Raw genomic sequence first — 57,671 nt, 5'->3', positions numbered from 1 at the left:
AGAAATTTTCTAAAAATTATAATAACTGCTATTAAACTTGAGCTTAAATAAAAATTGATTTTGGTTGAAAACTTTACAATTTTATTAAAATTTTCAATGTCATTTTCAGCATAAGCTTTTGCTATTTTTGGTGCTAAAATAGAGCTGATAGCCTGAAGGAAAAAAATAGATAAAGTAGATATTTTTAAAGCAATATTGTATATCCCTACATTTTCAGTAGTTTCAAAAACGCCCATTAAAAATGTATCCGTTGATGATAAAATGATAATGGCAGAAGATGCCAGCATCATAGGAAACGCATCTTTTAAAAACCCCCAATAATGTGATTTGTGCTTTAGCTTTATGCCATTGAAATCTCTATAAACTAAAAACAAACTGATTAAAGCTAAGACTAAAATACCAAAAAAGTGAGATTGAACGGTAATTATGGGGTCTTTATCTACGAAAAAATATAAAACCAACAAGAAGAAAAGACTGAGCAAAAAGCGACCAGGATTGTTGAAAAAGGCAAAAATATTATTGCGGCTTCGAGCTCTAAAAAAACTCGCCGAAATTAAAACTATAGACCACAACGGGACAGAAAACAAAACCCAAGGTAAATAGGGTAAAATCTCTGGTTTTGGTTCTACAAGCAAATCCACCACAATTTCTTCACCAAAAACATAGACAATAAAACAAATGAGTAAACTGACCAAAAACGATTTTGACACTGCTTTATAAAATAAGCCAACATCAGACCTATATTCAGGTTTTGAAAATACTTTTACAATATTGGTGTCAATACCTAATCGACCAAAAACGCCTATGAATAGAAAAAAAGAAAAACAAAGTGCAACTATACCGTAAATGTTAGCCCCATAAGTTTGAGTAATAAAAACAGAAAAAACATAACCAAAGATAGTACCACCAACTCTAAACAAAATATAATAAAAACTCTTAGACAGAATTTCTGAAAAATCCTTATCGACTATGATTGACTTTACTTTGTCTAAAAGTGGTTTTATCATTATTTTGAAATATGATCTTCTTGAATTCTATCACCTTTTGAAAGGGTTTTGCTCACTGTTTTTCCTAAAATACGTGCAAGGTGTTTAGGGTGCATTCCGAATCCAGGTCTTACACTACGCACATTTTTTTCTGTTATGATTTCGCCTGCTTTAATATCTTCAGCGACATAAAGACTACGTGAAAATTGTTTGCCAGATTTTTGTTTCTCTGTCAGGTTGTAGCTCACTTTCCCTAAAGCTTTTTCCGCTTCTCTAACTGCTTTGACCATAGTCGTAAATTGCGCTTTGTCGAGTGAAAATGAAGCATCAGGACCACCTATGCTTCTATCTAAAATAAAATGTTTTTCAATGACTGAAGCTCCTAATGCTGTTGCAACTACTGGTACAGTAGTGCCTAAAGTATGATCGCTCAGACCTACTTTAACATCAAAATCTTTGGCGTATTGTTGCATCATAACTAAGTTGGCTTCGTCTATAGGTGCAGGATATGAAGACGTACATTTTAGGATTGTAATATCATTGTTGCCTACTTTTCTACAAGTTTCAACTGCAAGTTTAATATCATCATACTCTGCAATGCCCGTAGAAATGATCATGGGTTTTCCTTTGCTGGCTGTATATTCAATTAAAGGAATATCAGTGATTTCAAATGAGGCAATTTTATAAATAGGTGTATTTAAATCTTCTAAAAAATCGACAGCGGTTTTATCAAAAGGTGACGAAAAACAAATCAAACCCTCTTCTTTGGCGACTTTAAATAGCTCTTGATGCCATTCCCAGGGTAAAAATGCTTTCTTATATAAGTTATACAATTTATTACCATCCCAGATTGTGCCGCCAGAAATAATAAAATCATTCTTGTCAGAATCTAAAGTGATGGTGTCCGCTGTATAGGTCTGAAATTTTATGGCGTCTGCTCCAGTGTCTTTTGCGGCTTTTATCGTTTCTATAGCAGTTTCTATATTGCCACCGTGATTGGCAGACAACTCTGCTATAATAAAAACTTTATCTGAATTCATATCACTAATATTTAAATAATAAGGCTGCTTTGTTATTGACTTCTTTTTCAGTAAAAAAACTAAACCCTGCTTTTTTAAAAGTTCTTATTGAAGCTTCATTTTCAGGTTTTATATAAGCTAGAATAGTCTGGTTACTATGCTTTTTTAAATGAGATTTTATAGATAAGTTCAAAAATACACTAGATAAACCCTTACCTCTCTGCTTAGGTGAGATGTTGATTCCTATTGTAGAGGTATTATCTTCAATATCAAACCTTATAATTCCTGATTTAATCTCTTTATAATAACACATATAATAATCTGAATTGGGATTGTTCAATCTGGATTTAAACCAATTTATATGGTCTTCAAAATTAATCTCATTAGAATTGAAAGAATTCTGTCTAGTAGTAGAATCATTTACCCAATTATAAATTACCTTGACGTCTTCTTGTATTATTTCTCTTAAAAAGTAAGGATTAAATTTAGAATGTATAACAACATCTACAAACTTATTACCAAACCTGCTATGATTTACAAATACAGCTTCTTTCTTAAATTTTAAAGCTTCAATGGCTTCATAAAGATGTGGTCTAATATCAAAAGCGTAAGTATAAACCTTATGCAACCCTAAATCTTTAAAAGCCACTTGTTCAATTAGTTCTAAATAGGTTTTCCAATGAAAGTGAAAATGTTCTTCTTCAAGTTCAGTGGCCATAATAAATGAAATCTCTGCATTTTCATCAATCCAATTGATATGAACCAATCCGCCGTAACCGATGCATTTGTCGTTTTCTAAATATGAAAATAGAATTTGGTCAGGTTGGTCTTGGTTAAATAATTTTGCGACTACATTTTTAAAATAAGCATCCTGTTTTTCCTTGGTTAAAGGTTCGGCTTGTCGAAGGTGATACATTTGTTCATTGCGCCATTGCATAATTTTATAACGGTCTTCAAAACGGATAGGGATAAGTTTAAACTCACCATTTGAAAATTCTTGCTGATTTAATTGCTGATATTTCATTTTAAATTACCTTTTTTTAAAAGACTCGCCGTTTTTTTAAAATTTAAATCACTTAAAATTGGAATTACATCTTTTAATTCTTCATCTAAATCATTATAAACTTTTTTTTGTGTTTTTTTAGCGTTAATCTTCAGTAACCAGGGATATTCTTTTTCAATAAATTTAATAAGATCTAAACCTACATTAAGTTTATGATGTAAAGCAATCTGATAGATAGTTGATATTACTAAATAATCTTCTGGATAATCTACCGTAAGCCTTAAAGATTCATTTTCAAAACAAACGAACTTAATTTCGTTAATTTTAAATGAATTGTCTTGTCGAAGCTTGAGGGTCACATGCTCTTTGTCCTGTGTAGTTAACTTCAATTTTTTTAATTTGAGTAAAGATCGAGATTTAAATAATTCAAAATTCATCCCTAATGGCAATCCCTTTGTAATGGAATAATCAGTCTTAGAACTTAAATGTTCCTCAATAGCATTATCTAAAATCTTATAATCAAGTATAGGATTGTCTGCTGTAACTCTTACAGCTGTATCATAATCTTTGGATTCTAAAATATTAATAAATCTACTTAAAACATCATTTTCAGAACCTCTAAATATTTTAACAGAATTCTTTTTTGCTATAATTTCAAGTTCATCGTTCTCTGGATTTACAGAAGTAGCTATAAATATATCTACTTCAAATTGAGACTCTTTCAATTGATTGATAATACATTCTAATATAGAATCTTCACCAGTTATAGGCATTGGCATCAAAATCTTTCCTGGCAGACGGGTAGATTTCATTCTAGCCTGTATAATAACTACTATTTTATTTTGCTGTCCAGCCACCATCTACAATTATATTTTGACCTGTTATAAAATCTGAAGCATCTGATGACAAGAACACAAAAGTGCCAGCTAAATCTTCTGGTTTTCCTACACGATTCAAACACGTTTTTTTTGCTAAATCATTTATGAACTTTTCACTCTTTTGTACATTTTTTGAAGGAAAAGGCCCTGGAGTTACAGAATTTACGAGTAGTCCTAAATTTCCTAAGTAAGATGCATAATATTTAGTGAGCTGAATAATCCCAGCTTTTGCAGCTCCATAATGAGGAGGATTAAGGAATTGTGGAAAACCATCGTAAACTTCAAACTGCGGAGCTGTCATACCATACATGGAAGACACATTTATAATTTTTCCATACTTCTGTTTTTTCATAAATGGAATGACTTCTCTAATAGATCTAAAAACACTATTTAAAGATCCATCTATACCATATTTCCATTCCTCATCGGTCATGTTTTCAGGGGATTGACCTTTACTATATAAAGCATTATTTATCAATACATCGAGACGATTAAATTGATCAAAAACGTGCGTAAATGCTTTTTTTATAGATTCGGTAGAAGATATATCACAATGGACAAAATACAGGTTTTTATTATCAGAAAAAGCATTTTCAAATTTTTCAGCACTCCTGCCTAAAACAATAACTATTGCGTTATGATAAAGAAGACTATTTGTAATAGCTTTTCCTAAATGACCATAACCCCCTGTTATGAGCACAACTTTTTCTGTTAAATCGAAGGTGTAAATCATATCAAAATTTCCATTTGGATGGCTGTAATATTGAATCGCTTATTTTTACTGAAAAATGTTTAAGTTCTTTAGCACTTTCTAATGATTCTATATTATGTAAAAGTTGCTGACTGTTTTGCACACCTAGTATAACTTTGTCAATTAAATCGAATGAGAGTACATATTTTAATAAAGCTCCTGCAAGATTGGATTGAAACTGTTCTTGTAGTTTTGAAATAAAAGGTATAGCATCTGAAAAATGATGAGATAAATCCCTTGGATTCATAAAAAAAAGACCTTGTAAAAAAGTAGACCTTGTATGGATTTCGCAGTCATTCTTTTTTAAATCTTCCATAACCTCTTTAAATCTATTATCAAAATAATTGAAAGGAACTTGAACTAAATCAGGCATAATTTCTTTTTCTTTTAAAAGAAAATATTCTTCTGGTTCATTAAATGAAAAGCCTATTTTTTCAACCTTCTTGGTTTTTTTTAGGTGTAATAAATAATACCAAATGTCATTATTCTCTATAACATCAAGTGGTCTATGAGCTAAATAACCATAAATATTATCTAATTTCAGTTGTTTTAAGGATGTATCAAACTGGTGTTGAATTTTACCGCCTTGTTTCTCAGGAAGAAATTTAGTTATGATTTTAAATCTATTCTGGTTTAGCTTACCTAATACAGATTCAGACTCACCATAACCAAAAGCAGTATCGAGTGTATTAATTCCTTCTTGATGAGCTAAATTAAGAATTTTTGAAACTTCTTCAAAAGGTGTTTTTCCGTTATTATTTGAAATACCATAGTCAATTCCAAACTGAACAGTTCCTATTGCTATTTTTTCATGTTTATTCATTTAAAAAAGCTTTCAATAGTTTCAATGACAAATGTTTGCTCTTCTGTTGTCAATGTAGGGAACATCGGTAAACTTATACAATGCTTATAATAGTTTTCAGCCATAGGCAAATCGCCTTCACTCCAACCTAGGTCTCTGTAATAAGGCATCAAATGGCATGGAATATAGTGGATTTGAGCAAAAATATTTTGATCTCTTAAGTATTTATGCAGCTCTTTTCTTTTCTCAACTTCTATTATATATAAATGATAAGCGTGACCTTCAACCACTCCAGATTGACCTTTGATATAGGTTTTATTAATAAAAGCTTTTTGATAAGTTTTAGCTAATTCACGTCTTTTAGCTAAGCCTTGATCTGCTCTTTTGAGTTGGCTATATCCAAGTGCAGACTGGATATCTGTTAATCTATAATTGTACCCTAATTCTTGCATTTCATAGTACCATAAAGAATCATCAAAAATTCGCTTAGAAAAATCTTGTTGAATGCCGTGAGTTCTTAAATTGATTAAATGCTTATATAAATCTTCATTATTTGTGGTAATCATTCCACCTTCGCCTGCTGCAATATGTTTTACGGGATGAAATGAAAAAATAGCTAAATCAGCAAATTTACCATTACCACAATGTTGCTTTTCACCTTGACTATCAATAAAAAATCCGCCTGGTGAATGGCAAGAGTCTTCTATTATCCAACAATCAAATTCATCAGCCAATTGCCTAAAAGCTTCTAAATCGACTGCTCGCCCAGCAAAATCAACGGGTATAATACCTTTTATCTCTTTTTTAGTATCGGCTTCAAGTATTTTCCTAACCGCATTAATGTCAAGTAGATAAGTTTTAGGGTCTATATCTGCAAAGATGATCTCGCCACCACAATATCTTACACAATTGGCTGATGCTACAAATGTAATAGGAGTTGTAATCACTTTATCTCCAGGTTTTACTCCTAGTGCAATGCTATTTAAGTGTAGTGCTGCTGTTCCGTTTGATACCGCTACGGCATATTGAGAGCCTACATAATTAGCAAAAGCATTTTCAAACTCTTGAATTTTTGGTCCTTGCGTTAAATAATCTGACTTTAATATCTCAACAACTGCATTGATATCTTCGTCTGTTATGTTTTGACGACCATAAGGGATTGTTTTGTTTTTTAAATTTTTCAATATAAAAGATAGTTTTCAAAATTTAGCTTAACAAGCTTTTATTTTGTTTGATTTAATAAGGTTTCTCAAATTTTCTACTGTTTCCCATTCTGTGTTTTCATAAGAATTGTAATTAAAGCCTTCAGGCACTTTTTTGGCGTTGAAAGTGTTAATAAACTCTTCTATTTTCCATTTTGATTTTGGAGGAAGTATAACATAATATTTACCCAAATCATAGGTAAAATAAGAGTCTGAAGATGTAATCATTTCTTCGTGTATTTTCTCTCCTGGTCTAATACCAACAATAGGATAATCGCAATCAGGACCAATGGCTTTGGCTACGTCCATTATCTTATATGATGGTATTTTTGGAATAAATATTTCACCTCCCCAAGCTTTTTCTAAAGCATGCATCACCATTTTAACACCATCAAGGATAGAGATGTTAAAACGCGTCATATTTGGATCTGTAATGGGCAATATACCATCTTTTCTTTTCTTAAGAAAAAATGGGATAACAGAGCCGTTGCTTCCCATCACATTTCCGTATCTAACAACTGAAAATTTTATAGGGTTCCAACCCGTGATGTTATTGGCTGCGACAAAGAGTTTGTCTGAAGTTAGTTTTGTGGCACCGTAAAGATTTATTGGTGCACAAGCTTTATCTGTAGATAATGCGACAACTCTTTTTACATCAGTTTCTAAGGCTGCGTGAATTACGTTTTCTGCTCCACCAATATTTGTCTTAATACACTCATCAGGGTTGTATTCAGCCAGATGCACATGCTTCATAGCAGCAGCATGTATAACATAATCTACGTCTTTAAATGCTCTTTTTAAACGTTCTCTGTCTCTTACATCGCCAATTAAAAAACGCATTTGAGGAAATTGATTTGAAGGAAATTCTTGAGCCATCAAAAACTGTTTTTGTTCGTCTCTAGAAAATATAATAAGCTTCTTTATGTCTTTGTGATTATCGAGGATATATTTTGTCAAAGCTTTTCCTAAAGATCCAGTACCGCCAGTGATTAAGACTGATTTATCTTTTAAATTCATTATGGATTTTCATTTTAAAATGTGTGAATTAAGGAGTATAAAATCTTTTGGATTTTGAAATTACGTATTTGAATAGATAAAATAGCAAATAAAGACTTATCAAAAATAATGGCAACAGATATTTTTTGTCTTTATCAGTGATTTTCTCATTATATTCTAATGCATAGTTTGAATCTATTTTTTTTATAATTTCTTGTTGATTTTGAATTTGGGATCTAAGAAACCCATCGTTTTTTAATAGATCTTTCTTTTTTTGAAGAATATTATCTATCACTTGATTTTCGTTGATTGAAACTTTAAGGTTTTCTTTGGAGCTATTTTGTTCTTTAATCACAGATTCTATGATATTATCAATTTGATTTATGATTTCCTTATTCTGGATAAGTTGTTGCTTATAGTTTTCTATTAAAATATCTTTAATCCCAGTAAAATATTCATTTGCATTTATATGTGATAATAACTGATTGGTTATAGTTTTGTGATGATTTTGTCCTTTAATAATAAGTTTCACTCTATGAAAAGGATAATTGTAACTATTTACAGGGCTTTCTAAAAATTTATCTACATCATCTTGTTCGTCTAACAAAAGCTTAAAAATTTCTTTATTTTCTTCAGACTCAGATATAAATTTATAAATATCGAGTATGGGTTCAATTTCTATGTCTTTGACAAGGTCGTATTTTGAACCAAAAACCTGTTCAAGATAAACGGTATCTTTTTGTTTTATTTTAGCTTCAAGAGCATCTATTTTATTGTACAAATAATCTGTACTGCTGTAATTTGTAACGACTGTCAAGTCTGTTCTGTAGTTAGTTTTTAAGACCTTGTCCAAAAAATAACCAGCAACTACACCTACAACCAACAATATAATTAATACAAATTTGTGCTTATATAAAAAGAAGAAAATGCTAAGGATAACCTTTAAAAAAGAAATAAACAAACGTTTAATCTCTCCAAAAACCACACCCAAATCAATTTCATCATCAACAGTCGAGGGTTTAGTAGAATGTTCGCTCATAATGGGAAGTTTATTAAACTAACGGCAAATATATACAAATTAGTATCTTAAGAAAGATGAAATACTTGATAAAGCGTTGCGTCTAATAGGCGCGTTTTTTATTGCCTTCTACAAAATTGATAAAGGCTTTATTGACAATCTTACTACCACCAACGGTTGGGTAATTCCCTGTAAAATACCAATCGCCCTTATGCTCAGGGCAAGCTAAGTGTAAATTGTCAACGCTTTGGTAAATCACTTTTACTTTAGCCTGTGTGGTTTCATCGCTTAAGAGCTCCGCAATTTTATCAGAAATTTGCTCATCTGAAAAAGGAGCATAAATGGCTTTAACATAATTGTCAACAGCGGTTTTACTCAACTCATCTTGAGATTTGCATTTTTCGTAAACTTTTTTGACAGTTTCGTCATAAGTGCCGTGGTCTTTATGTAATGCTAAGGCTGCTCTAAAGGCCACAAAATCTTCTAATCTTGCCATATCAATGCCATAGCAATCAGGATATCGAATTTGTGGGGCTGAGGAGACAATCACAATTTGTTTTGGACCGAGGCGGTCAAGCATTTTAATGATACTCATTTTAAGCGTTGTTCCTCTTACAATGCTATCATCTATCACCACCAAATTATCGTTTGGCTTGACAATGCCGTAAGTCACATCGTAAACGTGAGCTACTAAATCGTCTCGGCTAGAGTCTTCTGTGATAAAGGTGCGTAGCTTAGCGTCTTTAATGGCTATTTTTTCGGTGCGTAATTTTTGAGATAAAATCTCGTGTAAACGTTCGTCGGTTAAGTGTTCTTTTTCTTGAAGAATTTTTTGATTTTTTTGGCGGTTGAGTTCATCTTGTGCGGCTTCAACCATCCCGTAAAAAGAAGTCTCAGCGGTATTTGGAATATAAGAAAACACAGAGTTTTCTGTATCAAAATCGATGGCTTTAAGCACTTCTGGCATAAGCAAACGGCCCAACTTTTTTCTTTCCTTATAAATTTCAGCATCGCTACCTCTTGAAAAATAAATGCGTTCAAAGGAACAAGATTTTTTTTCTAAAGGTTCAATGATTTGTTTTTTGACCACTCGACCATTGCGTTTGGTAATTAAGGCTTTTCCTGGTTCAAGCTCTGTTACTTTTTCAAATGGCACATTAAAAGCGGTTTGAATCACAGGGCGTTCAGAAGCCACAACCACCACCTCATCATCGTGATAATAATAGGCTGGTCTGATGCCATTTGGATCTCTCAGTACAAAAGCATCGCCGTGACCTAAAAGTCCTGCCATGACATAGCCACCGTCCCAATCTTTTGAAGATTTTTTTAATATTTTAGAAATTTTGATCTTATCAATGATATGTGGCGAGGCTTCTTGTTTGTTATAACCTTCGGCTTTGAGTTTTTTGTATAGTTTTCTGACTTCTGAATCTAAGAAATGACCGATTTTTTCCATGACTGTAATGGTATCGGCTTTTTCTTTAGGATGCTGACCAAGTTTGACTAAGTTATCAAACAATTCAGAAACATTAGTCATATTAAAATTTCCTGCCAAAATCAAATTTCTATGCATCCAGTTGTTTTGTCTTAAAAACGGATGAACGCTTTCAATGCTGTTTTTTCCATAAGTGCCATAGCGTACATGACCGAGCATCAGTTCACCAACATAAGGGACTTCTTGTTTTAGCTTAGTTAAATCATTAAGGAGTTCTGGGTTATTGGCAACCTCAGTATTAATCCGATTGTTTATGGTTTCAAAAACATCTTGTATGGGTTGTGCCGCATTTGAGCGATACCGACTGATATATCGATAACCAGGTTTCATGTCTAATTTAACACTGGCAAAACCTGCACCATCTTGGCCGCGATTGTGCTGTTTTTCAAGCATTAAGTAGAGCTTGTTAATGCCATAAAAAGGTGTGCCGTATTTTTCTTTGTAGTAAGACAAAGGTTTGAGCAAACGAATTTGCGCAATACCACATTCGTGTTTTATCAATTCACTCATAGAGTATAAAATGGCGTCATCAAAACCATAAGTGTTTAAGTTAAATTGATTTCAAATTGAGTTAGAGATTCAAAGTTAGATAATCTTTGTTTCAATTCCTCATCTTTGAGCTGAAGCATTTTTTCGGTGCCAAATTTTTCAACACAAAAAGATGCTAAATTAGAGCCGTGAATAATAGCTCTTTTCATATTTTTAAAAGAGATATCTTTACTTTGAGTGATATATCCTGCAAATCCGCCAGCAAAAGTGTCGCCAGCACCAGTTGGGTCAAAGACTTCTTCAAGTGGTAATGCTGGTGCAAAAAACATTTCGTCTTTATAAAACAACAAAGCGCCGTGTTCTCCTTTTTTAATGACCACATAATCTGGTCCCATATCTCTTATTTTACGAGCTGCTTTTACTAACGAATATTCGCCCGAAAGTTGTCGGGCTTCTTCATCATTTATGGTAATTACATCTACTTTAGAAATAACTTTCATCAACAATTCAAGCTCAGAATCCATCCAAAAATTCATGGTATCCAGAATAATCAGTTTTGGGTTGTTGACTTGTTCAATCACGCTCATTTGCACAGCTGGATGCAGATTGCCTAACATCACAATTTCAGCATTGAGATACGATTCAGGCACTACGGGATTAAAATTTTCGAGCACGTTGAGCTGTGTGTCTAAAGTGTCTCGAGTATTCATATCGTTGTGATATTCACCACTCCAAAAAAAGGTTTTACCGCCTTTCACAACTTTTAAACCTTCAATATTGATATGTCTATCTTTAAAAACATCAATATAATCTTGAGGGAAATCTTCTCCAATTACTGAAACGATACCAATATCTATATTATCAAAATTAGAAGCAGATAAAGCAATATAAGTGGCGGCACCACCGAGAATTTTATCGGTTTTACCAAAAGGGGTTTCTATTTTGTCAAAAGCTACGGTTCCAACACAAAGCAATTTACTCATAAATTATTTTTTTGCAAATATAGGCTTTCAAGCTTGAAAACGCTTATAAATTTAATGATTAAACAATGTTGAACCTGACTTAAACCAATGATTCATTCCATCTGGTATGGTGTTACTTTTTTAGTAAGTTTAAAATATATCTACTCATCATAAATATTAGAATACATCCCGTTTGAGGTTTTAAAAAACTTGCCCTTGACATAGCGATAATGCCTATCAAGTGACTTGAGTTGTGCCATATCTTCTTCTGTTAAAACGACGTTTGCACTGTCTAGGTTTTCTTTTATTCTTTTAGAATTAGTAGATTTTGGAATAACAGCCGTATGGCGGTGCAAGTGAAATGCAATTAAAATTTGAGCTGGAGTTACCTCGTGTTGTTGAGCCAAAGATTTTATAACCTCATTGTCAAGTAAAGATGGTTCATCATCGGCTTTCATTTCAGAAGAACGATCGCCGCTTCCCAAGGGCGAATAAGCTGTGAGGTGAATATTGTTGGAGTGGCAGAATTTTAATAATTCGTCTTGATGTAAAAAAGGGTGGAGTTCAACTTGGTTCATCTCTGGTGGATCATCTGTTTTAGCTATTAAATCTTTAAGTTTTTTTACACTAAAATTTGCAACACCAAGGTGTTTAACAAGGCCTTGAGATTTGGCTTCGAGCATAGCTTCCCAAGTTTCTATAATGGGAGCTTCTTCTAATGAAAGAAAATCTTCATCCTTTTCTGGAGAACCTTTTAAATCAGGTCTAAATGCTACAGGCCAATGGATAAGGTATAAATCTAAATAATCCAATTGTAGGTCTGTCAAGGTTTGTTTGAGTGCTGGAATAACATCTTCTGCTTTATGAGCATTGTTCCATAATTTTGAAGTTATCCAAAGGTTTTTGCGAGCAATTATATTTTTTTGAAAGGCTTCTTGTAGTGCATGTCCAATTTCTGCTTCATTGCCATAAACGGCAGCACAGTCTATGTGTTTATAACCTGTTTTAAGGGCTGAAATTACAGCTTCTTGAACTTTGTCAGGTTCTGATTTCCAAGTGCCTAATCCTATAGCGTCAAGCTCGTCTCCGTTATTAAATCTTAGTGTTTTCATAGGTTATTTAGTTTTTCAATAAAGGTATGAGAATTTTATGAAATGTTGGTTGATTTAAAAAAGCTTTAAGAACTTTTTATTGAGGCGAACACCTTCATCTTTTTATTAATCAAAATTGGTATAAAACAAGCATTTTGATTTCTAAAAATTCATTATCGATACAAAATTCTTATCAGAAATTCAATTAAAGAGCCTCATTTTAGATTCATCGAACTTAGAACTTATTATGACAAAATCTGCAACAGATTTGCTTCAACCTATGGGTGAATTTGCCGTAGATTTGCCTTTTAAAATATGGGATTAACAGAGAAAAAAGGGTTTTATTTGAATAACATCCCTAAGGTTAGAGGTTAAGCAAAAGCTAAGTATAAACTTAGTTTGATGTAGTTTTCATTCAAACAAAATAAGAGCGTTAGAAATGGATTTGTTTTAGAAATATCAAGACATCAACACGGCTAAGCTTACAAAAATCTTTAGATTAACTTACAGGATATTAGTCACATTGGTCGCAAAAAGTTTGACAGCAATAGCCAATAAAATCACGCCAAAAATCTTTCTGATTACAGTAATACCTTGATTACCCAAAACACGTTCTAATTTTTTTGACGATTTTAACACTGCATAAACCACGATAATATTAATGATAATAGCCACAATAATATTGATAGTATCATACTCAGATTTTAAAGATAAAAGCGTGGTCATAGTTCCTGCACCCGCAATAAGAGGGAAAGCCAAAGGCACAATGGCTGCGGTTTCTGGTGCATCATCTTTATATAATTGAATCCCTAAAATCATTTCAATAGCTAAAAAGAAAATAATAAAAGCACCAGCTACAGCAAACGAGTTGACGTCTATGCCTATAAGTTTTAAAATTTCTTCTCCAACAAACAAAAAAACCACCATCAAAATAGCCGCAACAATTGAGGCTTTTTCGCTCTGAATGTGACCTACTTTTTTTCTCAAATCAATGATGATAGGAATGCTGCCCAAAATATCGATGACAGCAAATAAAATCATACCAGCTGTAATAATTTGTTTAAAATCTAAAGTCATATTTCAAAAAATTTAGCCGACAAAAGTAATTTGATTTTTTATTTTGACAATCATCTTTTAGTAAAATAAATAATTAAATATTCGTTAAGTGTTTTACTATCTTTGCAGGATGTTTCAAATACAAGATACACTCGTTTCTGAAGAGATTTTAGATGAAGATTTTACCTGCAACCTTTCAGCTTGTAAAGGCGAATGTTGTGTGGCTGGAGATGCTGGTGCACCGATTGAAAATCACGAAAAAGAAACTTTAGAAAAAATCTACCCCAAAATTAAATCAGGTTTAAGACCCGAAGGTCAAAAAGCTATTGAAGAACAAGGCACTTTTGTAGTTTCAGAGTTTGAAGGTCTCGAAACCCCATTAGTCAACGGTAAAGAATGTGCTTATGTTACTTTTAACGAAAAAGGCATAGCCTTATGCGGTATTGAAAAAGCCTATCGCGAGGGTAAAATTGATTTTAAAAAACCTATTTCTTGTGAATTATATCCCGTAAGAGTTCAAAAACTCTCAAAATTTCAAGCGGTTAATTATCACCGTTGGGACATTTGTTCGCCAGCATGTGCTTTGGGTAAAGAGCTACAAGCACCAATATATCAGTTTACTAAAGAGGCTTTAATTAAAAAATTTGGTCAAGATTGGTATGATGAACTCGAGAAAATAGCTCAGCTTTATAAGGATGAAAATTTATAGCTGATAGCCTTATGTTTTAAAAAGTTGACTTCTCAGATTTTGAAAATAAAACAGTTATCTTGCTCTCTAAAACTAAATACACAAAATATAAATCACACATTAAGAGCAGAAAACTCTATGAAACGTATTCATCAAAAAAAATGATCAACAAATTGCAGAAATTAATACAGATGTGTTGAGATATGAGTGATTTACATCAATGATTATTAAAAATTGGTGGGCTAATATTTTGGTTATTAATGCACTTAAAAAAAATGCCCAAATAAGCATCAAATAGATTTATTTACCTTTGTCTAATATTTTTTATAAAACATGAATTTCAAATGAAAATTTACACCAAAACAGGAGATAAAGGCAAAACATCACTTTTTAGCGGGAGAAGAGTTGCTAAACACGACCTACGCATAGAGAGTTATGGAAGCATAGATGAACTAAATTCCTACATTGGAGTCGTTAAAGACCATGCACCAAGTGGGGAAAACTTAGATTTGATTAATAAAGTGCAAGATAGGCTTTTCAACATCGGTTCAATTTTGGCTACTGAAACTGAAAAAATAAAAAACAGAAAAATAAAAATTCCTAAAATTCATGACACAGACATAGAAGAATTAGAAAAAGCTATGGATGTAATGAATGAGCAACTTCCTAAAATGACCCATTTTTTGCTTCCTGGTGGTCATCCTGTGGTTTCGTTTTGTCACGTAGCCCGATGTGTGTGCAGAAGAGCCGAACGCCGCATAACAGCACTTGCTCAAGAAGAAACAGTAGATACCAATGTTTTGAAATATGTCAATCGTTTATCTGATTTTTTGTTTGTATTATCTCGTTATTGGGGTAAAAAGACCAATGCTAAAGAAGTGAAATGGATACCCAAAATCGATTAGATGATCAAAAACACTAAAAATTTAAGGGTTTTTATCGCGATAGCTTCACTAATCATAGTTGGTTTAACGACATGGAGTATATTTCTATTTTACGAACGCATTAAAGCTGACGAGCGACTTAAAATGGAAATTCTTTCTGAAGCCATCAAAGCCATTGATGCAGACGATGTGTCTAATTATCGAGAATTGGTAAGAAAAATTCAAAATAGCAACTCCAATATTCCAGGAGTTATTGTGAATGACAAAGGGGAAATTGTTTTTAAAGTTAATTTACCTCAGGAGATTGAAAAAGATTCTATAAAACTCTACAATTATTTAGAAAATATAAAAGATGACAATGCTCCTTTAGAAATAAACCTTGGCGATCAAAACCAAATTTTATATTATGGAAACTCTGAATTGCTCACAAAAATTAAATATTATCCTCTAATTTTATTGGTAATCATTTTATTGTTTATCGGTTTGCTCTACTTTTTTTATACCACATCTAAAGAAAGTGAAAAAAACAAGCTCTGGGCAGGAATGGCAAAAGAAACCGCACATCAAATCGGAACACCGCTTTCATCTTTGGTAGGTTGGCTTGAAATTTTAAAATCAGAAAACCTAAATCAAGACTATATCATTGAAATCAAAAAAGATATTGATCGTTTGCAAACAATTGCCGAGCGCTTTTCAAAAGTTGGATCAAAAGTAAATTTAGAAAAAACAGATATTATTGAAGTTACACAAAGCACTTTTGATTATCTAAAAAATCGTTCTTCTAACCTGATAACTTTCTCAATTGATATGCCCAAAGAGCCTACTTATGTTATGCTCAACAAGCCTCTCTACAGCTGGACAATTGAAAATTTAGTTAAAAATGCCATCGATGCGATGAAAGGCAAAGGTGAATTAAAAATTGAAATCGTAAGAAGTGGAAATTGGGTTAGAATTTTAGTCAAAGACTCTGGAAAAGGAATATCTCTAAATCATTTTAAAACTATTTTTAAACCAGGCTTCACAACAAAAAAACGAGGTTGGGGTTTAGGACTTTCTTTAGCCAAACGGATTATAGAAGACTATCATAACGGAAAAATTAAAGTCCTTTTTAGCGAATTAGGAAAAGGAACAACTTTTGAAATTAAGTTAAAAAAGCAATCATTTAGATAATACCCAATAACTTTTAAAAAAGAGATATTTTAAACTAATATTTTTATTTTACTCATCTAACGTGAGTTCGATATAAATTCCAATAAAATATATTCATATAAAATACAGATATTTGATCATTTGTCATGTCGATAGAGCGAAGCATGAGCGACGAGACATCTCAGGTGGATGAGATTACTCATGATTCTTCGTTCGAAATGACAAAATTTGCTTACAAAAAGATGTAATTATCTGATTTACAGATTTCAATAAATCGAACCCACGTTAATCTATAGGATGTATTTTCTCTTTCTTCCTATTGTGTTTGCAAAATTTATAACAAATTTAGATTTAAAAAAAAATATCGATTAAATCATGTGATATTAATTAATGAATAAAAAAAATGTTCTATATTTATCATATATATCTTTAGTTATGAATTTTATCACAGATTACATACTTCTCATTTTTGTTGTTTTTTTGCTTTTTAAAACCTTTTTTATTGTTAAACAGCAAACCTCTGGAATAGTAGAACGACTTGGAAAATTTAATAGTGTAAGAAGTTCGGGTTTACAATTAAAAATACCTTTGGTTGATTCAGTTGTTGGGCGTATAAATCTAAAAGTTCAACAATTAGATGTTTTAGTTGAAACCAAAACCAAAGACGATGTATTTGTAAAACTAAAAGTCTCCGTACAATACAAAGTGATGAAAGACAAAGTTTATGATGCATTTTATAAACTAGAAAGCCCACGAGCACAAATCACCTCTTATGTATTTGATGTTGTAAGGGCTGAGGTGCCAAAGATGAAGTTAGATGAAGTTTTTGAACGCAAAGATGATATTGCCATTGCTGTAAAAGGCGAACTGAACGAAGCCATGCTAGATTATGGTTATGATATCATCAAAACCCTCGTTACAGATATTGACCCTGATGAACAAGTTAAACAGGCTATGAATCGTATTAACGCTTCAGAGCGAGAAAAAGTTGCTGCTGAGTTTGAAGCCGAAGCTGAACGTATCAAAATTGTTGCTAAAGCAAGAGCCGAAGCCGAAAGTAAACGCCTTCAAGGTCAAGGAATAGCTGACCAAAGAAGAGAAATAGCACGTGGTCTTGAAGAAAGTGTTGATGTGCTTAACAATGTGGGTATTAATTCTCAAGAAGCATCCGCACTTATTGTAGTAACACAACACTACGACACCTTGCAATCTATTGGAGAAGAAACAGACACCAATTTGATTTTATTGCCAAACTCACCTCAAGCTGGCAGCGAAATGCTCAACAATATGATTGCTTCTTTTACAGCATCAAGTCAACTTGGCGAGCAAATGAAAAAGAGAAATAAAGAAAAAGGTTTGGGTAAACAACCCGATAAAAAATAAAAAATAAAATGTTTCACTACAGCATTTTTTGTCATTATTCAATAGTAAATTTCTTATTGAATAATTCGGGTTAAAACTTAAAAACATCAAGTAGTTTTTGAATTTAAACTATCAAAACAATATTTCCGGTTCAACCAAGTCATTGAGCTTGTCTCTTAAATCTGCTTTTAACAAATGCAAGCCGTATTGATAAGACGCATTCATCCAACCAAAACCAGATGGTGTGATGTAGTTAAACTTTGTACCAACATTGCCATATTCAGCGTAAACTTTATGAGTGCAATTTACCACATCATATTTTTCAGGTATAGTGCCATTATAATCGGCAGCATTTTTGGTAATCAACCATAACCAGCGGTAAATCAATTCTTGGGCTTCTTCATCATAGCCGTAATTCATCAAACCTTTCCACATCATCATTTGATGCGGAGCCCAACCGTTTGGATAATCCCATTGGCGTGCTACATCGCTTGTGGCGTAACGCTCAACTGAAGCTTTTGACGAAGCTAAAATGCCACATCTTGCTTTTAGGGTTTTAAGCAAACTGCTTTTAAGATGTTCCGCTTGTTCTTTTGTAGCTAATTTTGCCCAAAGTGGATAATAGTTAGTTGCAGATTCATAAACCAAAGGTTCTTGGGTTTCAAAGTTATAGTCGTAAAACACTTTATCTTTTTCATTCCAAAGCAATTCGTTTACAAGTTGTTTTCTATCTTTAGCTTTATCTAACCAATATTTAGCCTCAAAAGTTTGATTGCCATAAGTGAATGAATTATTAAAATAAGTTTTGATAAGGTAAGCAAAATCAGTTTCATATTTATAAAGCAAACTGTTTAAAGCCACGGTATTCAAATCGGCACAAACACCATCGAGACGCCAAGTGGTGTCGTGACCGCTTTCTCTTAGACTGCGGTCGTGCAAAAAGTATTCGTCTAAACTAGGCAAGTTCAAATCGGTTTTTAAGTTTTCACGAGCAGGCAAATTTCCATTTTGATAAGCCTCAGTAAACTCTTTTAAAGACATATCATATTTTTCAGCATACATTTCAAGTTGCTCATCAAAATGACCTGGCTCCGTTTCTGGTGGAATACCGATGCCTTCCGCATAATAACGATTTAGCCCGTTTTGAGTTAACTTTTTACCTTTTTCCATCCAAACTTCAAAGTATTCTTGCATTGCTGCCCGTGTCATTTCTTTTAACCATAAACTGTCTTTTTCGTTTGTACTTTCGTAGGTTTCTCTAATAAAAGACGTCATAAAAGGCGGTTGACTTCGGGTGAGATAGTAGCTGCGATTGGCATTCAAAATTTTGCCGTAGTGTTTTATTTCATAGGCGAAATTTTCAATCATGGCTTTTGACAAATCTTGTCGCCCGTCAAGATTTAGACCAACGCTTTCAAAATAAGAATCCCAACCATACATTTCGTTAAAACGACCGCCAGGAACGACAAAAGGAACGCCTTTGTTATCTTTAATTTTTAGGCTTAAAATTCCAGGCTTGTCGTTGATAGATTTGACATATTCAGGCGAAATATTTTGGGGTAAAACCACAACTTTAAAACGCTCAAATTCGCTTTCAATATTTTTGAAATAGTCAATTCCTATCGAATCTGTAGCAGGGACATAAAGCCTGCGTATTAAGCTATCAGAAGCTTTGCTGTCAGTCAATATGCGTTCAAGCCCTGATTTATCCACACGTCTTGTTAAATTGTTCCAGTATCTGGTTTTAATCAAACGCGATAGACGCTCTGCAGGTTTTTCTTTGATGCGACTCAGCGGAATTTCTACAATGTCTTGACCTTTATTTTTAGCCGTCGCCAATTCTTGCAAAAGATTTGATAAATAATAGGTGCTTTCTATCAAAACCTTTTGACCATCAATGGTTTTGATGGTATAAGATTTATCTCCCGTATCTTCTTTGGTGATTTTTTTATCTCTGTCGGTATCTTCATCTTGCTCTAAAGACGAAAGCGTTTGTTTGACATTTACTTTTAAAATATCTAATGTTGTTTTATCTTGACAAGACATAAATAAAAAAACAAGTATTAAAATTTGAAATCTATTTTGCATAGTATTTAATTTTACCAAAAACTGATTACAACTATAGCGGTAACAACTAATAAAATAACAGCCAAAATCCTAAAATTATGATACCATTTTACGGATTTAAGTTCTTCGGTTTCAGTTTTAAAGATTGAACGTTTATACGTATATTCATCTATTTGTTGTTGTGGTGGCGGTGCTGTAGCAAGACTCACAACCGTATGGATAATTATTGAAATTATAAACAACCACGTAGCAATAGCCAAGAAATGCAAATCATTGATGAACGGCACCCAACCAAAAACTTGAGATAAAATAGCAAATAAGGCTAACAAAAATCCTGTGATCAAACTCACAATAGATCCGTTAGCATTTGCTCGTTTCCAAAACAAACCCAAGATAAAGGTCGCTACAGCTGGCGGACTGGTATAGGCAATGACCAATTGTAGGTATGTCCACAACGAATCACTAACACGCTCGATAAATGGCACCCATGCAATGGCCAAAACAACCAAAATAACAGTAGTGATTTGTCCAGCTTTTACTAATTGCTTACTGGTAAAATCAGGTTTTATATTTCTGATAAAATCCATCGTTACCAAAGTTGATGCTGAATTAAAAGTAGCCGATACCGACGACATCATAGCGGCCATCAAGCCTGCAACCACCAAGCCTAAAATACCAGTTGGGAGCAACTTAAAAAGCAAAACAGGATAAGTCAAATTAGGACAATTTGCTAAATCATTACAAATACTTCCGTCTGTCAACACATAATGTAATTCTGAAATATCAAGATTATGAAACAAAATCAAGGCTAAAACACCAGGAACAACCATAATTAAAATCACAGGAAGTTTTAAAAGTCCGGCAAACAAAGCACCCCATCGACCATGATTAAGGTCTTTTGCCCCAAGAACACGCTGAACCATAAATTGATTGTTAGCCCAAAAATAAAATCCAAGCAATGGCACGCCAGTAAGCAAACCCCACCACGGCATAAACTCATCATTCAATGGTCGAACTAAACTAAAAACCTGATCTGAAGTTTGCGGAATGTATTTACCAGCCGCTGCACGTTCAGAAAAATCAATATCACCAGATTGTAATAAACCGTCAACGGCAGTCATCATAGCATCCCAGCCTCCACCAAGTTGGTCAAATGCAAAATAAGTAATTAAACAAGAGCCTATAATCAATAAAACAGCTTGAATAACCTCGGTTTGTATCACGGAATTCAAACCACCAGGAATTGTATAAGCTGCAGCAGCAACTGCCAAAATCACGAGAATTATGGTTGAACTAATGTCAGGAAATAATAGAGATAAAACGATTTTTCCTACATAAAGACCAGCTGCGGTATCAACTAAAATGTTACCAATCACTGTTATCATCGAAAAATAATAGCGCGAACGTCTATCGTAGCGACGTTCTAAAAACTCTGGCATTGTGTAAACCTTTGAGCGTAAATAAAACGGTAGAAAAAATATTGAAAAAAATATTAAAATTATGACCGCCATCCACTCGTAGTTATACACATGAACATTAGTTTGGTATGCATCAGAAGCTAAACCAACCAAAGTTGAACTGGATATGTTTGCAGAAAACAAGGCTATACCTACAATAGGCCAAGTCATTGTGCGACCCCCTAAAAAATAGTCTTCGGAACCACTACGCTTTGATTTGCTAATCCCATAGATAATGATGCCAACCAAATAAATCACAATTACACTGATGTCGATGATAGATAAATCATTCATATTGATAGTTTTTTAAGAAATAATTTTGTTAGGTTTAACAATACGATTGTGAATATATGTAAAAAAATTTAATACAATCCTTAAAAAATTAATGTAAACGCTTACATTATTTTCATTTTGATAAATTTCAATTTCAAAGACATAAATAATATCAAATATAACTTCACAAAACAAATTTTTTATAACTTTGAAAGTTAATTTATTAATCATTTTTATAATGAGCGTAAACGTTTTCATCAGCGGAACAGGGTCATACACTCCAGATAAAATCATTCCAAATTCATTTTTTGAAAAAGTCGGTTCTAACGACGAATGGATATATAAAAATCTAGGCATCAAAGAAAGACACGTAGTCGAAAACGAAACGACCTCTGATTTAGCTGCTAAAGCAGGATTAAATGCTATTGAAAACGCTGGTCTTCAAGTCGGAGATATTGATATGATTGTGGTAGCAACAACCACACCAGATAGACAAGCACCTTCATGTGCCTGTTTTGTTCAAGACAAAATAAAAGCTTACCAAGCTGTAGCATTTGATGTTGCTGCTGTTTGTTCGGGAGCTTTATTTACAATTGCTGTGGCTCATGAGTTTATCAAAACGGGACGTTATAACAACGTTTTGGTTATTGGTGCAGATACTTTTTCAACCATTACCGATTGGGAGCGTCGAGATTCTGTGTTTTTTGGCGATGGTGCTGGTGCTTTAGTGCTTAGCCAAACAACTGATAAAGACAAAGGCTTCATCGATTTTGATATGCATTCTGATGGTCGTGGCAAAGAGCATTTCACTATTCCTGGTGGTGGTTCTGAGCAACCAGCTTCGTCAGATAGTTTAAAAAACAAGCAACATTACTTTCAAATGAATGGTAAAGAAGTCTTTGATACGGCAATCAAAGTCGTGCCTAAATCTATTAAAAATATTCTTAAACGCAATCTAATTAGCATTGATCAAATTCAGTATATGATACCTCACCAACCGAGTATAGGAATTCTTAAAAGCATTGCTAAAACCATAGGATTACCTTTTGAACGCGTAACAACCAATATGGATAAGTATGCCAATACCTCTGGAGCAACAATTCCCTTGGTTTTAGATGAAACTCATAAAGCTGGAAAATTCAAAAAAGGCGACTACCTTATTTTTGCTGCTGTTGGTGCAGGTTGGACTTGGGGAACTGCGCTTTATAAATGGTAAAAACAAAACTATGTTTAAAGGAAAAACCTACATTATCACTGGCATTGCCGATAAGCATTCTCTTGCTATGTATGTGGCTAAAGAAATTATTAAAAACAAGGGAAAAGTGATTTGTACTGGTCTTGGCGTGAGTTCTTTTCATAAAAATTTATCGGAGCGTGCTCAAGCATTTTTAAATCAGAGTTATCAGCATTTTGAAGATAGTGTAGAAGCCGAATTAGGCAAAGATGTTGAAACTCATATTTTAGATGTTACCCTTCCTGAAAGCATAAACGATTTTTGCCAAAAATTAAAAGATAAAAATCAACCCGTAGATGGCTTGCTTCACGCCATAGCTATGGACAAAACCATCAGAAACAAAAAAGTAAAACCTTTACTTGAAGTCAATTTTGATGAATTCTGTGAAACTATGCAGGTTTCAGCTTTTTCATTGGTTAGTCTAATAGCAAATTTGAAGGCATTTGATTTATTGAACCCTGGATCGTCAATTTGTTCGCTGAGCTATATTGCTGCTCAAAAAGTTACATTCCATCCTTATCGAAATATCAGTATTGCTAAAGCCGCTTTAGAGCGTATTACCATTGAGTTAGCAGACGAACTTGGTCGTCAAAATGGCACACGAGTCAATTGTGTTAGATTTTCACCTTATCTTGGTAGCAAGGCTGGAACTGCAACCCTTAACTCTTCTGATGTGGAATTTGCAGGGCAAAAAAGTCCTCTTGGCAATGCTCATCCTCAAGATTTAGCTTATGAAGTAGCTCATTTACTCAGGCCAGATATGCGAATTACAGGCGAGATTAGACATGTGGATGGTGGTTACAATATCATGGGATAGCATTTATCATTAAAAAAGCAAGTTTAGAGATATAAATCGCTAAATTGATTGAGTTTTCGGAATAAAACGAAGAATGAGGAGAAATCTCATCCTACTGCGATTTCTCGACGCTCATGCTTTGCTCTATCGACATGACAAATGATTAAATATCTATATTTTATTGGAATTTATATCGAAGTTTTGTTATTTTAACCAATCTGTTTTATCATCAATACTTGATTGTCTTTCAAGCAAAGGCAATTTATCTTCAAATTTTCCGAGATACAAAAAGCCCAAGCAATTTTCCCCTTCATTTAATGAAACGAGTTTGCCGAGATGATTTTTAAATGCTGGCGTACTCCAATACATTCCAATATTTAAACTTGAAGTAGCCAACCACATATTTTGCACTGCCATGGCTGTTGCAGCGATTTCTTCCCATTCTGGGATGCTTTCTTTTGGGTCTCTTTGCATACAAACTGCTATAACGTGACTAGATTGATCAAATTTTTCTACAATTTTTTTAGCCTTAAAACGTTTTGGTTTTTCTGATGTTTTGAGATAAATATCCTTAAAATATTTAGCCGCTTTAGCTTTAAAATCATCACTAAAAACTTTGAATCGCCAAGGTTCAGTTTTGCGATGCGTAGGTGCCCAATTGGCTAATTCTAAAAGCTTTTGAATATCTTCATCAGGAATAACTTCATCGGTAAATTGATGTGGATAAACTGAGCGTCTGTGTTTTATACAATCAAATATGTCCATAGTATTTTAAAAAAGCTGTAAGTTTTGTTTCTATTCTATACTTTTCTTTATCAGTTAAATTTGAACCTGAAGGCAAACATAAGCCACGGTCAAACAATTTTTCAGCAACGTTTGTGCCGTAATAAGGACAATCTTTAAATACAGGCTGTAAGTGCATGGGTTTCCAAAGAGGTCGGCTTTCTATATTGTCTTCTAAAAGAAATAATCTCAAATCTTCTCTTGTAAAATTTGCTTTTTCGTTAATCGTAATAGCAGATAACCAATAATTTGAAAACACTTTATTATCTTCTTTTTCAAAGACTTCAATGCTATTTATATTTTCAAAAATGTTTTTATAGAATTGGTGCATTTCACGTCTTAAGGCTATGTGCTCATCTAAAACCTGCATTTGTCCTCGACCGATTCCTGCAACAATATTACTCATTCTATAATTATAGCCAATTTCGGTATGTTGATAGTGTTCAGCATTGTCTCGGGCTTGTGTGGCATAGAAAACGGTTTTCTCTTTTGAAGATTGATTTTTACAAACCAAAGCACCTCCACCGCTGGTCGTTATAATTTTATTTCCATTAAATGACAAAGCGGCAAAGTCACCAAATGTGCCACAGTTTTGATTGTTGTAGGTTGATCCTAAGGCTTCTGCAGCATCTTCAATTATAGGAATATCATATTGTTTTGCAACTGCATTGACCTGTTCAACTTGATATGGCATTCCATACAAGTGAACCGCAATAATGGCTTTAGGTTTTTTACGTTTTTGAATTCTGTCTTTAATGGCTTCTTCAAGTGCTTTAGGGCAGATATTCCAAGAGTTTGGTTCACTATCTACTAAAATAGGCCTTGCACCTTGATACACAATCGGATTTATAGAACCGCAAAAGGTAAAACTTTGGCAAATAACTTCATCGCCATGGGAAACCCCGAGTTGCACTAAAGCTAAATGTATGGCTGCTGTTCCGCTACTTAAAGCTGCAACTTGTTTATCCGTTTTTAAGTAGGTTTTAAGATCGTTTTCAAAACCATTGACATTTGGACCAAGCGGAGCAATCCAGTTAGCTTCAAAAGCTTCATTGATGAAGTCTTGTTCATGACCTCCCATGTGTGGAGAAGATAACCATATTTTTGAAGGTTGAGACATAAGAATTGGATGTTTGATTTAAAATGTAAAAATAGGGATTAGCTTGTAGTTTTTAGTCTCGCATTTTTAAATATTTTGAGATTAAGCTGTAAGGATAAAACTCAATGCAACTTGACTTCTTAATGGGGTTTAAAAAATTCGGATAATGATTAATCTTATCATTTAAAAACCCATTTAAGCATTAAAATTTCTATTTTTGAATTTATTCAGAAAAATATTTGATGAAACCACTTATCATTGGAACTCGAGATAGCGAATTGGCTTTATGGCAAGCTAAAACAGTTCAGAAGCAATTGGAAGATAACGGCGTGAACAGTATTTTGCATCCCGTCAAATCAAGTGGTGATTTAAATTTGGATGTGCCACTTTATGAAATGGGCATCACGGGCATTTTTACCAAAAGCTTAGATGTAGCACTTATCAAAGGCGACATCGATTTGGCCGTGCATTCTATGAAAGATGTGCCTACTCAATTACCCAAAACCCTCATTGAAGCAGCAGTTTTGAAGCGTGCCAATCCTTATGATATTTTGATTCACAAAGGATTGGATTTTTTAAAACAAACAGGGCACATTGCTACAGGAAGTTTAAGGCGAAAAGCCCAATGGCTTAACCGCTATCCCAATCATAAAGTGAGTAACCTCAGGGGGAACGTTAATACCAGACTTCAAAAGTTGGAAGACAACAACTGGGATGCAGCCATTTTTGCTGCTGCAGGTTTAGAGCGTATTCAATTTACATCAGAAAATAGTGAAATATTAGATTGGATGATTCCTGCACCAGCTCAAGGAGCAATGCTCGTGGTTTGTAGAGAAAATCAGCCTAAAATATCAAATGCAATTAAACCACTTAATGACGAAAAAACAAATATTTGCGTAAATATAGAACGCTCATTTTTAAGGACTTTAGAAGGTGGATGCACAGCACCTATTGGGGCTTTAGCTCAAATCAAAGCTGATGATATTCATTTTGAAGGTGTTCTTTTGAGTCTTGATGGTAAGCAGCGTTTTTATATTGAAAAGAAATGCAAAATTTCTGATCACAAAGGCTTTGGGGAAATCTGTGCCAAAGACATATTAAACCAAGGTGGCAATCAATTGATGGATGAATTAAGAGAAATTCTATAGCCGTTATGCCACTTGTGTTATCTACTAAAATTTTAAATCCCATTCAAAAGCGACATTTGTTTGCTGCTGATATTAGCTTGGTCGAATACAATGCGGTTCAAATTAAAGCTTTATATCCTGATTTGCCAACACATTTTAAAAATGGCGTTTTTACCAGTCAAAATGCAGTGCGATTGGCTATGGCTCAAAACATAAAAATTAACAATGTGTTTTGCGTTGGCGATAAAACCGCAGAATATCTTAAAAGCTTTAACCTCAATGTTCAACTTAAAGCCGATTATGCTAAAGACTTAGCAGAACAAATCATCAGGTATTACCCTGATGAACATTTTGATTTTTTTTGTTCTAAACAAAGACGAAACGATTTGCCTGATATACTTTCTAAACATAATGTATCTTTAAAAGAATATCATCTTTATGACTCTGTATGTCATTTAAAAACATTTCTTAACACATTTGATGCGGTGTTGTGTTTTAGTCCACTTGGGGTAAAAAGTTATTATGAAATTCACAACCAAAAACCTATAGCAATTTGTATAGGCAAAACCACAGCAAAGGTTGCTGAATATTATACAAAAGAAGTTTATCAAGCTTCAAAAACCAGTGTTGATAGTGTGATTTTAAAAGCTATTAAGACCCTAACCTGAATAAACTAACCTCAGTTGAATGGGTAGAGATATTGCAACAAAAAAGCTGCCTGTTTAGGACAGCTTTATTTAATAATATTTTTAAAAGGTCTGAAGGTTAATAAACCTTTGCCCTATTGTCTTTAATGTCTTTAGCTTTTTTTAAAGCTTCAATAACATCATTTTTAGGGTTTTGTAGTTTTTGGATGCGTTTTTGAGTTTCTTTAAGTGCTTCATTTTTATAAGAAGCTAAGGCAGGAGCTTCAGTTTTTTGAATTAATTTAATCACATAAACTCCTTTTTGGCCTTCAACAGGTTGGCTAATTTCACCTTTTTCTAAAGCAAAGGCTACTCCTACGACTTTAGGTTCATCACCAGCACCAGGAATTAGCGGGTTTTGCATATTTACAGCATTAGCTGTTTGAACGCTAACATTAAATTGACTGGCAATTTCATTTAAATCTTGTGAGTTTATTTGAGAGATAATTGCTTTGGCTTTTTTCTGTTTTTCTAAAATGGGAGTTACTTTTGCTGAAGCTTGTTGAGCAGACTGTAAGCCTTCTTTTTTAATTTTGTTAAGTTGAACTACAGCGTAACCTTTGTCTATATCAAATTGCTTAATATCGCCAGCTGAACTCTCTTCATTGAATGCCCAATTTACAATTTGTCGTTGTGCACCAAGACCAGGAATTTGCTCGTCTAAGGCTTTCACGCCAAGAACAGGCTTAACTTCATAATTGTTTTCTTTTGCAACTTCAGTAAACTCGCCATTCTTTGCGTTTAATAAAAAGTTACCAGCATTTCTGTAAACTTCATTTAAGGTTTCTTCAGAAGGTTTGATCTTAACCACTAAATCAGCAAACTTATACATTGTGCTTTTTTCTGAATGTTCTTTGACGTGGATGACGTGGTAACCAAATCTTGTTTCAACAACTGTTTTAAAGCCAGGCTCATTGTTGAAAACAGCCTCGTTAAAAGCAGGGACAAATCTGCCATATCCATTCCATCCTAAATCACCACCTTTTTCAGCACTACCAGTGTCAGCAGAAAATTCTTTAGCAAGCTCATCCATTTTAGATGGATTAGCTTTTATAACTGCAAGCAGGCTATCGGCTAAGTTTTTAGCTTCTTCTGGTGTACGTTGTATGTTTGGGTCTTGAGTTGAAATTAAAATATGACTTGCTTTGGCTGAGTCTGGCATTTTTTGGGTTTCGACTAATTTAGTAGCCTTCCAAGCCTCAGATGTTTTGTATGGTCCATAAACTTCACCTATATCTAATGATAGAAGTTCATGCTTTATATCAGATGGTAATTGGTTTTCAAATTTAAAAGTTGCGTTGTAAGGTTCGTCTGAATTTATATTGATAAATGCACTTTCATCTTCAGTTGTTTTAAAATCTTCGATAAGATTTTCTAAATTGGCTTTAGCCTGCTCAATATCTTTTTTTGAAGGTTTGTCTTCAAATAAAACATATTGAATATCTCTTTGAGCTTCTTGTTGAAATTGCTTTGGATTTTTTTTGATATAATTTTCTATTTCCGAAGTTGAAACTTCAACATCTTCTGCTTTATCAAATGGAATACGAACCACTTGAAAACTTACATTGTCTGACTGTAACTTATAATTTTCTTTGGCTTCGAGCAAAGTAGCACCAACGCCAGCTTTAATAAGGTTAAAGTAGATTTCTTGTTTTACTTGGTTGGCAACGCTATTTTCATAGTTTTGCCACTGTTGAAATTGTTGAGGTTGTGTTTCTTTTAAGTTTGCGAGATATTCGGTCATTACTGCTTCGTCAAAAAAGCCTTCGCTATTAGAAAAATTTGGATTTCCTGCTAAGGTTTCAGAAAGTTTAGCAATAATTTGGTCACGACCAACTTCAATTCCAAGTTCTTCAAACTCTTCTTCCAGGGCAAGTTCTTGGACTTTAGCATCCCAAACTTGTTTAACGGCTTGCATGGTTGTTGCACGACCTTGAGTTTGTTGGATGTAGTTTTCAACGTTTTGAGCAAATTGAACTCTATCGATTTTTTTATCGCCAACTGTTCCTATTTCTTGAACAGATTTTTCAGAAGAAAAACCACTAGTGTTGATTAAATCTGACAATACAAAGGCAAAAAGTGCCAGTGCAATTATAAGGATAAGGATTGCTGTTTTTTTACGTATTGAATTTAATATTGCCATTTATGCTTTTTTTATAAAAATATAGTTTGCGAAAATAAGGTTTTTGTTGAAAATAAGTCATATATCGGCTTATTATTTATCTGACAGTCTCTTTTATTTTATTTGTCTTCTTGTTCATTCACAGAAAGTTGTATGAGTTCTATTTTTTTGGTAGAGGCTTCAAGAATTTTGATTTTAAAATTATCAATGACAAAACTGGTGTTGGCTTCTGGAATTTCTTCAGCGTGATTCATAATGTATCCACCCAGAGTTTCGTATGATTCACTTTTGGGAATATTGATTTTATATTTTTCATTGAGGTAATCGACTTCGTGTCGTGCTGAAAATTTGTAAGTATTTTCTTTAACCACTTCTTCAATAAGTACTACTGGGTCGTGTTCGTCTTCTATTTCGCCAAAGAGTTCTTCTACGATGTCTTCTACGGTCATCATCCCACTTGTGCCACCGTATTCGTCTATAACAACGGCAATGCTTTTTTGTTTTTTAATTAAGTTGTTCAGGATTTCTTTGACATGAACAGTTTCTGGGACAAAGATTACTGATCTTAATATTTCAGAGATATGTTGAGGATGTTTAAACATTTCAAAGGAATGTACATAACCTATTATATCATCGTTGGTTTCTTTGTAAACCAAAATTTTTGAAAGTCCTGTTTTTGTAAATAAATCGATGAGTTTATTGGGGTTTTCATCAATTTCAACCGCTACAATTTCGTTTCTTGGTATCATCACTTCTCGTGCTTTGACATTTGAAAACTCCAGGGCGTTTTGAAAGATTTGAATTTCTGAATCCACCTCTTCATCAACTTCTTTAGACTCCATTTGCTCGCTGATATAGTGACCAAGCTCAACTTTTGTGAAATTGAGTTGAACGGTATCGCCTTTGACTTTAAATATTTTTTTAAGGATAATATCCGTCAATCCAATTATAAAATCTGTAAATAGCCAAAATATGTAGTAAAAGATAATTGCTGGCAGGGCTAGAATTCTAATAATTTGATTGGCATAAATTTGAAAAAAAACCTTAGGTAAAAATTCTGCAGTAACCAAAATAAGTGCAGTAGAAATTAAAGTTTGAGTAAATAATTTAGCCTCGTGCGTAAAATAATACAAAACCGAATTATTTGTATGGAAATCAGCAAGCCAATCGGTTAAAACATCACCCATAAACAAGCCATAAATCACTAAGGCGATATTGTTGCCAAGTAGCATTGTGGCAATAAACTTTGAAGGTTTTTCGGTAAGTTGTTTTAGAGCTTTAGCAATAAAGTTGTTTTGTTTTTTTTCAATTTCAATATGCAATTTGTTAGAAGAAACGTAGGCAATTTCCATACCTGAAAAAAAAGCAGATAGCAAAAGGGAAATGATAATGATGAGCCATTCAATTTGCATTATGACTTGTCTTTATATTTATTTCTAAAATGTCTTTTAAAAAAGAACATAAAAATGGCAACTAGGGCTAAAAAAATAAGGAGTAAAGCTTGTTGATAGGAATCTTGCCAAACCACAAAAGCTCGAACTACAAATAAAATGGCAAATACGAGATAAGCGTATTGAAAGAATTTAAAAAATTTCACGGCTATAAAATTAGATTTTACAAAGGTAAGAAAATATTAAGCCATTAAACGCAAAGTGTATTAGCTATCGATGTAACTTTAGCCTAAAGTGAGTTGTCTTCAATGACTTGTATTCCGGTATTGGTTCTAGAGTTAAACACCGTAAATTCTTGGTCAGAGTCAAAGCCTGTGCCATTATTTTCGGTACCGTTAGCTAAGCGTATTTTGTAGTTTCTGTCTGTAAAGACCCATTGTTTAGCTGTATCCCAATAGAGTTGAGAAGTGGTTAAAACAAGGCTATCAGATGTGATAATTTTCACGTTTTTTCTCATATCAATAAGATTAGAATTGGCGTGAACGATTGCAGAATCGGCTATGACAGTGTTTTTTGTGGAATCGCTATTAAAGAAATCTACTTCAACCCCAATAGGAAATATTCTGTAAGGGTATTTTTCATGAGAATAATCTAGCATTTTTGGACTTTTTAAGTTAGCCTTTACAACACCACTATCGGTGAAAAAGAGATTGATGTTTTTGGCAACACCTTGTGGTGTATTGACTTCTAAATTAAATTTATTGACTTCGTTGAGGTTGCTATCACAAGCAAAAAGCATTGCAGCAAAAATTATCACTACAATGCTTTTTAAAGTTATTATTTTAAGTTTCATTTTAAAGGTTTGGCACTTTTACGCTACCGCCAACCCAACAAGAGAAAGTTACAGTTTTGCCTTGCATACCTTCTTGGAAAATATCAGATTTTGAGGGAGCACGTTGCTCGTAACTATTAGCGGTTTCTGTGGCATGACTTTTTAAACTTGCATCTACGCTTGCGGCACGTCTTGCATAATCTGCAGCTTTCCAATAAACCGCTCTTTTTTCAAAAGTTGTATTACCGCAGTTGTTAGCACTGCTAGCAATCATGTCTGCTATTCTTAGATAAGCAATACCCATAGAAGGTTTGTTATTCAGAGCTAGGTTGTAGTAATTTCTAGCAGAAGAAAAAGCCCCTCTTTTTTTATAGACTTCAGCGATGCTAAAATATGCTTTAGCTTTGTCAAGTGGTTCTTTTTCTAGTTCAGCTGCGTTTTTGTAGTATTCTAAAGCTTTGTTGGCATCGCCATTTTGCATAGCTAATTTACCAAGGTATAAAGCTGTTTTTGCAGAAGGTTCAATATCGTGAAGTGCTTCTACCAATTTAAAGAATAACGGATCAGAAGTACAGTCTTTTGCGTTCATTCTTGAAGAAGCAATTCTAAGCCAGTTTATATCTGTTTTCTTTTCTTCAAAATTCTTATTATACATTGGTATAAGGTTGTCACAATCAGCTTTATCTCCTAACACTTTATTAATTCCCTTTTTGATCAAGTCGTAATTTTTAAGATAAATTTCAGCATTTTTTTCTTTTCTTTTTTCTTTTGCAGTCAACTGTTCACCGTTTTGTTTTTTATCTAAAATGTCTTTAGCCACTACGGCTTGCTCATTTTCCATTCTTTCTATTTGATTGATGATTTGATCGTATTTTACAAATAGGTCATTTATAGATTTTTTGCCAGCATCTACTTGTTTATCATATAATAAGAAGTAAATGTAAAGCCCTTTAGGAGAGTGAAAGTTATCACTATCTTTATTCCAAGATTCTTCAAAGTAATTAAATTGTTCGTCAAGGCTACCCAGATCATTTTCATACATTATTTTACCAATTTCAGCATTGTATTTACCAAAAGGAGTTTCATTAGTAAAATGTTTCATTCTTAATTTGATATTATCAATCATCATTTGGGCATATTCCTTTTGTTTGGATTTGTCTCCATTTTTTTGAGCCTTATCAACAAGTTCTCCAAACATTTTATCAGCCCGTTTATATAAAACAATATTGAAATCAGGGCATTCTTTTATAAGTTTTTCATACCGTGGTAAAGCATCTTGATAAATTCCAGCCTTTGCACTATCATTAAACAAGCTTAAATTTTTTGTACATTCTTGGGCTGTAATGTTGTTTAAACCCAAAAAAGCTGTTACACATAAAACAAACAGTTTCGTTTTCATAGTTTATATATTGTTTAATTATACTTTGGTTTTTGAAACCATAAATCATTAAAGGACAAACTTACAAAAAAACTGAAATAATTTTCTTGAATTAAATCATTTGTTGTTTTTCCGCGTTGCCAAAATTCAGCACCAAGATTAATATTGGTGAATAATCGACCTGCTGGTAGTCCTACTCCAAAAGATATGCCAAACTCATCTATCGACTCTCCTTTATATTCTAGACCTGTCTGTTCATAGCGTAATCCAGCCCTATAAACTATACGTTTCAAATAGCCACGAGGTGCGTTGAATCTTGGTATAAAAAAGCCACCGAGCTTAATTTGGTTAGATGATACAAAATCTAAGTCGATATTATTATTAAAATTTATTGCAGAAAAATCACTCTTGCTTTGATAAACATATTCTAATCCTGCAAACCATTTTCTGTCTTGACCAATACCTATACCAGCATTAATTTTTGAACCGAAATCAATTTCTGAAGATGTGGTAATGGCATCATTGCTGTCAATTATAATTTCGCTGCCATCACTACCAAAAACAATGGTGGCGAGCTGTCTATCATTATCAATATTTAAAGAAGTTTCTGGCGAATAGGATAAAGCTGTTTTAACGGTATATTTTTTCTTGAACTCAAATTGGTGTTGCAAGCCTATATCAAAGGTAAAGCCACGAATGTTGGTATTATTAATCTCTCTTGAAGAGCGTTCTATGTTGTTTTGAATTATTAAATTTTTATTTTCAATGTCACCAAAATTATAATTAAGGGTTACACCAACACTTAAATTTTTGTAAGCGTTAAACCCTGCAGAGATATATGATGTATTAATGCCACCTCTCCCATTTAATGATTCTGCGATATTATCCTCAATATTTTGTATTTCATAACCTACGGCTGATAGAGGTTTAAGTCCAAAACCTATCCCAAGTTTTTTGAGAGGAATACCTATACCTATGTAATCTATCGTTGAAAATTTTATGTTGTCTGTTTGTGAGCCTTCTTCAATTTTAAGACTATTGGCTGTTGTAGCTATACTAAAAGTTGTAAGTTTCAGCTTAGAGTAAGATGCTGGGTTTTGTAAATTGAGATGAATACTATCTGAAAATAAACTAATTCCTCCCATCGACCTATTTTCTGTGGTACCTTTAAAGGTATTGTTACCAACACCAAAAAAAGAATATGGCGAAAATGTGCCTTCTTGTGCATTGAGGTTAACGGTAAACAGTAATAATAATAAAAATGTTTTTTTAATCATTCAAAAGATATTCGAGTATAGCATGCAATCCAACTAGTTGAAAAGTTGAGTTGGCAAATATGCTATTTTTTAATTGTGCAGACAAATATTGTTGGTCTCCACCTGTTAAAATAACTGTTAAATCTTTATAATCAGACTTATAACGTGTAATATTTTGATCTATTTCATATACAACTCCTTGAATTACACCATTTAGTATAGCATCTTTGGTCGTTTTGCCTAAAGGTGAAGTCATTGGTTTTTCAATTTTTAGCCGAGGTAAATTAGCGGTAAACTGATGTAAGGCTTTAAAACGCATATCTAATCCTGGAGAAATATTCCCGCCTAAGTAAGCATTTTCAGCCGATTTGAAATCGTAAGTGATACATGTCCCAGTATCTATTACCAACACATTTTTATGTGGATACATTTGATGAGCTGCGGCTACTAATGCCAAGCGGTCAAGGCCTAATGTTTCAGGAGTTTTATATAGATTTTTGAAAGGTAGCGGAGTTTTATGATTGAAATGGAATACTTTAAAATTTGCATTAAAAAACTCAATCCACTTAAAATCGACCTTTCCAGAGGCAGCATATATTAAATTTGGAGTTTCATCAATTTTGATCAATTGTTTTTTGAGATGTTGAAGAAACAGAACAGGTTTAGATTTATTTTGCCAAACAATCTCATTATTTTCAAAAAAAGCACCTTTAACAAAAGTATTACCAATATCTATAACTGCATTCATAGGTTGCAAATGTAATAAATGATTTTTTTGAATAATTGTTTTGGCAATACAATAATTGCATATATATTTGCAAACCCAAAACTGGTGCCTTAGCTTCCCGAAGTATCGGGAGTAGAGTAAAGGACTGAAAATTAAAAAATAAAGTAAAAGCCATAATTGGGAAATTAAAACTGGTGCCTTAGCTCAGTTGGTAGAGCAAAGGACTGAAAATCCTTGTGTCCCTGGTTCGATTCCTGGAGGCACCACTTTCACAAACCCTAATCGCTTAAAAAACAAGCTTTTAGGGTTTTTTAATTTAAAAGAGGTTCAATAACAGGTTCAATGTAGATAAGTTTATAAAAAGAGGGTATCATCTTTGATAATCATATTATAAACTCTTTGACTTCTTTTGCTTCTAAGCCCATATAATCGCAAAACTCCGATACACTTACTACTTGGTGGGGTTGTTTATTTAAGTGCTTTCTGATACGGTTTAATAAACTCCTGCCGTATCTTTCTGTTTTGCCTGTGATGATGGCAATGTCTTTAGGGTAGATACAAATTCTCTTTTTCATTGATTTACTCTATTGGTTTAATACACTATCCATACTTTATCTATACTTTACCCCTGCTATTACCTTATTTAAAGCTGGAATATATTACAAATATAGGAAATATCTATCAATATGATATTCACTATAAGTAATATCTATTTTTATTTGTATATTTGTGCTATAATAACCATTAAAAATATTTAGAAATGGCAAAATTAGGCGGTATTTTAAAAATTGAAGGAACGTTAGACAATATGACGTTCTACAGAACAAGAGATGGTCATCTTGTAAGAACAAAAGGTGGCGTATCTAAAGAAAGAATCCAGAATGATCCTGCGTTTGTAAGAACTCGCGAAAATGGAGCGGAGTTTGGAGCGTCTGCATCGTCTGGTAAATTATTGCGAACTTCAGTAAGAAACTTACTGATGAGAGCAAAAGATAATCGTGTAGTAAGTCGATTAACGCAAGCAATGACCAAAGTAAAAAACTTTGATACAACTTCCGTAAGGGGAGAAAGAAAAGTATCTTTAGGTTTGGCTACTCCAGAAGGTAAAGAAATTTTGAAAGGTTTCAATTTTAACAATAGAGCCATTATGGATTCTATTTTGTTTTCGCCTTTATCTGTTGATAATGTCACAGGTGAAGTCACATTAACAAACTTGAACCCTGCAAATGATATTGATTTTCCAAGTGGAGCTACTCACGTGAGTTTAACTTCGGGGTTTGCAAAAATTGATTTTGATACTGGTGAGAATGCAATTGAATTAAGTTCAACTGTAAATTTACCTATCGATAATACTACAGCGACGCAAACATTAGTTCCTGCTGGTGTTCCAACTGGATCAGGTAATGATTTTATGTTGTTATTAGTTGAGTTTTTTCAGGAAGTTAACGGTAACCAATATATTCTTAAAAACGGTGCGTTTAACGTGTTAAGCATTGTTGAAATCGCATAGATTTTAGGATTTAAATTTTAACCTTTGAATTTAGAAAGCCCTGCAATTCATTTTGTAGGGTTTTCTTTTTATATCTTCAAAAGTATTACTTTTCTAATTTCCCTTCCAATATTTTGAAAACAAAGAAAAAAAATAAAAAAAGAAAGCAATATCACATATGGCTTGGATAGGGTTGTCAAGTTTTTTTGGAAAAAGTTTTTTCTATAAAAAAATGAAATATAGTATTAGAAATGTTTTAAAAAAAAAGTTTTTTCAAAAACCCGCAGGGCTTGAACTTTACTACCCGATAGCGATGGCTGTAGCAATGCCATATATCTTTGTTTTCTTTTTTTGTTTTAAATATGTTTAAAAAAATCAGTAACAATACTGCTATTTAATCATCAAAGAAGAATTCGTGAATTTCTATTAAAGACCCTCGGCTCATTTGTATTAAATTCATTGTTTCTTTTAAATAAATACCAAAAGACCGTTCATTATAGATAAACTTCATATCGGGAGAATAATCTGTAGCTAAATACATATCACCGTCTATTTTATAAAAATCAATATTATCACCATTACGTACCTTTATACCTCTATTTACTACTTTACCATTTTTTAATGCATCTCTTATAACATTATCGTTAGAAATACCCGATGCGACCTTTGAGTAAGAAACCATCATATTTAGCCATTCCTCACTATCAATTAAAAACCATCGGACTTTGTCAAAATTAATACCATACTCATTTATCCAGCCATAACTTGTAAAACCAAATAGTACAAACTTCCTACCGAGCTTAGGTTCATCGTCTACTATATCAAAATCTTGAATTCTAAATGAAATTACAGATGTTGAAGACATATCTTTAAGTTTCTTGCCATCAAAATCTAAAGTTTTAAGTGAGAATTGGTCATAATTAGGGTAATTGGCTAAAAACCATTCTGTTGCGTTTAACTCAGCTTGTTCCTTCATTTGCTCCACAGCTGCAACACCTACACCTATGGCTAATAAACCACCTGCTACTGCTGCAACTGCAGCACCATCATTTTGTGCTTTTAAATTTTGTGGAAAAATAGATAATACAATAAAGGATAAAATAATTATATGTTTCATAATATGTAATTGGTTAAAGAATGTATCTTAACAAATATACAATTTTAATTATATTTAAAACTGGAATAAATGATTATCTAAAAAACCTAAAGTTATAGAAACATTACAAACCATAATAACTCAAAACGTGTAACTGGCAGGTAATCCAAAGGCGCGAGCCGCCTGCGAGTGGAACAACGGGTGTAGTGGCAATAGGTATGCAATACCGCCACTGCTATGTTTTAAACACTGTTTGGCGCAGTAATTGGTCGGTTGGGGAGAAAAAGGGCTGTGCCGTAATGGAATGTAATGCAATTGATGTTGTTTTATTGAAAATCAAATGTGTTCAAACAATACTATAAAATCAACTGAAAATCGAATCGTATTTAAACTTGCAAAATCAAATGCTTGAAATGGAATGTAGAAACAGCTCTTTTTTGCGCGGTTTGAATAAGGCTTTTTTTTGTGACCATAGGAACAAAAAATAAGCTTTATGAAAACTTGGATGCTCCAATTACTGTGACAAACTATTAGCCCGTTGTGACCGCAGGCTCGCGCAATTATGCAGTAGCGGCTGCACCCAAATAACATACTTGCGATAGCAAAACCTTATGGGTTTGGGTGCAGGAGTAGCTACGGGTGCTGGAGGAATGGCGTGTGTGTAATATGGCAAATGAATAGACTGCTGTAGCTTTAAGCGGAAGCAGGCGTATGAATGGTAGATACAAGGGAGTAACAAGCAAATAACGACTTATGAAGCAATTTTTTTCTATGAAAGCAACTAACTGCTATTATCTACTAAAAACCCCTTGTAGCTATGCTATATGGAACAAAACAGAATGACGGAAGCACACCTTATTACCTGCCACGATATGGTATATTTAACTATAAATGGTGTAATGAAAACGGAACGAAAAGAGGGCAAAGGCAAAAAGTAAATGCTATTGTTACAATTATTTTTCTATACCTACAAACGTGATATAGCTTTTACTGCGGGGAAGCAAAATGGGTATGGCTGTAGTGCAACGGAAGCTATACTTATTTTGCTGGGGAAATACAACTATTTGTAACCTGATAATATTTCTAACTCTTTAGATACAGATTCTATGATTTTATCAAAATTATATTTCTCACTAAAGAACAGTAACTCAAGCTTATAATTAAAATCAGCTCCTGTATAATTCAAATTTAACTTACTATAAATTTCATCTTTATTTGATTTTAAAAACCACCTGTTAAAAAGCCTATTTCTGAAGACTTGTCTATTATCATTTGAGTCACAGATATAAAAGATAACTGCATTTGGATTATTGTAAAAAAAATCAACAACTATTTTAATAATGGTACTACTTACATATAAATCATTCCTTTTAGAATACTCCTCAACTACATTAAAAGATAGCTCGTAGACTTCATATATGTAATCGTTATCAATATTATGCTTAAAAAACTCTACAGCATATGTATTGTTGTTTTTGGTGATAAAATAAAAAAGAGGATTTTCATCCTCTTCTACATAATAATCGTACATTTAATGAAATGCTATTTTTTTAATTGTCTTTTTAACTTTGATAATGTTTTAATGTTACGCGCTTTCTTTAAAGCTATCATTTTATCAAAAGTTTTAGCAACTTTTTTATTAGCTTTTATGTTAACAGTGTGTATCATTGTCTTGTTTATTGCAAACATATAGAATATAAATACTTATATCAAAGCATTTTAACATTTAATGCTGACAGCTAATCGACTAACACCTAAACACTAACCCTTAAATATTGTAAATAAAATAATACTGATATAAGCTTTACCACACTTTTATGCATAGAAACGTATAAAGCTTTCTACCTATTATATACAAACAATACGAATAAAAATATTTTAAAGCAATTTTATTTCTTAAACATCCTATCAAAACTTTTGGTAAAATAACCCTTTACAGAATCGTTAACTCCTATTGATTCGTTGTAAAAATATAAGTCAATATTTACTTCTTTATCTTCAAATTTTACACTGTGGTCGTTAAAAATGTTTTCATAACCTTTTGCTTTATCTTCTGCATTACCTGTGCCGATTCTGTTGCCTTTTGGGTCTATGAATTTTATTATTAAATTGTCTGAATCTTTTTCTTTTAACCAAAAAATGAAGTCAGGGAAGAAATTTCTATATTGCTGCAAAGCAGAATCATAGTATGGTATCGATACATCATCTGTGGATTCGTCAAGTTTTGAAAAATACCACCAATCATATTTAGACAGTTTCTCTTTATTCTCGTCTAAGCGTCTTAAAAACTCAACTTCAGATTCTACCCAAACTATGTGTTTAAATAACTGCTTATTCGATTCTGATGATAACAATAACGGATTATAATAATGCTCTGATAGAAACTTTGTGTTTATTTCAAGTTTTAAACCATTATAGTTGTAAATTATAGGTACGCCTTGATTATTGAAAAGGCTAATTTGATGCTGAAGTTCTTTTTCTGTTATTTTCTTGTTGTTGTAATCTGATACAATATCATTAACAGATGAGTATTTAAGTTTTTCTGAATCTAAAGAATCTAAAATAAATTGCTCTAATTTTAATAACTCACCATCTGGTAGATTTGCGATTTCTATTTTTTCAAAGTGATTAATTTCAGTTAATATGGGTTGGAAATTCTTTAGTCGTTTTGGTTTTTGATGAAAATGGTTATTAAGTAATAACAAATTGTCCATCGGAGTTCTACCCGAATGTTCAATTTCAAATTTAAAGTTTTTATCATCTCTAATTTTGTCAAGTGCTGAAACTAATGTCTTGGATACGTTAGTTGGTACTTGCATTAATGCTAACTTATCTTTTATTCCAGATTCTAAACCAACATAATCAATTAGTTCTTTGTATTCAAGCTTATTAATTGTATAAGTTGGTATGACGGCCTCTACTTCTTCATATTTTGGAATTATGAGTTCCTTAGGAATCTTCGTTTTTCTAATGTTTTTTACAATCTTCCAGTCATCTGCTTCTTTTTCTCGATTTAGGTTTTCTGTAATTTTTTTTATGACCTCTTTTTTAGTAGCATAAATGAATAGACTTTCCAATGGAAGGCATTCTTTTAAAACTTCTTCTCTTGCTTTAAAATCAATATATTTTTCAAGTTGTTTAATTTCTTCAGGGTTATTGACAAAAGAGAGTCTTTTTCTTACGTCTGGTATTGGTTGAATTCTTACACCACGACCTATGGCCTGTAACACGAATTTCTGCGCACTCTCATCAACACCAATATTAATAAAATTCACAACATTTGGTCTATTGCTATCCCAACCTTCAGTAAATATTCTTGAACCAAGTAAAATATTGATTGGACTTGATGTTTTGTTTATTTCATTAAAAAATGATTTCGTTAAAGGGGTTTCAGTATATTCATAATCTTCAAGTATATTGCCACCCCAATTAGTCGCTTCTGAAGCACGTAGAAGGCAAAAATGCTGACCTGAATCTGCTGTTTTGACCCGAAAAGCAATTTCTCCAGAATTGCCTACAATACGAGTATATTCAATTTTCCCAAAAGCTGAGGCATTAAAGACTTGTTTCAGGATGTCTTCTTTTGTCAGGTCTTCAATATCTTGTACAAACCAACCTGGAATATTCTCTGTGTTGAATTGATATTCTTTATTATCTAATAAATCTCTTTGTAATTTTTCCTTTGCTTTATTTAGATCGTAATTGCCAGATGCCACAACTGCCAATTGTTTAAAAAACAGTTTTAATTCTGCATTCTTTGTATTTACTTCATTAGCAATAGTTAATAACAATGGGTTATGAAATAAGGCAGGGTGTTTAGCTTTGATGAATTCTGCTTTCTTTTTAATAGCTGTTAAAGTTAATAGAGATTTTACCACCATCTCCGTTTTATCAGCCTCTGAAAATTCATCTTGTTTTTTCTTATTCCAATTTTTATACTCTTCACCACTAATAGTGATATGTTTACCATACCCTTTTTCAATAAACTTTTTCAGGTTAAAGTTATACGCTGTTGTAACAATATCTATAGTATCTGTAAAAGTAGCTGAAAAACTAAATATGAAACCTTTACTTGCAAGAATAGAATAATAGGCTTGCCTTACACTTTCATCTTTATCTCCTTTGTGTGCTTCATCTAATAGAACATACCATTTGCCACCATTTAGAACAGTTTTGTAACTCAACAATTCAGTTTTGTCAATATCTGTGATGTTATCACTTCTATAATAAAATACGGTTATGGCATCTGTATCATAAAGTGATGTTTGTAAATGTTTTTGTTTTTCAAATTCTCTTAAATCTTTAAGCTGTATTTTGACTGAACTATTTTTATTAAAAATTTCAATGTGTGATTTTATCTGGTTTAAAATTTCAGGTTTAGGTGCCAGAATAAGAATATCATTTTTTGGTATAAAATCATTTTGTGCTAATTGGTGAATGAACTCAATCAGTTTTATTAATACTAATGTTTTACCCGAACCTGTTGCCATCCATAACGAAGCACGGTTTAAAAACTCTGAAAAAGGAATTTTATCCTCTACTACATTGAAATATTGCCCTAATAAACCAAAGTGTTTACTATCTTTAGAATAGCTTATTTGTTTCTTCCAGTCCTGTTGTGTTTGGAAATTATAATGGTCATGCAGGTGTTCTTTTTTTTCAAAATAATAGTAAAGCGTATTTAATGCATGTTTTAATGCTACTTGTTGATATTCATGAAGCTTCCAATCGATACCAAAAGTTTCTTTATCTAAATTTTTATAAAACTCAGGCAAGGATGCGGGGTTATCTTTAACTAATTTTTCTAAAACTATTTTCGCCATTAATCTTTCCTTTTGTCTTTGAGTGATTTAGTGCTTTTACCCAGCTTTTTTTCTTCTGACTTTACTCGTCTCTCCAATTTCTTTATATCTTCCTCGGGTGGTAAGTTTTCAGGTTGTATGCCTCTTTCTAAAAGTATTTTACGAACAGATTTATTATTGGTAATATGTTCTGCTGATATTCTTCTCTCTGTGCTTAATTCTTTCTCTTTGGTGTTAAAAATGGTTATCTCAGTAGCAAAATCTTTAGCTTTTATAGTAATGGTTGGTAAAAAATCTGCTAAAGGCCTATTATTAGGTATAGCTAACTTATTTTTCATGCGTTTTGTGCTTAAACCACCAAATAAAGCTGTATCACCTTTACTTCTTATTAAGGCAAAGTTCCTGTCGCTCCCGGTCTGTTCATAAATTAGTGTACTTAGCTCTTTTTCTGAAAGTGATAACTTTGTTCTTGCTTGTAATCTTTCCCAATCTTTTATGCGTTGTTCTATAAGCTCAAATTTACGGGTTTGAATTGCAAAATAATTTTGAGCAAAAGCAATGGCTTCTTTTTTGGGATCTCCATTTTGTGCAATAAGATAACAGGCGTATCTTGTAAGCATGAAGTCCTGAATTTCACGTTGTGAACCAGAACCAAGTGTAACCATTTTCCCGACCTCGGCAAAATGGTCTAAAATTTCATTCCCTGAAGCTTCGCATGAAGTTTTAGACTTATTAATAACTTTTAAAAAATTATCCCATTTACTATATCCTAATAAATGTTGTAAATCTCTTGCAAACCAAAATTCAATTCCTTCTTTTGTTAAGTTGACATGCTCTTCGAAAGTAGCGGTTAAGGCTGATATTATATCTTTTTTCATGCTTTTTCTTATTTACTGTTCCACCAAATCAATGGCTTAATCCATGGATATTTTTCAAAAGTCATTTCATCATAAATTACTTCACTGCCATCTTCAAACACGACCTTATCTTCAAAAATTTGCTTGATGTGCTTGCCTGAAAGGTTAGAAAGTGTTTCAGCTATATCAACATCAGGATAGAGCTTTTCAAACACTACTTTGGCATTTTTCTTTTCGTAATCAATCTCAATAGCATCTAATAACTTTTGGTCTTGTAAGAAGCTGTACTGTTCTACCTGATTTTCGTCATCTTTTGTTTGCCATTGGTATTTAGCTCTGGATAGAACATCTTCGTATTGTTCGAGTTCATAGTATTTAAAAAAGCCACCACCTTTACAATTAAATTGTTCTGTAATACCGGCTTTATCACCGATTAACACATTTTTTAACCTTGGAATATTTAAATCATAAAAGTGTTCACCTATTTCAACGCCTATCCACTTATGACCACTCTTTTGAGCTGTACAGATAGTTGACGCACTGCCAGAAAAAAAATCTAACACAAAATTTCTTTTTGAATTATCTAAAGAAATATCAAACAATAACCTCAATAAACCTTCTGGCTTTTGTGTATCGAAACCCAGTCTTTCTTTTGATAAATTTAAGACAGGTCTTGTATTATAAAAATAAATACCTCCATCTTCACCAACAATGGGAATATTACCTTCTAAGACATCTCGCAAAAGTGTATCAACATAATATTTACCATTTTCATCAACTTTAGAACCCATAAAGGATTTTTCTAAATACTGTCTTTCATACTTTGATTTTATCTCAAAATGCTGATTAGAGGAATATAGATTTATATTGTCATGTTTACGAGGTAAACTTTCTTTTTTAGAAGCACCACCTGAACGATATGACCAAATTAGTTCATTTCTAAAATTTGATATTCCAAAAACATTATTAAGCAAAATCCTTCCATAATGAGATGCGTTATGGTCTAAGTGTAATATAAAACAGCCTAAATCTGATAAGATGCCCTTTGATAAATTTAATCTGTCAAAAGTTAAATTTAGCCAAGTGCTATCTTGATATGCATCTTTATATAAAAAGTCACTACCCGTATTAAATGGTGGATCTATATAAATTAAATCTATTTTTTTATGATATTTATTTTTAAATGTATTTAAGGCTTGCCAATTATCTGATTTAATTAACACTCCATCAATTATTTCATCATATTCAGGAAAGCTGGAGATAATTTGGTGTTTTAATTCAGGAAAGAATTTTGTATCAATTGGGATATATTGATATTTGATATTAAATTTTTTATTTTTAATTATATCATTCTTCAAATTCTTATCAAATGAAAAATTGAATAATTCCCATTCTTTTTTGATCTCTTTGCCTGTGTTTTTATCAGTCCAAACTTCTTTTAATTTTTGCCATTCTGCCACTTGGCTATCCCATCCTTTACTATTAATGATTTTTTGAATAAGTGCAACATTATTTGCTAATTTATCAAGCGTTAAAACATAGTTACAATTGCGTACAAATTTTGGTTTTTCCCAAATGGCTTTGAGTTCATCTTCAAAACGAGCAATGTATTCAATGACTTTATGCGTAATTTTTTTAATGTTTTGCATCCGTTTTACAGTTGCCACATCAAAATCAGTATCTAAATCATTAAACAACCAATTGTAGACGTAAATGTCAAATTGCTCTTTAAGAAATCCTTCGGCATCTTTATGTATAAAATAGTCTATTTCGTTTTGGCGTTTGTAAATGCTGAAGATCTTTTTTAAATCTTCCTCATATAAAATGATGCTATTTTTATGTAGATATTCTAACATTAAAGATACATCACTAATACTATACTCTACTTTTACAGAATTTAAAGCATCTTCCTGATCTTCAAAATAAATATTCTTACGTTGGTCTGTTTTTCTTGAAAAAACATCAAAGTTCATATTTGATGATTCGAAGAAAATGTTGGAATGTAGGTCTTTCCCATATTCTTCTAATAACTTATCTATAATATCATTGGTTTTTATTAAATCAAGATATTCTCTTAGTCTGTCGTATTTATTTTGTTCCTGATAGCGTATTTTAAAAACCACTTCATCTTTGGTGGCTTTTACCATATAGAATTGTATGGCTTTCTTTTCGTTTCCTTTGGTATGTTTTATATCAGAAGCATCAAATTTTATATTAATACCATTTACCTCTGTTTGTAAGTCGTCATAATTAGCTTCAGACTTTACGTAATATAACTTTTGTGTTTTCCAAAATAAAGCAACATCATCACGGTCTGAATAAACTTTTTCGTAAAGGTTTTTGTGAATTTGAGAGTTGGCAAAGAAAACAGTGCCGGTTTCATTTAGGTAACAATCAAAAAAGTTAAAGAGCTTCTCAAATAATTCTTCACGGTATTTGGCTTCTATTTGTTTATCTATCTCTTGCTTTATATAAGGTTCTATTTCAGCAAAATACTTCGCCTTTAAGTCCATAAGGTTTACATAGCCTGATTTTCCTTTTATAGGATGACCAATGAAAGTATCTTTTAGGGCAGAGTAAAATCGTTGTTCGTAAATATTGCTCATTTAACTTTCAATTTTTAAAATTATAATTGTAAATATATTATTATCTATTTAACCATCTTCAAAGCTATCGTAAATCTTTATCAAATGGTAATTGAAGTTCAGGTAACATTTCATGAACAGCTATAGTCCAACTGACATAATAATAGGCTAAGGTTTGGTAGCCTGACATTTTCTTGTTTAAAGATGGTACTTCGTGATTATGTTTTGTAACAAAGTTAGGAATAATATACAACATTTTGTGTTGTGAGTTAGGTGTAGTTTCTGTTTTCTTTACATTTTAATGCATTACAATTTATTGAAAACTAATATTTAACTGCCGGCATAGTTAAATATAAGATTGCAAAGTTTGCAAGCTTTGCTACTTTTTCACTTTGATATAATACCCTGCTTTAGGTTTAGATAAATACCTTGCTTTTTCTAATTTTGACAAATGGTTATCTATTGTGCGTTCACTAATATTTATCTTTTTACCTAACTCTACAGCTTCTTTTCTTTGAAATTTTTTTGGTAGCTCTTTATAAAAGTCAAATACTGGCGAAGATTTTGTAAATGTTATTTCACTGGTATTGTTTGGTAGGCTGTTATATACAATTAAACTATGTTCTAAGTAAATATCAGCTAATGCAATTGCATTATTAAAATCCTCATCTGTGCATTCTAAATTTGGATCAAGCATTTGGTGGTCATACTTTCTTAAAGCTGTAAAAATCATACAAAATCTATATACAATAAGACCTAATCTTTTTATGATACTGGTGGCATCTTCACTTACCAGATTATAGATTCTAAACAAATACTCATCAAATAAAGGATTGAATCTTTCCCATTGCTTATCTGATAAGGTGATATAAGTTGGTGAATTATCTAAAAATTTTACCATCTCATTCACATCTTTAGATAAGCTATTAAAATGTTCTGTTAGGTTTATAGGATTGGATTTTGGTGATGGGTCCAACCATTTTGGTTCTGAACTAAACACATAAAACAAAAATCTGCTAAACAAACCATCTTCAGCTGAATCTATAATATTAAGTATTTGGTTTGGTGTGCCAGATAACACTACTGCCAACCTTGGATTGTTTATTTCAAAATATTCATTATTGGTTTTTCTTGAAATGGATATTTTTTCATGATGATATGCTTTTCTAAGTAAGTCTGAATAAGATCCCCAATCATTTTTAAATACTTGACCTAAAGTGTCTGCTTCTGTTTCGCATATAATGCCAAAACCATCATTATCTTCTAAGTGTTTTATGATTTTAGCATTACTTGTGTTAGCAGGAATATAAACTACTTTAAAAGGTGGTTCTTCGGGCGGTGGCGGTAATTGTTCCCCTTTCTTCAAATATTTTTTAGCGTGCTTATGTGCTTCTAATTGTTGTTTATATTCTTCCTGCATTTGTTTTGATAACGCAATTATTTCGTCATGATATTTGTCTGCTAATATTTTTGCAAATGTTAGAGTGCCTTTACCTGATGCTGCTGGAGCTAATACAAATGAAAATAAATTAGGATATACCTCTTTGCCATGATATAAGCCTTTTACTTCTGGTAAGCATCCTGATATAATTGATAAAGCGCCTGTAAGAAAAACATCTTTTTCCCTTTTACCCTTTATATGTTCTATTCCTTTTTGAAATAATGTTGGTAATGTTTTATACACTTTATTTGGGATTATAGGGGTGTTACTAAGCACTGAGTTGTTGTTTATATTATCATTTTCTTTGATGAAGTGTTTATCGTATTCTGCAAGGTTTGCAAACTTTGCAAACTTTGCAAAGTCTTCACTATTATTTTTGTACGTACTATTTACCGTGTTTTTAATTTCCTTTACACTCAAATCAAATTGATCTATACAAAAATTAAGCGTATCACTTTCGTTAATGCCAAATCTATTAGCATTAGAGGCGAATAGATAGATAAAATTATTTCTATTGCCCTCGTGATAGTTTTGTTTTTGTTCAGTGAACTTTAAGCATTTATCGAGTTTTTCGGAAGTTGAAAGATTTTGAGCGTCTTGTTTATTTGATTCTATCATTATTTCCTGTCTTGATTCTAAAATATCATCTTGTAATTCTTCTAAGCTGTTTTTTTCAGTTTCGAAAGGCTCTGTTTCTATTTCAAAAACTTCTGCGTTTTTGTTGATAAAACAGTTATGGTCATAAGAGATAAAGCATAAGCGAGATATATCACTACAAGAATTATCATTTTGTAGTTCAAATACACGATTGTAATAGTCTGCTACTTGATTATAAGCATCTTTGTGGTATTCTTGACCTGTATTTACTTTTACAATTATTTTTAACCCCATACCGCTTGGACTTACAAAAGCTGCATAAGTATATTGTGCTAATTTAGATTTATGTGTTGCCTTTTCAAGCGAAATATCTGATAGTTTATCATAATCTAAGCAAATATATTGTGAGTAGGTATTTATATCTTTAGCTGTTCTATTTTCATTGAATGTTGCTGATGTGGTAAACGCTATCAGATTATCTTTTAAGGTTTTGACTTCGTCTTTTTTTCCTTCTTTGTTTGATTCTCTGATTTTGTTTATTTGAGTTTTATAATCTCCGTTTTTTATTTGTTCGAGAATATCTATTAGGGGCTTGTCTTCTAATTTATTTTTGAAATTTTGATATACACTTACTTTTTCCATAGCTTATTGGTTTTTAGGGTTAATTAATGTTAAGGCTTGTTCTACTTCGGAGCGTTTAAAACGCACGAGCTTTCCTAAGCGATAGGGCTTAAGAATTCCTTTTTTAGACCAATCTGAAATGGTAGGAAGTGTGACTTTAAAAATATCTGCTAACTCGTTACGAGTGAGATATTCTTCGGGTTCTTTTTTATGTAAGTTTTGAGTAATTGTTTTTAACTCTGTTCTTACATCATTAATGATACTCTCTTTGAGTTCATTTGGTGTTACATTTAGTAACTGGATAAGTTTTTGCTCTTGCATGACCTCTGAATTTTATGGGTTATGCAGGCAAAAATAAATCATAAACCTCTGATATTGTGAGTTGTAGTAACTACCATAGTTACCCAAAAGTTACCCATCTTATAGTAAAATCAAGTATCTAACAAATTATCAATTTTATCTAAATCTCTTATGTAACTATCTGTTTGTGTTGTGTTTTCAAGTTTAGAAATATAGTCTGAAATGTTTTTTTTATCTTTTCCTATTAATTTACTTATAATCTGCGCCTGTCTACTTTTAGATAAATATTCAATATAACTATGACTAAAAAAACCTATTTTGTCTAACAGTATTACAGCCTGATTTGCCGTTAATTGATTGTTAGATTTATTTTGTTTTTGTTTAAAAGAATTTTGGGAATCATTCATTTTAGTTTTATTTTCTTTATTTGATTCTTCGTTATCCATTATTTGTACTTCTTTTAAATTATTATCACCCAAAAATTCTGATTTATAATTATCGTTTTTCTCATAATGATAATGGCTTGGTATTTTATTCTCATCTTCGATCTGATATGCCTCCCAGCCAAGCTGTGAAAGTTTGAGTTTTAGATATTCTTGTTTCTTTAATTCTGAATTGTAAAACAAACCAACATCGTTAAGTAGATTATGATAATGGTATTTTTTGTTTTCAAATGTTAAGTATCTTTCTCCTCTATAGTTTACTGTTTTGTTAAGCTCAACCATTATAAAATCAGCTTCATTAGTGTCAATACTGTTGTTTAAATATTCGTTTTTTCTTTTATAGTAGTTTACTCTGTAAACATCGAATGGACAATCAAAAAAATAGTAGTTATATTCTAATGATAATTTTTGAAGTTCTTTTAAATACTTTGTGACGTAATAGGATATATCTTTATTTAAGTCGTCAATTTTGATTTCAAGTGAAATATCATCTTCAATTCCCTTGTTGTGATTGTATTCTAACTCATCATTGTAATGCGCAATTCTTGTATCGTAAAATTTTACTTTATCTACTATTTTTTTTAAAATTTCATTTAATTTTTCATTACTATTAATAAGCGTTTTGTTTTTATTATCAATAGGTTTTTTCAATCGGTTTATATCAGGTGTTGAGCCTAACCTCCTAATTCTTTCTTCAAAATAAATTACTTTCTTTTCTTTTATATCATCATATTCAACGTTGTTATTATTAATAAATGGGTGATAGTAAAATTTCTTTTTTCCGTGATATAAAAACCTATACATATCTATAAAGCTATAGTAGGCATATTTTTGTGTGTAAAGTCTTAAAAAGTCTTTATCACTATACGATTTGTTTCTTTCTTGAAAATTATGTTTGAAAACATCAAAGGGACAATCAGGATAAAAGTAGTTATCATTCTGTGACCTTTTATGCAATTCATCTAAATTTTCAGAAATGTTTTTTTTAAGTTCCTTTAATTTAAGCAACTCATTTCTATCGTAATTTTCTTTTAGCTTTTCTTCATTGTACTTTTCTTCAATGTCGTATAGCGTATATTTCAACTCTTGAAATTCTTTTATTTTTATGCATATATCTCTGACGAGTCTTTTAGAATCAATTTGGTTATTCATAACTATTTATCTTAATTACACATTAAAATACCCTGCTTTCACAACGTGAGAAGCGCGTTCTTCATCTTTGATACGAAGATATTTATAAAATTCTTTTTCTGTGGTATGTCCTGTAAATAACATAATATCATAAACGGGCATTCCCTTTTTATACATATTAGTAGCAAAACTACGGCGTGCCGTGTGTGTGCCAATCAGATTGTATTTCTTTTCGTATTCAATTATTTCTTTTCCGCCTTGTGTATAAGTACATTTTATAAGTTCATTTAACGAATCAACTTCAATATGTTGGCCTACTTGCTTAATCAGAAGATTTAGATCTTTATCGTGTATCTTTTTAGGTGGTAAACCATCGTGTCTGCTATCCATTATGTTCTGCATTTCTTTTGTGATAGGACAAAGCACAATTCTTCCCTTTTTGCGATTTTTCTTTTGTACGATTTTAAAAAAATTCACTTCATCTTGTTTTACAATGTCTTCTTTTTTATAAGAATTGTAGTCACTTACTCGCTGTCCGGTATAGTAACCCATTAAAAATAAATCTCTGGCGTGTTCTAATTCATGGTATTTGTTAAAATCATATTCATACATTGCTTTTATTTCATCTTCATCAAGATAAATTTGCGTTGTACTCTCTTTCATTACCTTAAATTCTGATGATTTAAACCTTTGGTTAGTAGTATATCCTTCATTTAAAGCATAATTCATAAAGGTTTTAATGGTTTTGATATGTTTGCCTATAGTGTTTAATTTAAAGTCCTCTACCTCTTCTAAATAGCTTACAAATGACTTATGGAAATCGGGGTCTATGTCTTCACACTCTAATGTTGTATTGTGATGTTTTTGAAATTTTTCAATCAGTCTTAATGCTTGATTGTAAGAGCGAAGAGTAACCTCACTTATTGTTCCTTTTTTATAGTCTAAAAACTTGTTTGTCACATCAACAAAAACCAGTCGTTCTTTGGTGATTTTTGTGGTCTGATTATTATTGGTTTTGTCATATTTCGCTCTTAACAGACCTTGAGAAAAATCAATACCTTCATCAATGAGATTATTATAAGCTTCGTTAATATTTGCACCAAGCGTTTTTAATGTCTGGTTCTTTTTGTCATAATCTTCAACTGTTGATTTGTTTTTAAAACATTGTTTTTTAAAATCCCAATCTCCATACTTGGCTTTTAGACCAGTAGATATTTTAATTTTCTTTCCAACGCCATAAGTAAAGAATAAATAAATAGTGAATGATTTACTCTTATTTGTTTCCGCTTTTTTATTACTTTTGAACGCAAATCTTATTGTGCCTTTTACTCTATTTACTGTTTTCATAACCTTTGAATTATACGTAAATATACAAAAAAGGGTTCAATATTAGGTTCAATATAGAGTTTATTTAAACCTATATTGCTTTTGTCTTATTTTTCTTAACGTTCTTGAAAGTGTTGTTAATAAAGGGTTTTGGTGTAAAATAGGATAAAACAAAACAAAGGAAGGTTTATTAATATTGGTGCTGGAGGCACCACTTTCACAAACCCTAATCGCTTAAAAAACAAGCTTTTAGGGTTTTTTGTTGAAAACTTCTAAAATCTACAAATTTGTTTTTGCTGGATAAGTGTAAGGCAATTCTTCAAATTTCATATTAAAAAGTGTAAAGGCAAAAATATCCACTATCTCTTCAATGACCATTGAAGTAGGTTTGCCAGCACCGTGACCTGCATCGGTTTCTATACGAATTAAAACAGGATTATTACCAGCTTGCTTGGCCTGTAGTTCAGCAGCAAATTTAAAACTATGAGCTGGCACAACTCGGTCATCATGATCTCCAGTGGTTATTAAAGTTGCAGGATAAGCTATGCCCTTTTTAACATTATGAACGGGTGAATAATTGTATAAATATTCAAACATCTCTCGACTATCTTCTGATGTGCCATAATCATAAGCCCAACCAGCACCAGATGTAAACGTGTGATATCTCAACATATCAAGCACGCCAACTGCAGGTAGAGCCACTTTCATCAAATCAGGGCGTTGAGTCATGGTTGCACCAACAAGCAAACCACCATTAGAGCCACCACGAATAGCAAGGTAATTTGATGATGTGTAATTATTTTCTATTAAATATTCACCTGCGGCAATAAAATCGTCAAAGACGTTTTGTTTTTGCATTTTGGTGCCTGCTTTATGCCAAGCTTTGCCGTATTCGCCACCTCCTCGGAGATTGGCCACAGCGTAAATACCGCCTTGTTCTAACCAAATGGTATTGGCTGTACTAAAACTTGGTGTTAGTGAAATATTAAATCCGCCATAACCATACAAGATAGTTGGATTCTGACCATTTAACTCTAGACCTTTTTTATGCGTGATGATCATTGGGATTTTTGTACCGTCTTTGGATGTGTAAAACACTTGTTGGCTTTCGTAATTTTCAGTATCAAAATCTATGGCAGATTTTCTATAAAGTTCAGAGATTCCATTTTCAATATCGTATTTATAAATTGAACCAGGAGTGACGTAATTAGTAAAACGATAATACAATTCTTTTTCTTCTTTCTTAGCTTCAAAGCCACTAATGGTTCCTATTCCTGGCAGTTTAACTTCACGGATAAGTTTGCCAGATTTATCGTATTGTTTAATTTGAGAAATGGCATCAACCATATATTCAGCAAAAATATAACCACCGCCTGTTGATGGGCTCAACACGTGTTCTGTTTCTGGAATAAGATCTGTCCAGTTTTCTGGAGATAGATTGGGAAAATCAGCCTTTACAATTCTACCGTTTGGAGCATTGTAATTGGTGTACATGATGATTTGGTCATCTTGGTTGTCGAGAATATCAACATCACTATCGTAGTTATCCATTACTGGAATGGGTTGAGCATCAGGTTGGGTTAAATCTTTAACGAAAAGTTGATTACCCGAGGTTGATTTGCGAGCAGAGATATACAGATATTTATTGTCATCAGTGACATTGCCAGAAACATAACGGTGTTTTTCTTTTAGTGTACCGCCAAATATAAGCTGATCTTCTGATTGATGAGTACCAAGTTTGTGGTAATACAATTTGTGTTGATCGGTTTTGGCAGAAAGCTCACTGCCTTTTGGTTTGTCATAACTGGAATAATAAAATCCTTCATTAGCTTTCCAAGAAATACCACTGAACTTCACATCAACAATAGTGTCATCGATGACTTCTTTGGTTTCAGTGTTCATCACTATTATTTTACGCCAATCGCTTCCGCCTTCAGAAATAGAGTGTGCTGATATTTTGCCGTTTTCAGAGAAACTCAAAGAAGATAGAGAAGTGGTGCCATCATCACTAAAAGTGTTAGGGTTTAAAAATATTTCAGCTTCGGCTTCGGTTTTTCCTATTTTGTAACGGTATAAAACCGATTGATTTTGCAAACCGTCATTTTTTGAAAAATAGACATAGTTACCTTCAAAAAATGGAGCTCCAATTTTTTCGTAATTCCAAATTTCTGTTAAGCGTTTGATGAGTTGGTCTCGGTAGGGAATTTTGTCAAGATAAGCTTGTGTAACTTTATTTTGAGCTTTAACCCAAGCTTCGGTTTCTGAGCTACGGTCGTCTTCAAGCCAACGGTAAGGGTCTTTTACCTCAGTGCCAAAGTAGGTGTCAACGGTATCGACGGTTTTGGTTTTGGGATAGGTCATTGAGGTCTCTTGTTGGTTAGGTGTATTTTGATTGGAATTGTTGCAAGCTATCAAACTTAGAATAATTAGATAATACGGCGTTTTCATCGTGTTTTATTTTTTTAAAGAAATTGTAAATGTAATTCATAAAAATTAAAGTTTAGAAAACAAATGAATTGAAGTTTCTCTACATGAAGCATGGAAAGAATCAATACCTGTTGACAAAGGTTATAATTTTTTGTTGTTTTAAAAAAAACACGTCAATGCAAGTCTGACTTTAGCTCTGTCTTGGGTAGAGTAGAAAAGATGATATGGCAGTGTATTTTGTATTGAAATTTATAACGAGATATACGATAGAATAGTGCTAAAATTCATGAGATTACTTCGTCCTATCAATGACTTGGTAAAACATCATACTGCTGAAATAAATGAAATGGCTTAGTCTTGTTTGATTACCTCACTTTCAACCAACCAGTAATGCTCAACCTTAAACCTTGTTTGATAGGTTTGACTTCGTGTTCTAAAACTTGACTTTCAAAGACGACTAAACGACCGAATTTTGGAAGAATTGAAATGGCGTTTTCTTGGTTGTTGGTTTGTTTGTAAATCACCAATTCGCCACCATTGGTAGCTGACCAATTTTTGTTGAGATATAACACTATCGACAATTTTCGTCTTTGATCGTTTTGAAAGGTATCGAGATGTCGCTTATAAAACCGACCTTGAGGATAGACGGCAAAGTGAAATTCTTTATGCAAAATACCCATAAAACAGGTGCGGTTAAGGTAATCGATAAACTGCTGGATGTGGTTTAAAAACCGAAGTTCAATTTCATTTGGCATTTTATCATTGATCCATTGGATATAATCGCCCCTGATTTCAGTTTTGATATGCTCGTCAAAATGTTTGCCGATAGCGGCTTTTTTGAGTTCATCAGCTTGGTATAATGCTAAAATATGCTGGTGCAGGTGTTCTAAAAGTTCTTCATCAAAAAAATCATCTGTCACAGCGTAATGTTGATTTTGAAGTTGGGAAATGATGTTTTCGTAAGCCTTGTGAAAACTACCATTTAATTGTTCGGATAGTAAAGTTTTTGTCATTTTTTGTCAACACCTTTTGGATAAAAAAGGCTTGTAAAAATAAATAATTTTATAGTGGTATTTTGCCACAAATGCACTAATAATTTTGAATTTACAAATGCTTTTACTGGAGATAAAATAATTTAGAGATGTTTTTTTGTTAATTAACCCGCAAGGCAGAACAAATTTGTGCCTTGCGGGTGCTACGCTTGATTGGAATGGAAACCCCGTAAAGCCCAAAGCCTTAGACTTGTGCGGCTGAAGGGCTTGACCTTAGGAAAGACCTGCAGCTGCAAACAAGTCTTGGCTTGGGGCTGCGGCGTTGAAATGGAAAGCAAGGTGACGTCCTAAAAAAAATAAATACAACATTAGAGCGTTTCAACTAAGAGTTTTATATTTTTACCAAAATTTAACGCGTGGCCAGATCGTTTGAAAAATATCAAAAACGGCGATTGATTTCGTCTTATATTTCTGTGGTGATCAGTATTGGTTTGGTGCTGTTTCTCGTGGGTTTGCTCGGTATTTTGGTGATTAATACGCAAAAGGTTGCTAACCATTTTAAGGAGCAAATTGCGATGAGCATTTACCTGAAAGACCAGGCGAAGGAAATTGAAATTGACCAACTGCAAAAGCAATTGGCATTGGCAGACTACACAAAAAATACGGTTTATACGTCAAAGGAGGAAGCGGCTGAAATCTATAAACAAGATATCGGCGAAGATTTTATGAACTTTTTGGGCGATGCTAATCCGTTGCCACAGTCGATAGACGTGTATTTTAAAGCTGATTTTGTGAATGAAGTGCAACTGGCCGAAATTGCACGTGACTTATCTGAAAAAGATTTTGTGGCTGAGATTGTTTACGACAAACCTTTGATTGCTTTGCTGAACAACAACATCAAAAAAATCAGTTTTTGGGTGTTGGTCATTTGTGGCGTGTTTACGTTTATAGCGGTGTTGTTGATCAACAACTCGATACGGCTTTCTGTTTATTCTAAGCGATTTGTGATTAAAACGATGCAGATGGTTGGGGCGACTAAAGGATTTATTCGTCGGCCTTTTATTTGGAGAAGTGTTAAGCTTGGAATTATTGGTGCAATATTAGCGATGCTTGGAATGGCAACGGTTTTGTATTTTTTAGACCAAACTTATCCAGAGCTTGATTTGTTGGTTGATGAATTGTTGCTTGCCGGATTATTTGTTGCTGTATTTTTATTGGGTGTGCTTATTTCGTGGTTCAGCACCTTTTTGGCTACGCAACGCTTTTTGAATTTAAAAACAGACGAACTTTATTATTAAGATTATGGGTGGAGAAAGCAAACGCAAAGAAGAATTGAAAGAACAGAAACAAAATGCCTTTATTTTTGAGCGTAAAAACTATCTGTTTATGATTATTGGCTTGGTGGTGATTGCCATCGGGTTTATTTTGATGAGTGGTGGTGGTAGTGATGACCCTGAAGTGTTTAACCCCGATATATATAGTCCGCGACGTATCCGTTTGGCACCAACGATTGTGATTATTGGTTTTGCTATTGAGGTTTACGCTATTTTGCTCAATCCCAACAAAGGCAAATCTTAAGCTTTGGGTTTGGACAGTTCTGAATTTTCTAAAGATTATTTTCTAAACGGTGCGGTGTTGTGTTTCGATAAACCACTACATTGGACGTCTTTTCAATTGGTCAACAAAGTGCGTTGGCTTATCAAACAAAAATACAATCTCAAAAAAATTAAAGTCGGTCACGCTGGCACACTTGATCCTTTGGCTACAGGCTTAGTCATTATATGCACGGGCAAAGCCACTAAAACTATTCCAGAGTTGATGGGGCAAGCCAAAACCTACACCGGTGAATTTACACTTGGGGCAACGCGTCCGTCATTTGATATGGAAACGGAGATTGATGCGGAGTTTCCGATTGAACACCTTAATGCGGAACTTATCAAAGCCAAAACCCAAGAGTTTACAGGCAAAATACTTCAACAACCGCCTGTGTTTTCAGCTTTAAAAAAAGAAGGCAAACGCTTGTATGAATATGCAAGAAAAGGTGAAGCGGTAGATATTCCAAAACGCGAAGTTGAAATCACAAACTTTGAGATTAGGCTTGTAGATTTGCCTAAAGTCAGTTTTGAAGTTACTTGTAGCAAAGGTACTTACATTCGCAGTTTGGCACATGATTTTGGACAAGCTTTGGATAGTGGTGCATATTTATCGGCATTGCGACGCACTGCTGTTGGAGATTTTAGATTGGAACAGGCCTTGAGTTTGGAGCGGTTTGTCGATGAGTTAGGATAGTTAAAAAACTATTACATTTCATAAGACGGTCTGCATCTTTGGTCAGGCTTCGTTTTATGGTTTTTCCTGCAAAGTCAAACAGGCGAAATGAGGTTTTGGTTTAATTTACAGATTTTAATAGACTCACTTTGGACAACTTTAGCCACTAATGCACTAATGCATATAAGATTTAATAATGCATTAATGAGCAAAGAGAAAAAAATCAAGATTAGCGAT

48 protein-coding genes and 1 tRNA gene (1 of these 49 running past the window's edge) are annotated in these 57,671 nt (G+C 32.8%); 13 read left to right on the top strand and 36 right to left on the bottom strand.

Annotation, left to right across the window (positions count from 1 at the left end; genetic code table 11):
* The 13 genes from ACSSV5_RS00245 to ACSSV5_RS00185 all read right to left on the bottom strand — a co-directional run.
* Nucleotides 1-1,007, bottom strand: partial view of a lipopolysaccharide biosynthesis protein gene (locus ACSSV5_RS00245; protein ID WP_454244309.1) — the 5' portion only. Its footprint begins 310 nt before the window's first position; 1,007 of the gene's 1,317 nt are visible here — the first part of the coding sequence; its start codon is at nucleotides 1,005-1,007; its stop codon lies beyond the left edge, outside the window.
* The gene (gene pseI / locus ACSSV5_RS00240; RefSeq protein ID WP_211064998.1) at nucleotides 1,007-2,026 is read right to left on the bottom strand and encodes a pseudaminic acid synthase; all 1,020 of its coding nucleotides are present in this window, start codon (nucleotides 2,024-2,026) and stop codon (nucleotides 1,007-1,009) included. Before pseI ends, ACSSV5_RS00245 begins: the two co-directional genes overlap by 1 nt.
* 4 nt (nucleotides 2,027-2,030) lie before the next feature.
* A complete protein-coding gene (locus ACSSV5_RS00235; protein ID WP_454244308.1) occupies nucleotides 2,031-3,029 on the bottom strand; it encodes a GNAT family N-acetyltransferase in 999 nt (332 codons plus the stop codon).
* Nucleotides 3,026-3,865, bottom strand: a complete 840-nt coding sequence (locus tag ACSSV5_RS00230) for a cytidylyltransferase domain-containing protein (RefSeq protein WP_454244307.1) — start codon at nucleotides 3,863-3,865, stop codon at nucleotides 3,026-3,028. Before ACSSV5_RS00230 ends, ACSSV5_RS00235 begins: the two co-directional genes overlap by 4 nt.
* Nucleotides 3,846-4,619, bottom strand: a complete 774-nt coding sequence (locus ACSSV5_RS00225) for an SDR family oxidoreductase (protein ID WP_454244306.1) — start codon at nucleotides 4,617-4,619, stop codon at nucleotides 3,846-3,848. The genes ACSSV5_RS00230 and ACSSV5_RS00225 overlap by 20 nt, the downstream gene beginning before the upstream one ends.
* A gap of 1 nt (nucleotide 4,620) precedes the next feature.
* Nucleotides 4,621-5,460 (bottom strand): aldo/keto reductase, encoded by an 840-nt coding sequence (locus tag ACSSV5_RS00220; RefSeq protein WP_211064994.1) that lies wholly within the window; start codon nucleotides 5,458-5,460, stop codon nucleotides 4,621-4,623.
* Nucleotides 5,457-6,623, bottom strand: coding sequence for a UDP-4-amino-4,6-dideoxy-N-acetyl-beta-L-altrosamine transaminase (gene pseC, locus ACSSV5_RS00215; RefSeq protein WP_454244305.1), 1,167 nt, complete (start codon nucleotides 6,621-6,623; stop codon nucleotides 5,457-5,459). Before pseC ends, ACSSV5_RS00220 begins: the two co-directional genes overlap by 4 nt.
* Before the next feature lie 27 nt (nucleotides 6,624-6,650).
* On the bottom strand, nucleotides 6,651-7,658 hold the full coding sequence (gene pseB, locus ACSSV5_RS00210; protein WP_454244304.1) for a UDP-N-acetylglucosamine 4,6-dehydratase (inverting): 1,008 nt from the start codon (nucleotides 7,656-7,658) through the stop codon (nucleotides 6,651-6,653).
* 28 nt (nucleotides 7,659-7,686) lie between these two features.
* Nucleotides 7,687-8,676: a hypothetical protein gene (locus tag ACSSV5_RS00205; protein WP_454244303.1), complete on the bottom strand. Its 990-nt coding sequence runs from the start codon at nucleotides 8,674-8,676 to the stop codon at nucleotides 7,687-7,689.
* Nucleotides 8,677-8,758: 82 nt separating this feature from the next.
* Nucleotides 8,759-10,660, bottom strand: coding sequence for an amidophosphoribosyltransferase (locus ACSSV5_RS00200; protein ID WP_454244302.1), 1,902 nt, complete (start codon nucleotides 10,658-10,660; stop codon nucleotides 8,759-8,761).
* A 35-nt stretch (nucleotides 10,661-10,695) separates the two neighbouring features.
* The gene (locus ACSSV5_RS00195) at nucleotides 10,696-11,622 is read right to left on the bottom strand and encodes a PfkB family carbohydrate kinase (RefSeq protein ID WP_454244301.1); all 927 of its coding nucleotides are present in this window, start codon (nucleotides 11,620-11,622) and stop codon (nucleotides 10,696-10,698) included.
* Between the two features lie 140 nt (nucleotides 11,623-11,762).
* On the bottom strand, nucleotides 11,763-12,713 hold the full coding sequence (locus tag ACSSV5_RS00190; protein ID WP_454244300.1) for an aldo/keto reductase: 951 nt from the start codon (nucleotides 12,711-12,713) through the stop codon (nucleotides 11,763-11,765).
* Between the two features lie 483 nt (nucleotides 12,714-13,196).
* The gene (locus ACSSV5_RS00185) at nucleotides 13,197-13,769 is read right to left on the bottom strand and encodes a MarC family protein (RefSeq protein ID WP_454244299.1); all 573 of its coding nucleotides are present in this window, start codon (nucleotides 13,767-13,769) and stop codon (nucleotides 13,197-13,199) included.
* A 109-nt stretch (nucleotides 13,770-13,878) separates the two neighbouring features.
* Between ACSSV5_RS00185 and ACSSV5_RS00180 the strand changes: the two genes are divergently transcribed.
* The 4 genes from ACSSV5_RS00180 (at nucleotide 13,879) to ACSSV5_RS00165 (ending at nucleotide 17,852) form a co-directional block, all read left to right on the top strand.
* Nucleotides 13,879-14,457: a DUF3109 family protein gene (locus tag ACSSV5_RS00180; RefSeq protein ID WP_454244298.1), complete on the top strand. Its 579-nt coding sequence runs from the start codon at nucleotides 13,879-13,881 to the stop codon at nucleotides 14,455-14,457.
* Between the two features lie 323 nt (nucleotides 14,458-14,780).
* Nucleotides 14,781-15,341 carry a cob(I)yrinic acid a,c-diamide adenosyltransferase gene (locus ACSSV5_RS00175; RefSeq protein WP_211064986.1) on the top strand — a complete coding sequence of 187 codons (561 nt, stop codon included), beginning with the start codon at nucleotides 14,781-14,783 and terminating at the stop codon, nucleotides 15,339-15,341.
* Entirely contained in the window at nucleotides 15,342-16,490 is a 1,149-nt protein-coding gene (locus tag ACSSV5_RS00170) for a sensor histidine kinase (protein ID WP_454244297.1), read from the top strand.
* 414 nt (nucleotides 16,491-16,904) lie between these two features.
* Nucleotides 16,905-17,852, top strand: coding sequence for an SPFH domain-containing protein (locus ACSSV5_RS00165; protein WP_454244296.1), 948 nt, complete (start codon nucleotides 16,905-16,907; stop codon nucleotides 17,850-17,852).
* A 111-nt stretch (nucleotides 17,853-17,963) separates the two neighbouring features.
* On the opposite strand, the gene ACSSV5_RS00160 is transcribed toward ACSSV5_RS00165, so the two are convergent.
* Together ACSSV5_RS00160 and ACSSV5_RS00155 are read right to left on the bottom strand one after the other, a co-directional pair.
* Nucleotides 17,964-19,919, bottom strand: coding sequence for a trehalase family glycosidase (locus ACSSV5_RS00160; protein WP_454244295.1), 1,956 nt, complete (start codon nucleotides 19,917-19,919; stop codon nucleotides 17,964-17,966).
* Nucleotides 19,920-19,930: 11 nt separating this feature from the next.
* The gene (locus ACSSV5_RS00155; RefSeq protein WP_454244294.1) at nucleotides 19,931-21,649 is read right to left on the bottom strand and encodes a sodium:solute symporter; all 1,719 of its coding nucleotides are present in this window, start codon (nucleotides 21,647-21,649) and stop codon (nucleotides 19,931-19,933) included.
* Nucleotides 21,650-21,866: 217 nt separating this feature from the next.
* On the opposite strand from ACSSV5_RS00155, the gene ACSSV5_RS00150 reads away from it, so the two are divergent.
* Together ACSSV5_RS00150 and ACSSV5_RS00145 are read left to right on the top strand one after the other, a co-directional pair.
* Nucleotides 21,867-22,844 (top strand): 3-oxoacyl-ACP synthase III family protein, encoded by a 978-nt coding sequence (locus ACSSV5_RS00150; protein WP_454244293.1) that lies wholly within the window; start codon nucleotides 21,867-21,869, stop codon nucleotides 22,842-22,844.
* Nucleotides 22,845-22,854: 10 nt separating this feature from the next.
* Nucleotides 22,855-23,679, top strand: coding sequence for an SDR family oxidoreductase (locus ACSSV5_RS00145; RefSeq protein ID WP_454244292.1), 825 nt, complete (start codon nucleotides 22,855-22,857; stop codon nucleotides 23,677-23,679).
* 183 nt (nucleotides 23,680-23,862) lie between these two features.
* On the opposite strand, the gene ACSSV5_RS00140 is transcribed toward ACSSV5_RS00145, so the two are convergent.
* A complete protein-coding gene (locus ACSSV5_RS00140; RefSeq protein WP_211064979.1) occupies nucleotides 23,863-24,423 on the bottom strand; it encodes a nitroreductase family protein in 561 nt (186 codons plus the stop codon).
* Nucleotides 24,410-25,561, bottom strand: a complete 1,152-nt coding sequence (locus ACSSV5_RS00135) for a DegT/DnrJ/EryC1/StrS family aminotransferase (RefSeq protein ID WP_454244291.1) — start codon at nucleotides 25,559-25,561, stop codon at nucleotides 24,410-24,412. The genes ACSSV5_RS00140 and ACSSV5_RS00135 overlap by 14 nt, the downstream gene beginning before the upstream one ends.
* A 218-nt stretch (nucleotides 25,562-25,779) precedes the next feature.
* Between ACSSV5_RS00135 and hemC the strand changes: the two genes are divergently transcribed.
* The gene (hemC, locus tag ACSSV5_RS00130; protein ID WP_454244290.1) at nucleotides 25,780-26,688 is read left to right on the top strand and encodes a hydroxymethylbilane synthase; all 909 of its coding nucleotides are present in this window, start codon (nucleotides 25,780-25,782) and stop codon (nucleotides 26,686-26,688) included.
* Nucleotides 26,689-26,693: 5 nt separating this feature from the next.
* Entirely contained in the window at nucleotides 26,694-27,335 is a 642-nt protein-coding gene (locus ACSSV5_RS00125) for a uroporphyrinogen-III synthase (protein WP_454244289.1), read from the top strand.
* A gap of 97 nt (nucleotides 27,336-27,432) precedes the next feature.
* On the opposite strand, the gene ACSSV5_RS00120 is transcribed toward ACSSV5_RS00125, so the two are convergent.
* From ACSSV5_RS00120 to ACSSV5_RS00095, 6 genes are all read right to left on the bottom strand, one after another.
* On the bottom strand, nucleotides 27,433-29,496 hold the full coding sequence (locus ACSSV5_RS00120; protein WP_454244288.1) for a peptidylprolyl isomerase: 2,064 nt from the start codon (nucleotides 29,494-29,496) through the stop codon (nucleotides 27,433-27,435).
* A 98-nt stretch (nucleotides 29,497-29,594) separates the two neighbouring features.
* Nucleotides 29,595-30,887, bottom strand: a complete 1,293-nt coding sequence (locus ACSSV5_RS00115; protein WP_211064974.1) for a hemolysin family protein — start codon at nucleotides 30,885-30,887, stop codon at nucleotides 29,595-29,597.
* 268 nt (nucleotides 30,888-31,155) lie between these two features.
* Nucleotides 31,156-31,719 carry an LPS export ABC transporter periplasmic protein LptC gene (gene lptC / locus ACSSV5_RS00110; RefSeq protein ID WP_454244287.1) on the bottom strand — a complete coding sequence of 188 codons (564 nt, stop codon included), beginning with the start codon at nucleotides 31,717-31,719 and terminating at the stop codon, nucleotides 31,156-31,158.
* A gap of 1 nt (nucleotide 31,720) precedes the next feature.
* Nucleotides 31,721-33,097 carry a tetratricopeptide repeat protein gene (locus tag ACSSV5_RS00105; RefSeq protein ID WP_454244286.1) on the bottom strand — a complete coding sequence of 459 codons (1,377 nt, stop codon included), beginning with the start codon at nucleotides 33,095-33,097 and terminating at the stop codon, nucleotides 31,721-31,723.
* Between the two features lie 14 nt (nucleotides 33,098-33,111).
* Nucleotides 33,112-34,353 carry a lipid outer membrane transport protein FadL-like protein gene (locus ACSSV5_RS00100; protein ID WP_454244285.1) on the bottom strand — a complete coding sequence of 414 codons (1,242 nt, stop codon included), beginning with the start codon at nucleotides 34,351-34,353 and terminating at the stop codon, nucleotides 33,112-33,114.
* Nucleotides 34,346-35,080 carry a type III pantothenate kinase gene (locus tag ACSSV5_RS00095; protein WP_454244284.1) on the bottom strand — a complete coding sequence of 245 codons (735 nt, stop codon included), beginning with the start codon at nucleotides 35,078-35,080 and terminating at the stop codon, nucleotides 34,346-34,348. The genes ACSSV5_RS00100 and ACSSV5_RS00095 overlap by 8 nt, the downstream gene beginning before the upstream one ends.
* 172 nt (nucleotides 35,081-35,252) lie before the next feature.
* Here ACSSV5_RS00095 and ACSSV5_RS00090 point away from each other — a divergent pair.
* Nucleotides 35,253-35,325, top strand: a tRNA-Phe gene (locus ACSSV5_RS00090).
* 117 nt (nucleotides 35,326-35,442) lie between these two features.
* Here ACSSV5_RS00090 and ACSSV5_RS00085 read toward each other — a convergent pair.
* Nucleotides 35,443-35,634, bottom strand: coding sequence for a hypothetical protein (locus ACSSV5_RS00085; RefSeq protein ID WP_454244283.1), 192 nt, complete (start codon nucleotides 35,632-35,634; stop codon nucleotides 35,443-35,445).
* Nucleotides 35,635-35,819: 185 nt separating this feature from the next.
* Between ACSSV5_RS00085 and ACSSV5_RS00080 the strand changes: the two genes are divergently transcribed.
* Nucleotides 35,820-36,569, top strand: a complete 750-nt coding sequence (locus ACSSV5_RS00080) for a hypothetical protein (RefSeq protein ID WP_454244282.1) — start codon at nucleotides 35,820-35,822, stop codon at nucleotides 36,567-36,569.
* A 373-nt stretch (nucleotides 36,570-36,942) separates the two neighbouring features.
* Here the strand turns inward: ACSSV5_RS00080 and ACSSV5_RS00075 are convergent, their stop codons facing one another.
* From ACSSV5_RS00075 to ACSSV5_RS00020, 12 genes are all read right to left on the bottom strand, one after another.
* A complete protein-coding gene (locus ACSSV5_RS00075; RefSeq protein ID WP_454244281.1) occupies nucleotides 36,943-37,665 on the bottom strand; it encodes a hypothetical protein in 723 nt (240 codons plus the stop codon).
* A 1,039-nt stretch (nucleotides 37,666-38,704) separates the two neighbouring features.
* Nucleotides 38,705-39,175, bottom strand: coding sequence for a DUF6169 family protein (locus ACSSV5_RS00070; RefSeq protein WP_454244280.1), 471 nt, complete (start codon nucleotides 39,173-39,175; stop codon nucleotides 38,705-38,707).
* A gap of 358 nt (nucleotides 39,176-39,533) precedes the next feature.
* A complete protein-coding gene (locus ACSSV5_RS00065; protein WP_454244279.1) occupies nucleotides 39,534-42,467 on the bottom strand; it encodes a DEAD/DEAH box helicase family protein in 2,934 nt (977 codons plus the stop codon).
* On the bottom strand, nucleotides 42,467-43,324 hold the full coding sequence (dinD, locus tag ACSSV5_RS00060) for a DNA damage-inducible protein D (RefSeq protein WP_454244278.1): 858 nt from the start codon (nucleotides 43,322-43,324) through the stop codon (nucleotides 42,467-42,469). Before dinD ends, ACSSV5_RS00065 begins: the two co-directional genes overlap by 1 nt.
* Nucleotides 43,325-43,332: 8 nt before the next feature.
* Nucleotides 43,333-45,909 carry a DNA methyltransferase gene (locus ACSSV5_RS00055; protein ID WP_454244277.1) on the bottom strand — a complete coding sequence of 859 codons (2,577 nt, stop codon included), beginning with the start codon at nucleotides 45,907-45,909 and terminating at the stop codon, nucleotides 43,333-43,335.
* Nucleotides 45,910-45,973: 64 nt separating this feature from the next.
* Nucleotides 45,974-46,144 (bottom strand): hypothetical protein, encoded by a 171-nt coding sequence (locus ACSSV5_RS00050; protein WP_454244276.1) that lies wholly within the window; start codon nucleotides 46,142-46,144, stop codon nucleotides 45,974-45,976.
* Between the two features lie 123 nt (nucleotides 46,145-46,267).
* Nucleotides 46,268-48,568: a DUF3987 domain-containing protein gene (locus ACSSV5_RS00045; RefSeq protein ID WP_454244275.1), complete on the bottom strand. Its 2,301-nt coding sequence runs from the start codon at nucleotides 48,566-48,568 to the stop codon at nucleotides 46,268-46,270.
* 3 nt (nucleotides 48,569-48,571) lie between these two features.
* Nucleotides 48,572-48,868: a helix-turn-helix domain-containing protein gene (locus ACSSV5_RS00040; RefSeq protein ID WP_454244274.1), complete on the bottom strand. Its 297-nt coding sequence runs from the start codon at nucleotides 48,866-48,868 to the stop codon at nucleotides 48,572-48,574.
* A 110-nt stretch (nucleotides 48,869-48,978) separates the two neighbouring features.
* On the bottom strand, nucleotides 48,979-50,442 hold the full coding sequence (locus ACSSV5_RS00035) for a hypothetical protein (RefSeq protein ID WP_454244273.1): 1,464 nt from the start codon (nucleotides 50,440-50,442) through the stop codon (nucleotides 48,979-48,981).
* 15 nt (nucleotides 50,443-50,457) lie between these two features.
* On the bottom strand, nucleotides 50,458-51,768 hold the full coding sequence (locus ACSSV5_RS00030) for a tyrosine-type recombinase/integrase (protein ID WP_454244272.1): 1,311 nt from the start codon (nucleotides 51,766-51,768) through the stop codon (nucleotides 50,458-50,460).
* A 258-nt stretch (nucleotides 51,769-52,026) separates the two neighbouring features.
* A complete protein-coding gene (locus ACSSV5_RS00025; protein WP_454244271.1) occupies nucleotides 52,027-54,195 on the bottom strand; it encodes a prolyl oligopeptidase family serine peptidase in 2,169 nt (722 codons plus the stop codon).
* Between the two features lie 344 nt (nucleotides 54,196-54,539).
* Nucleotides 54,540-55,187, bottom strand: coding sequence for a 2OG-Fe(II) oxygenase (locus ACSSV5_RS00020; protein ID WP_454244270.1), 648 nt, complete (start codon nucleotides 55,185-55,187; stop codon nucleotides 54,540-54,542).
* Between the two features lie 395 nt (nucleotides 55,188-55,582).
* Here ACSSV5_RS00020 and ACSSV5_RS00015 point away from each other — a divergent pair, with 395 nt between their 5' ends.
* Genes ACSSV5_RS00015 through truB form a run of 3 tightly spaced genes read left to right on the top strand, consistent with a single transcriptional unit; the run spans nucleotide 55,583 to nucleotide 57,455 of the window.
* Entirely contained in the window at nucleotides 55,583-56,464 is an 882-nt protein-coding gene (locus ACSSV5_RS00015; protein ID WP_454244269.1) for a cell division protein FtsX, read from the top strand.
* Between the two features lie 4 nt (nucleotides 56,465-56,468).
* Nucleotides 56,469-56,744, top strand: coding sequence for a DUF3098 domain-containing protein (locus ACSSV5_RS00010; RefSeq protein ID WP_211064966.1), 276 nt, complete (start codon nucleotides 56,469-56,471; stop codon nucleotides 56,742-56,744).
* Nucleotides 56,745-56,753: 9 nt separating this feature from the next.
* Entirely contained in the window at nucleotides 56,754-57,455 is a 702-nt protein-coding gene (truB, locus tag ACSSV5_RS00005; protein WP_454244435.1) for a tRNA pseudouridine(55) synthase TruB, read from the top strand.
* Nucleotides 57,456-57,671: the final 216 nt, after the last annotated feature.

The sequence above is a fragment of the Psychroflexus sp. MBR-150 genome (assembly GCF_053628795.1).
This window is presented reverse-complemented; position numbering and strand designations above follow the sequence as displayed.

Excerpts from the sequence above, each read along its gene's own strand:
- ACSSV5_RS00140 (WP_211064979.1), bottom strand. The coding sequence starts at position 24,423 with ATGGACATATTTGATTGTATAAAACACAGACGCTCAGTTTATCCACAT.
- ACSSV5_RS00050 (WP_454244276.1), bottom strand. The coding sequence starts at position 46,144 with ATGTTGTATATTATTCCTAACTTTGTTACAAAACATAATCACGAAGTA.
- ACSSV5_RS00160 (WP_454244295.1), bottom strand. The coding sequence starts at position 19,919 with ATGCAAAATAGATTTCAAATTTTAATACTTGTTTTTTTATTTATGTCT.
- pseI (WP_211064998.1), bottom strand. The coding sequence starts at position 2,026 with ATGAATTCAGATAAAGTTTTTATTATAGCAGAGTTGTCTGCCAATCAC.
- ACSSV5_RS00145 (WP_454244292.1), top strand. The coding sequence starts at position 22,855 with ATGTTTAAAGGAAAAACCTACATTATCACTGGCATTGCCGATAAGCAT.
- ACSSV5_RS00045 (WP_454244275.1), bottom strand. The coding sequence starts at position 48,568 with ATGGAAAAAGTAAGTGTATATCAAAATTTCAAAAATAAATTAGAAGAC.
- ACSSV5_RS00185 (WP_454244299.1), bottom strand. The coding sequence starts at position 13,769 with ATGACTTTAGATTTTAAACAAATTATTACAGCTGGTATGATTTTATTT.
- ACSSV5_RS00105 (WP_454244286.1), bottom strand. The coding sequence starts at position 33,097 with ATGAAAACGAAACTGTTTGTTTTATGTGTAACAGCTTTTTTGGGTTTA.
- ACSSV5_RS00180 (WP_454244298.1), top strand. The coding sequence starts at position 13,879 with ATGTTTCAAATACAAGATACACTCGTTTCTGAAGAGATTTTAGATGAA.
- ACSSV5_RS00120 (WP_454244288.1), bottom strand. The coding sequence starts at position 29,496 with ATGGCAATATTAAATTCAATACGTAAAAAAACAGCAATCCTTATCCTT.
- ACSSV5_RS00225 (WP_454244306.1), bottom strand. The coding sequence starts at position 4,619 with ATGATTTACACCTTCGATTTAACAGAAAAAGTTGTGCTCATAACAGGG.
- ACSSV5_RS00150 (WP_454244293.1), top strand. The coding sequence starts at position 21,867 with ATGAGCGTAAACGTTTTCATCAGCGGAACAGGGTCATACACTCCAGAT.
- ACSSV5_RS00170 (WP_454244297.1), top strand. The coding sequence starts at position 15,342 with ATGATCAAAAACACTAAAAATTTAAGGGTTTTTATCGCGATAGCTTCA.
- ACSSV5_RS00200 (WP_454244302.1), bottom strand. The coding sequence starts at position 10,660 with ATGAGTGAATTGATAAAACACGAATGTGGTATTGCGCAAATTCGTTTG.
- ACSSV5_RS00035 (WP_454244273.1), bottom strand. The coding sequence starts at position 50,442 with ATGAATAACCAAATTGATTCTAAAAGACTCGTCAGAGATATATGCATA.
- ACSSV5_RS00100 (WP_454244285.1), bottom strand. The coding sequence starts at position 34,353 with ATGATTAAAAAAACATTTTTATTATTATTACTGTTTACCGTTAACCTC.
- ACSSV5_RS00010 (WP_211064966.1), top strand. The coding sequence starts at position 56,469 with ATGGGTGGAGAAAGCAAACGCAAAGAAGAATTGAAAGAACAGAAACAA.
- ACSSV5_RS00220 (WP_211064994.1), bottom strand. The coding sequence starts at position 5,460 with ATGAATAAACATGAAAAAATAGCAATAGGAACTGTTCAGTTTGGAATT.
- ACSSV5_RS00235 (WP_454244308.1), bottom strand. The coding sequence starts at position 3,029 with ATGAAATATCAGCAATTAAATCAGCAAGAATTTTCAAATGGTGAGTTT.
- ACSSV5_RS00080 (WP_454244282.1), top strand. The coding sequence starts at position 35,820 with ATGGCAAAATTAGGCGGTATTTTAAAAATTGAAGGAACGTTAGACAAT.
- ACSSV5_RS00175 (WP_211064986.1), top strand. The coding sequence starts at position 14,781 with ATGAAAATTTACACCAAAACAGGAGATAAAGGCAAAACATCACTTTTT.
- ACSSV5_RS00025 (WP_454244271.1), bottom strand. The coding sequence starts at position 54,195 with ATGAAAACGCCGTATTATCTAATTATTCTAAGTTTGATAGCTTGCAAC.
- lptC (WP_454244287.1), bottom strand. The coding sequence starts at position 31,719 with ATGAAACTTAAAATAATAACTTTAAAAAGCATTGTAGTGATAATTTTT.
- ACSSV5_RS00070 (WP_454244280.1), bottom strand. The coding sequence starts at position 39,175 with ATGTACGATTATTATGTAGAAGAGGATGAAAATCCTCTTTTTTATTTT.
- ACSSV5_RS00040 (WP_454244274.1), bottom strand. The coding sequence starts at position 48,868 with ATGCAAGAGCAAAAACTTATCCAGTTACTAAATGTAACACCAAATGAA.
- ACSSV5_RS00190 (WP_454244300.1), bottom strand. The coding sequence starts at position 12,713 with ATGAAAACACTAAGATTTAATAACGGAGACGAGCTTGACGCTATAGGA.
- ACSSV5_RS00055 (WP_454244277.1), bottom strand. The coding sequence starts at position 45,909 with ATGAGCAATATTTACGAACAACGATTTTACTCTGCCCTAAAAGATACT.
- ACSSV5_RS00165 (WP_454244296.1), top strand. The coding sequence starts at position 16,905 with ATGAATTTTATCACAGATTACATACTTCTCATTTTTGTTGTTTTTTTG.
- ACSSV5_RS00125 (WP_454244289.1), top strand. The coding sequence starts at position 26,694 with ATGCCACTTGTGTTATCTACTAAAATTTTAAATCCCATTCAAAAGCGA.
- ACSSV5_RS00115 (WP_211064974.1), bottom strand. The coding sequence starts at position 30,887 with ATGCAAATTGAATGGCTCATCATTATCATTTCCCTTTTGCTATCTGCT.
- ACSSV5_RS00030 (WP_454244272.1), bottom strand. The coding sequence starts at position 51,768 with ATGAAAACAGTAAATAGAGTAAAAGGCACAATAAGATTTGCGTTCAAA.
- ACSSV5_RS00085 (WP_454244283.1), bottom strand. The coding sequence starts at position 35,634 with ATGAAAAAGAGAATTTGTATCTACCCTAAAGACATTGCCATCATCACA.
- ACSSV5_RS00135 (WP_454244291.1), bottom strand. The coding sequence starts at position 25,561 with ATGTCTCAACCTTCAAAAATATGGTTATCTTCTCCACACATGGGAGGT.
- ACSSV5_RS00075 (WP_454244281.1), bottom strand. The coding sequence starts at position 37,665 with ATGAAACATATAATTATTTTATCCTTTATTGTATTATCTATTTTTCCA.
- ACSSV5_RS00020 (WP_454244270.1), bottom strand. The coding sequence starts at position 55,187 with ATGACAAAAACTTTACTATCCGAACAATTAAATGGTAGTTTTCACAAG.
- ACSSV5_RS00095 (WP_454244284.1), bottom strand. The coding sequence starts at position 35,080 with ATGAATGCAGTTATAGATATTGGTAATACTTTTGTTAAAGGTGCTTTT.
- pseB (WP_454244304.1), bottom strand. The coding sequence starts at position 7,658 with ATGAATTTAAAAGATAAATCAGTCTTAATCACTGGCGGTACTGGATCT.
- dinD (WP_454244278.1), bottom strand. The coding sequence starts at position 43,324 with ATGAAAAAAGATATAATATCAGCCTTAACCGCTACTTTCGAAGAGCAT.
- ACSSV5_RS00195 (WP_454244301.1), bottom strand. The coding sequence starts at position 11,622 with ATGAGTAAATTGCTTTGTGTTGGAACCGTAGCTTTTGACAAAATAGAA.
- ACSSV5_RS00155 (WP_454244294.1), bottom strand. The coding sequence starts at position 21,649 with ATGAATGATTTATCTATCATCGACATCAGTGTAATTGTGATTTATTTG.
- ACSSV5_RS00065 (WP_454244279.1), bottom strand. The coding sequence starts at position 42,467 with ATGGCGAAAATAGTTTTAGAAAAATTAGTTAAAGATAACCCCGCATCC.
- ACSSV5_RS00205 (WP_454244303.1), bottom strand. The coding sequence starts at position 8,676 with ATGAGCGAACATTCTACTAAACCCTCGACTGTTGATGATGAAATTGAT.